Origin of the sequence: Pseudomonas sp. EA_105y_Pfl2_R69 (assembly GCF_963970915.1) — a bacterium.
GTDB lineage: Bacteria > Pseudomonadota > Gammaproteobacteria > Pseudomonadales > Pseudomonadaceae > Aquipseudomonas.
This window is the reverse complement of the sequence record NZ_CAXAOO010000001.1, coordinates 1-57,671: the sequence shown is the minus strand read 5'-3', so window position 1 is coordinate 57,671 and position 57,671 is coordinate 1. Positions and strand designations below refer to the sequence as shown.

Sequence of the window (57,671 nt, the reverse complement as noted above, 5' to 3'; positions counted from 1 at the left end):
CTCGGCAAACGCTTTGCCGAGCGCAGCCCGGCGTTGGCACCGTTTCTTGGGCAGAGCGGCCGCGACCCGGATGTCGAGCGGCTGCTGGAGGGTTTCGCCTTTCTCACCGGACGCTTGCGGCAGAAGCTCGATGACGAGCTGCCGGAGCTGACCCATTCGCTGATGCACCTGCTGTGGCCGAACTATATGCGCCCGCTGCCGGCGTTCAGCATGCTCCAGTTCGACCCGCTCAAGCGGCCTGGGCCGGCCTTGCCGGTGCCGCGGCATACGCCGGTGGAGGCCAAGGCCATTCAGGGCGTGACCTGTCGCTTCCGCACGGCCTTCGCCACCGAAGTGCTGCCGCTGGCGCTCAATGGCCTCGACTATTCGGTCAAGGGCGACGGCGCGCTGCTCAGCCTGCGTCTGGCGATGAGCGCCGATGGCCACCTCGGCGATCTCGACCTCAAGCAGTTGCGCCTGCACCTGGCCGGCGAGCGCTATATCAGCCAGTTGCTCTATCTGAGCCTGCTGCGCCACCTCGGTGGCATCCAGCTGGTACTGCTCGATGCCGCCGGCAAGCCGCTGCTCGATGCGCTTCAGCAACCCGTTGCCAGCCTGCAGTTGCCCGCCGCCAATGTGCAGCCGGTGGGCTTCGACGAAGACCAGGCGTTGATCCCCTACCCGCTCAACACCTTCCGCGGCTACCGCTACCTGCAGGAATATTTCGCCTTCCAGGACAAGTTCCTGTTCGTCGACCTGCTCGGCCTGGATGCGCTCAAGCGCCTGCCTGCAGACCTGCTCAAGCAGGCTCGCGGCATCGAGCTGCGTTTCGATATCCACAAGGCTGGCGTGCAGCGCATTCGCCCGACCCTGGACAACGTGCGCCTGTACTGCACGCCGGTGGTCAACCTGTTCGCCCACGATGCCATCCCGATCCGCCTCGACGGCAAGCAGGATCAGTACCTGCTGCTGCCGGCCGAGCTCGACGCCGAGCACTGCGGGGTGTTCTCGGTGGACCGGGTCACCGGCTGGAAGCCCGGCGGCAAGGGTTATGAGGAGTACGTGCCGTTCGAGTCCTTCGAACACGACGCCAGCTTCGACGTGCCCCACGCCCGTCCGCACTACAGCGTGCGCCAGCAGCCCTCGATGCTCGGCGACGGTCTGGAGACCTACCTGAGCTTCGGCCTGCGCAACCTCGATCAGCACGAGACGCTGTCGATCGAGCTGACCTGCACCAACCAGAACCTGCCGCGCCAGCTGGGCCTGGGCGATATCTGCCTACCCTGCGAGGACACCCCGGAGTTCCTCACCTTCCGCAATATCAGCGCGGTGACGCCCAGCTATGCGCCGCCGCTGCACCGCGATTTCCTCTGGAAACTGATCAGCAATATGTCGCTGAACTACCTGTCGCTGGCCAACGTCGAAGCGCTCAAGGTGATCCTCGAGACCTACGACCTGCCGCGCTATTACGACCAGCACGCGGAGAAGGTCAGCAAGCGCCTGCTCGACGGCCTGAAAAGCATCAGCCACCAGCACGTCGACCGCCTGCACCGTGGCTTGCCGGTACGCGGGGTGCGCACCCAGCTGACGATCAACCCAGAGGGCTATGTCGGCGAGGGCGATCTGTTCCTGTTCGCCACCGTGCTCAATGAATTTTTCGCCCTGTATGCCAGCTTGAACTCGTACCACGAGCTGCGCGTACAGAGCACCCAGGGAGAGCTGTATCAATGGACGCCGCGCATGGGGCAGCAGCCCCTGCTATGAGACTCCGCACAGAGGCAGGCGAGCTGGCGGCAGGCAAGGCAGCGGCGGGTGCCGAAGTGCTTGGAGTCGCACCCGACTTCACGAGGTGTAAATGAGCCCTGCGAACCCGACGGCAACGGCGCCTGAGCAGCTCCTTGCCTTGACCGCACCGGGTCTTAACCGGCTTAGCCGCGGCATCCGCGAGTACAGCCTGTTCCAGGGTGTACAGCTGGTGCTGGAGCGCTTGCAGGCCGCCCATCCCGAGCTGGACGAGGAGGCGCTGTATCAGCACCTGGAACTGCAGGCCAACCCGAGCATGGGTTTTCCCGGCAGCGATATCGATCGCGTGCAGTTCTTCGAGGAACACGGCGAGCTGCGCGCGCGCCTGCGCATCAACCTGGTCAGCCTGTTCGGGGCCGGCTCGCCGCTGCCGGCCTTCTATGGCGAGCAGGCCCTGGGCGACAGCGAAGACGGTAACCCGACCCGGGCCTTTCTCGACCTGTTCAACAACCGCCTGCAACGCCTGCTGCTGCCCACCTGGCAGAAGTATCGCTACCACGCACGCTTCCAGAGCGGCGCGGCGGACCCCTTCTCCGAGCAGCTGTTCGCCCTGATCGGCCTGGGCGGCGCGCAGATCCGTGCCGCCTCGGAGCTGAACTGGAAGCGCCTGCTGCCCTACCTCGGCCTGCTCAGCCTGCGCGCCCACTCGGCGGCGCTGATCGAGTCGGTGCTGCGCTACTACTTCAAGCACGCCGCGCTGCATATCGAGCAATGCCTGGAGCGCCAGGTGGAAATCCTCGGCGAGCAACGCAACCGCCTCGGCCTGGCCAATAGCCAACTGGGCGAAAGCCTGGTGCTCGGCGAGTTCGTGCGCGACCGCGGCGGCAAGTTCCGCATCCATGTGCAGCAGCTCAACTGGGAGCGCTTCCACGAATTTTTACCGATCGGCAGCGGCTACCAGCCGCTGTGCGCGCTGGTGCGTTTCACCCTGCGCGACCCGCTGGACTACGACATCCGCCTGGAACTGCGCCAGGACGAAATACGCGAATTGCGCCTCGGCGCGGACAATCCTTGCCTGCTGGGCTGGACCACCTGGCTGGGGCGCGATAACGCCGACGGCGTGGTCACCCTCGGCAGCATCAGGGCGAGCTCCACGGTTAATGACGGCCGCGGCGCCGCCCAGAACGCCGCAAGCCAAGGCATGAGGAGTGAAGTTTGGTGAATCCAAATGAACGACGAATAACGCTGGATTGCGGCGTTCTGGGCGCGCCCCTACGGGTTGGTGCTGTGGTTGCGCCATGCCGCGTTGCGGGACTTGCCGAGGGAATGCCATCGCCGGCGTCCCGCGCCTTGCCTGGCGCAACCTCAGTACCAACGCGGCTCGCCATTAACCGTGAAGCTCGCCCTCACTAAGGAAAGAGAGAGAATGATCAACGTCGATCTGCAACAGCTGGTACAGGCCCTCGACGCCGCCACCAAGAACGATCTGGAACTCGCCGCCGAGCGCTGCGTGGTGCGTGGCGGCAGCAAGATTCTGGTCGAAGACCTGCTGCTCGGCCTGCTCGAGCGCCCGGACGGTTTGCTGATCCGTGCCCTGCAGGATGCCGAAGTCGATGCCGGCGAGCTGGCCCGCGCGCTGCAACCGCGCGGCGAGCACAATGAGTCGCGCAACCCGGTGTTCTCCACCGAACTGGTGCAATGGCTGCAGGACGCCCTGCTGGTGGCCAACCTGGAACTCGGCCAGAACCAGGTCGACCAGGCCGCGCTGATCCTCGCCCTGCTGCGCAACCCGATGCGCTATGCCGGCAGCCACTACCAGGCGCTGCTGGCCAAGCTCAACCCCGAGCGCCTGCGCGATTTCGCCATGGCCCAGCAACCGCAGGAAGCCGCCGGCAAAACCGCGGCGGGCGGCGAGTCGAACCTCAAGCGCTTCACCCACAACTTCACCCAGCAGGCCCGCGACGGCAAGCTCGATCCGGTGCTGTGCCGCGACGCGGCGATCCGCCAGATGATCGACATCCTCGCCCGCCGCCGTAAGAGCAACCCGATCGTGGTCGGCGAGGCCGGCGTCGGCAAAACCGCCATCGTCGAAGGCCTGGCCCTGCGCATCGCCGCCGGCGAAGTGCCGGACGCACTCAAGGGCGTCGAACTGCTGTGCCTGGACCTCGGCCTGCTGCAGGCCGGCGCCAGCGTCAAAGGCGAATTCGAACGCCGCTTGCAGGGCGTGATCGATGAAGTGAAGGGCTCGCCCAAGCCGATCATCCTGTTTATCGACGAAGCCCACACCCTGATCGGTGCCGGCGGCCAGGCCGGCGGCGGCGACGCGGCCAACTTGCTCAAGCCGGCCCTGGCCCGTGGCGAGCTGCGCACCATCGCCGCCACCACCTGGAGCGAATACAAGAAGTACTTCGAGAAGGACCCGGCCCTGGCCCGCCGCTTCCAGCCGGTGCAGTTGCTCGAGCCGACGGTCGACGAGGCTGTGACCATCCTCCGCGGCCTGGCCCCGGTGTACGAGAAGAGTCATGGCATCTACCTGCGCGATGACGCCGTGGTCGCCGCCGCCGAACTGTCCGCGCGCTACCTGGCCGGCCGTCAACTGCCCGACAAAGCCGTCGACGTGCTGGATACCGCCTGCGCCCGGGTGCGCATCAGCCTGGCCGCCGCACCGGAAGCACTGGAACGCCTGCGCGGCGAAATCGCCGAGGGCGAACGCCAGGGCGAGGCCATGGGCCGCGATCTGGATGCCGGCCTGAATATCGACACCGATGCCCTCGAGCAACTCGAACAGCGCCTGAGCGAAGCGCGCGCCGAGCTGGAGCAGATCGAAACCCGCTGGGCCGTTCAACGCGACCTGGCCACGCGCCTGCTCGAGCTGCGCAAGCAGTGCGCCAGCGCGCGATCGGCAAGCGCCGAAGAGAACACCGAGCACGCGACCGACCTGCAACAGTTGGAAGCCGAACTGCGCGAGGTACAGATCGAACTGACTGCAGCCCAGGCCAACGAGCGCCTGGTCAGCTTCGAAGTCTGCCCGCGCCTGGTCGCCGAAGTGATCAGCCATTGGACCGGCGTACCGCTGAGCCAGCTGGCCCGCGAACACAACAGCAAGGTGCTGAGCTTCGCCAGCGACCTGCGCCAGCGCCTGCGCGGCCAGGAGCAGGCCATCGAAGCCCTGGACCGCTCGATGCGCGCCACCGCAGCCGGCCTGAACCGCGCCGATGCGCCGGTCGGGGTGTTCCTGCTGGTCGGCCCCAGCGGCGTCGGCAAGACCGAAACCGCCCTGGCCCTGGCCGACCTGCTGTACGGCGGCGAGCGCTTCCTCACCACCATCAACATGTCCGAATTCCAGGAAAAGCACAGCGTCTCGCGCCTGATCGGCGCGCCACCCGGCTATGTCGGTTATGGCGAGGGCGGCATGCTCACCGAGGCGGTGCGGCAGAAGCCCTACTCGGTAATCCTTCTCGACGAAGTGGAAAAAGCCGACCCGGACGTGATGAACGTCTTCTATCAGATCTTCGACAAGGGCGTGGCCAACGACGGCGAAGGGCGCGAGATCAACTTCCGCAACACCCTGATCCTGATGACCAGCAACCTCGCCAGCGAGCGCATCGCCAGTCTCTGCCAGGGCGGCCAGCGCCCGGATGCGCAAGACCTGGAGCAGGCGATTCGTCCGACCCTGTCGCAGCACTTCAAGCCGGCGCTGCTCGGCCGTATGCGCGTGGTGCCCTACTACCCCATCGATGGCGCAGTGCTCAACGAGCTGGTCGGCCTCAAGCTTGCGCGTTTCGCCGAGCGCCTGGCCCGTCGCCAGTTGCAGTTCAGCCATTGCCCGGCGCTGCTGGCAAACCTCGCCGAACGCTGCAGCCACAGCGACAGCGGCGCGCGCCTGATCGACCATTTGATCGACCAGCACCTGCAGCCGCTGGTGGTCGACCGCCTGCTCGATGCCATGGCCAGCGGCGAAGGCCTGCAACGCGTACACGCCACCCTGGACGGCGAAGGAACGGTGGTCTGTGAGTTCGCTTAAGGTACCGCCGATGTTCCATCAGGTGCCGCAGCCGCTGCACTACGCCGAGGCGCTGCTGCAGCGCTTCGCCGGCCTGGCCCGCACCGCCAGTGGTGAAGCCCTGCTCGGCGGCCTGGTCGAAGCCGCCGCGCAGCTTTCTGGCTGTGCGTTGAGCCAGTTGTACCTGCTCGACGACACCCACACCCGCCTGACCCTGTCCGCCGAATGGCAGGACGGCCTGCTGCAACCCCGCGCCGGTGCCAGCCTGCCCAGCGACTACGATGGCGAGCAGCTACTGCAATATTGCCTGTGCCAGAACCAGGTGCTGAGCCTCGACGAGCTGGACGGCAACCTGCACCAGATCGGCTTCCTGCCCGAGGCAGGAGAGCCCTGGCGCAGCCTGCTGTGCCTGCCGCTGCTCGACGAACAGAAGCAGGTCAACGGCCTGCTGTTGATCGCCAGCCAGCCCCCCCGCGACCTGCTCGGCTTCGCCGGCTCCCTCGGCCACCTCGGCAGCTTCGTGATCGCCCAACTGCACCTGCTGCAGCGTCTGCGCACGCCGCGCAGCGAGCAGCCTACGGTCTACTCCAGCGTGCCTTGCGCCAGCGGCTATGGCCTGACCGGCGACAGCGCGCCGATGCGCGAGCTGTATCAGATGATCGGCAAGGTGCTGCATAACCCGGTCAGCGTGCTGCTGGCTGGCGAAACCGGTACCGGCAAGGAGCTGGTGGCCCGTGCCATCCACGATTGCGGCCTGCGCCGGAGCAAAGCCTTCGTCGTGCAGAACTGCGCCTCGCTGCCGGAAAACCTGCTGGAAAGCGAACTGTTCGGTTACCGCAAAGGGGCCTTCACCGGTGCCGAACGCGACCACCAGGGCCTGTTCGATGCGGCTAATGGCGGCACCCTGTTTCTCGACGAAATCGGCGATATGCCGCTGAGCCTGCAAGCCAAACTGCTGCGCGTACTGCAGGAAGGCGAAGTGCGCCCACTGGGCTCGACCGCGACCCACAAGGTCGATGTGCGTATCGTCGCCGCCACCCACCACAACCTGCGCAGCCTGGTGGAAGAGGGGCGCTTTCGCGAAGACCTGTTCTATCGCCTGGCCCAGTTCCCCATCGAACTGCCGCCCTTGCGCGAGCGTGAGCAGGACATCCTCACCCTGGCCCGGCATTTCGCCGACAAGGCCAGCGCCTTCCTGCAGCGCGACCCTTGTCGCTGGGCCGACCGTACCCTCGATCACCTCGCCGGCTATGCCTTCCCCGGCAATGTGCGCGAGCTCAAAGGTCTGGTAGAGCGCGCAGTGCTGCTGTGCGAAGGCGGCGAACTGCTGCCCGAGCATTTCAACCTGCGCCAGGACAGCAACCCCGACGACAACGGCATGAACCTGCGCGAACGCATGGAGCGGGTCGAGCGCAGCCTGCTGCTCGACTGCCTGCGCAAGAACCGCGGCAACCAGACCAGCGCCGCCTGCGAGCTGGGCCTGCCCCGGCGCACCCTGCTGTACCGCATGCAGCGGCTGAATATCAGCCCGGCTGACGTGTAAGGCTTAAGGAGAAGAGCATGTTCAACGCAGCCAACCAGACCCATTTCAGCCTGAGCATCGAAGGCCTCGCCCACGATCTGCAGGTGCTGGAATTCAGCGGTCGCGAAGCGATCAGCCAGCCGTTCGCCTTCGAGCTGGAACTGGTCAGCGAGCGCCCGGATATCGATCTGGAAAGCCTGCTGCACCAGCCGGCCTTCCTCGCCTTCGCCCCCGGCGGTAACGGCATCCATGGCCTGATCTACCGCGTTGCCCAGGGCGAGTCCGGCAAACGCCTAAACCGCTACCACGTCACCCTGCGCCCGCAGCTGGCGTACCTGGCGCACCGGGTGAATCAGCGGATCTTCCAGCACCTGACGGTGGAGAAGATCATCAGCCAGGTCCTGGAAGAACACGGTATCCAGAACAACGCCTACGCCTTCCAGTTCGGCCCGACGGTTTACCCCGAGCGCGAATACTGCGTGCAGTACGACGAATCCGACCTGCACTTTATCCAGCGCCTGTGCGAGGAAGAAGGTATTCACTACCACTTCCAGCACAGCGAGCAAGGCCATGTGCTGGTCTTCGGCGACGACCAGACGGTGTTCTCGAAACTGCCGGCCACCGCCTATCAGCAGGACAGCGGCCTGGTCGCCACTGATCCGGTGGTCAAACGCTTCGCCCTGCGCCTGGAAACCCGCAGCAACCGCGTTACCCGCCGCGATTACGACTTCGAAAAACCGCGCCTGCTGATGGAAGCGGCGTTCAACAGCGAGTTCACCCCGGACCTCGAGGACTACGACTACCCCGGCCGTTTCGTCGAGCGCGAGCGCGGCAAACACCTGAGCAAGCGCAGCCTGGAACGCCACCGCAGCGACTACGAGCTGGCCAGCGGTGAAAGCGACCAACCGCTGCTGGTCAGCGGCCACTACCTCAACCTCAGCGAACACCCGCGTGGCGACTGGAACCAGCTGTGGCTGCTGACCGAAATCCGCCATGAAGGCAAGCAGCCGCAAGTGCTGGAAGAGTCGGTCACCAGCCACACCCAGAGCAGCGATGGTTTCCAGCAGGGCTACCGTAACCGCTTCAGCGCCACACCCTGGGATGTGCTGCATCGCCCGCCGCTTAATCACCCGAAACCCAAGGTGCTCGGCAGCCAGACCGCCGTGGTCACCGGCCCGCAAGGCGAAGAAATCCACTGCGATCAATACGGTCGGGTCAAGGTGCAGTTCCACTGGGACCGCGAAGGCCAGGCCGACGACAAAACCAGCTGCTGGTTGCGCGTCGCCTCCAGCTGGGCCGGCGACCGCTACGGCGGCATCGCCATCCCGCGCGTGGGCATGGAAGTGCTGGTGACCTTCCTCGAAGGCGACCCCGATCAGCCGCTGGTGACCGGCTGCCTGTACCACGCCGAACACCTGGTGCCCTACGAGCTACCGGCGAACAAGACCCGCTCGGTGTTCAAGACCCTGAGCAGCCCCGGCGGTGGCGGTTACAACGAGCTGCGCATCGAGGACAAGAAGGGCGAGGAGCAGATCTACCTGCACGCCGAGCGCGACTGGGACGAAAACATCGAGCACGAGCAGAAAATCCGCGTCGGCAACGAGCGCCACGACACAGTCGAGGCCAACAGCTACAGCGAGTTCCAGGCCGAAGAACACCGCACCACCCACGCCGACCGCAAGGTGGAAACCCGCAGCAACGACCACCTCACGGTCGGTACCACCCAGCACGTGAAAATCGGCAGCGGCCAATTCGTCGAAGCCGGCAACGAGATCCACTACTACGCCGGCAGCAAAGTGGTGATCGACGCCGGCATGGAGCTCACCGCCAGCGGCGGCGGCAGCTTCCTCAAACTCGATCCCGGCGGCGTCACCCTCAGCGGCGCGACCATCAAGATGAACTCCGGTGGTGGGCCGGGTAAAGGCACGGGCATCGGCATTCTGCCCCCGGTAATTCCGTGGGCGGCGGATGCGGATAAGGCTGGTAGTTTGTTGGGCGTAATCGCTGCAAATATTCCGCTCGAAGCCTTGGCTAAACAGCGCCGCGTTTTCTTGCAGGCAGATACCGGCATTTGCGAGATCTGTGAAGCCGGCAAAAAAGCTGAGGATGTGCAATGACAACTACCGGCGCGCTGCTATTTGATGGAGCTTCACATAAGCAAGCTGAAATGTGGCTGAGGCAGACCTTCACCAATCATTGGTTACGCCCACTGCTCAATGGCACACCCTATGAGCTCTTGGCCGATATAGGGCCGATCCTGGTAGAAGCGGAGCATGGCAGCGACCTGCACAATGCCTGGGCACAGGGCGACGCCGGCCTGGAACATGCTGTGTGGCTGGCAACCAACCTGCCATTTGATCAGTTGTTCAACAGCTTGCAGCGACGCCTACGCATCCTCTCACCCGACGGCCGCGAGTTTTGGCTGCGCCTGGCGGATGCACGGCCGCTACACATGGCCTGGCAAGCGCAAAGCCAATGGCCCCAAGGCTTTTGGCACGGCGTCACAGAGGTTTGGCTGCCAACCCCGAACGGCCCTCTGCAGACCTGGAGCAACCCCAGCCCTGAGTTTGACTGCACCACCGTCACCCAGAGCATCAACGCGCAGATAACGCTGGATTGGCCACTGCTGGAAGCATTGACGCACGACAAGGACAGCACGCCGGAGATTGACATATGAACCAACCCGTTAACGCGCCTACCAACCTGAAACCGGCAGCCTGCCCGCTGTTAACCGCCGTACTGCCGGTGCGTTACGCCATTGGCCCTATCGACCCTCGCAACCCATCCAGCCTGGACGCCGCGACCTTAGGTCTACCTGCCATCACTGGGGCGTTTCCCGACCTTGGTGCCAATCATCCGCAGTTGCAGGATCAGCCCCTAGGCTACGTCCCACGCATGCTGCGCGATGGTTGGCTGTATCTGTGGGAGCCATCGCTGAAAACACTCAGCGAATATCAGGTCAAGGACTCGCTGCTCACACCTACAGGTCGTGGTGGCGCCGCGTTACGTCACGAAGCGCTGGCCTACCTGATGCTGGAGGCTGGCGCACCGGTAGGTTTGGCCTGGTCGCCAATATGCTGGGAAAACGAGCAATTTGGCGCTGCCGAGCAACAGCCCAATGTACGCCAACGAGTGTTTCGCGAACTGATCCCAGGTGCCGGTAACGACAGTGGCCAGCTGCAAGCACTGCACCCGCAGATCGCCGATGTTAAGCCCGAAAACCTGTTGTGGAGCAGTGCGCCCGAGTCACGCTATTGGCTGCTGCAAGAGCCGCCACTCAAACGCATGCAGCGCTGTGAGCAGCAGCACTATGCCCTAGTCGATGACCCTTGGGGTGTGCTGTTCGACCTCGCAGGTCTGCTGCGGGCGCGCAATCAAGCCTTCGACGCCCTCAGCAAATACCGCAGCGAGGAGTGGGCCATTGCCGCAACGATAAAAAACATCAGCGATAGTGACAGCGAAATACGTGCCCGAATCGGCTCAATACTCGATGTGGCCCGGCTCAAAGCCACGCTGCAAGAACAAGAGCGAGAGCAGGAAACCTTGGATGCTGATCGCCAGCGCATCGCCGAAATGTGGGCGCAGTGGTTTGCCACCCTAGGCGGTAGCAATTCCGCCAGCTTGGAAACTGCCTGCGGCCATTTCGACATTACTCAGGCCGCTGCCCGCGACGCCCTGGAGGCCAGTTTCGCTGCCGCCTGCCTTGGCCCTGCCGCCACCTCAAGCGGGGTCAAGGCCATCGAGTTAGCGCTGGACCCTGCCAGTACCGCCGGTAAACCCTGGTTGCTCTGGGCATTGCTAGGCGTGCGCCAACGCATCGACCCAGGCCAACTCAAGCAACTGCTGCAAGTGCCCGAAAACCTGGCGACGGTGACCGATGATGTAGCCAAGGCTGCGGCAAACTTTACCCGCGTTGTAGCGCTGACCCACGAACTGAACAGCGGGGCACAGCGTCTTCAGCCGTTAGCCTTGGCCGCCAGTAGCGAACCCTTGCCTGCTGCGCTCGCGCCCATTCTAGGCGGCCGCTTGCCAAGCCTGAGCACACAAATCCACCAGCACACCTACACCTTGATGCTGGCCATGCTGGCGCGCAGCCAACAACAGATGGATGTAATGGCAATGACGCCCAAGCAAAGCCTGCTGTGGCTGAGCGAGCAGATGGGCCAGAGCCACAACAAAGGCCAGCGCCGTAGCCTGCGCAAACGGATTGAGCGGCTTGAACGCGCGGAGCAACGTAGCGCTCGCACCAGTACAAGCCAGCCGCCAGCAAAGACGCCCATTAGCACGGCCACCCAGGAACAGATTCCCCACCTGCGCCTAGTTCCCAAACCACAAACAGCGCCCGTCCATCCGCAACCGGGCTATGGCAGTGAAATCCCGCCAACACCGAATAAAGTGAGCAAGCCCGCCCCGGTGCTGCCGCCTATCAAGGCAGACGCCATCCCGGACTTGCCGCGCAATATCGCGGACATATTCGATGACGCGCCCTTGAAAACGCTGATTGCGATGGTGGCGGTATGGAATATGGGAGTTGTTGGCAGTCAGACCTGGGCCGACTCTTCAGTAAAAAACTCGTTGTCGGCCGGTAGTGCCGGGTTTGCCCTACTGACTGCGTCAGCCGCCGTCTTGCAGCAACTAGCCGATGCCGACTGGACAAGTCATGTAGCACAGGCGGGGAAGGTTAATCCGGAGGCTCAAAAGCTATTAGCCAACGCCTTGGGGGCAGGTTCTGCGGCCATGTTCCTTCAGTCCATTACAGCCGGTATCGATGTGTTCTATTACGGCTGGCAGGCGCTGGACTCATACCGCGCCGGCGACCTCGATAGCGCCGGGGTATACACCGGTCTGGCCGGGGCCAATATGGCTTATGCGCGGGTATCGGTGCAGGCCATGCGCGCCATGCGTATCGCCCGGGTCGCGGTGCTGGCCGGCGAAGGTCAAGCCCTGGCGACAGGCTTGCGAGTACTCACCCTGCCACTACGCCTGAGCCTGCTGGGTTTAACCGCCACCATTTTTCTGGGCATGGTGTCCTTGTTCTATACCCAGGACACCCCACTGGAACAGTGGCTCAAGCAAACCCGCTTCGGCATCCGCCCCGCCGACTGGGCAAACAGCTATGCCGGCAGCATGCGCGCCTTCTACCAAATCGTACTGCCGGTGCGCATGAGCCTGGAAAGCTGGAACGAACAGAACCCGCGCACGGCGGCAATAGTCGAAGAGCGGCGATTGTTCCTGCGCCTACCGGGGCAACAGGTATACCGCCAAGGCATGCTGAGCTTTGACGGCCATGAAGAATGGCAACAACACAGCAGCCTATTTAGCTCAAACACGCGCTGCCTACCCTTGGTCTGGGGCGAAGAAGACCCCATCCCCTTCGACCCGGATACCGGCACCCGTATCGCCCCGGAGCCGGATGGCAGCGTACGCCTGCGTCGCGTTTACCATGACGATGGCCTCAGCACCCTGGTCCGGGTCGCGGGCAGCCTGACCTATCAGCCCATTGACGGCCTCTACCTGCCGCCCATCGATATCGACCTGAGTTAAACCATGACCGACACAACCACGCCGCACCCTTTCGCCCAGCGCCTGCACGGCAGCCCAGAAAGCCGTTTGCTCTATGCCGAGCAGAGCACAGGCGCGGCACTGCTGTGCATCCCCGAGGTCGAGGAACAAACCGAGCACTATCTGGCCATCGAACATGGTGATAGCGCGGATCGAGGGATGTTGACCGGTGCATTGGGAGGGGGGTGTTTATTAATATTCGGCGGGTTTTCCTTGGCCTTTTTTTTGGATAATCGGCTGGAGCCTGCACTTACCTATCTTGCAATTACAGCTCTGGCTTTCATTCTTCCCTTCCTCTGGGAAGTTCTAAGACCCATGCCACTGCCTATTCTGCTTAATCGCCGTACCCGCGAGCTGTACTTCGAGCAGGACGGCGAGCTGTACCACAGCACCTGGGATGGGATTGCCGCAGCCGCCTATAGCTTTGCCACTGTCGGCCCCTATACCGCCGGCATGCGCCACGCCTCTTTGGAAGCACTGCTGCACCGCTATGGACATCCACAGGAACAGGTACTGATCAACCTCGGCAGCCCCATTAGCAAAAGCCTGGAGATGCAACTGGGTTTCTGGGAATACCTGCGCACCTATATGGATAAAGGCCCATGGTTTGACGCACAGGGTAACCACACAGAATCGGATGCGTTTATTCAGGGCCTGCTAGAGGTACGCAAGAGCAAAGGGCAATGGTCTCGCTTACATTGGGGCCGGTTAGTAAAGGAGTACAGAGCTAACAATGGTCGTAATTACCTGAGCTTCTCCCGCCTCATGATGCTGCTGTGCAGCATTCTTTTGGCGCCTATCAATACCCTACAAAACTTCACCTACGCCATCGCCAAGCGTCGTGCCCGCAGCCAATGGCCAGCGCTGGTAAAAGAACGCCTACGCCCGGACGGGCCGAGCAACCGACTGGTTGACCTGGAACGAGCGGCGGAGCAAGACGGCGTTAAACCATGATCGCAACTCATCCCTTCGCACAGCGCCTGCACGGCAGCCCAGAGAGCCGTTTGCTCTACGCCGAGCAAACCACTGGCGCGGCACTGTTGTGCATCCCCGAGGTCGAGGAACAGACCGAGCACTATCTGGCCATCGAACATGGCGATAGCGCGGATCGCGGGATGTTGACCGGCGCACTGGGTGGCGGGCTTGGTTGCTTCCTACTTGTGATGGCCTTTATTGCCTATTGCTACGGTAACGACCAAAGCGCGTTACAAGCCCTCGTGGTTGCCGCAATTAGCATATCGGCCCCCTTCATCTGGGAAGTTCTACGCCCCATGCCTCTGCCCATTTTGCTCAATCGCCGCACCCGCGAACTCTACTTCGAGCAGGATGGCGAGCTGTACCACAGCCCCTGGGATGGGATCGCCGCGGCCGCCTATAGCTTTGCCACCGTTGGCCCCTATACCGCAGGCATGCGCCACGCGGCGTTGGAAGCACTGCTGCACCGCTATGGTCATCCCCAGGAACAGGTGCTGATCAACATCGGTAGCCCCATTGGCAAAAGCCTGGAGATGCAACTGGGTTTCTGGGAGTACCTGCGCACCTATATGGACAAAGGCCCCTGGTTTGACGCACAGGGCAACCACACAGAATCGGATGCGTTTATTCAAAGCTTACTGACTGCACGCCAACGTAAAGGTCAATGGACACGTTTGCAGTGGCGGCAAGTCGCAAAAAACTATAGGGCCAGCAAGGGGCGTAACTTTCTTAGTGCTTCCGACTTTATGCTGCTACTAGGTGGCGTGCTTTTTGCGCCTTTCAATGCCCTACAAAACTTCACCTACGCCATCGCCAAACGCCGTGCCCGCAGCCAATGGCCAGCGCGGGTAAAAGAACGCCTACGCCCTGACGGGCCGAGCAATCGACTGGTTGACCTAGAGCGAGCGGTGGGCCAATGAACAACGACTCGAATACACACGGTGCCGCACTCAGTGAGTGCGCGCACACGCACTGCGGTAACAGCTCGCAGTTCCTGCAGTGCATCACAGCGTTTTATGAACCAGCTCAACCTGACAAAACCGGGCCTTGCGTTCCAATGCCCGCCCACAAGCAGCACTTCGCCATTACAACGGTGGTTACCGTTGCCATTCACGCTTTCAAGGAGGAAATCCGCGTGCCTAAACGCTATTACGCCCTCGTTCTTCTCGCAGCTCTGAGCCTCTCTGCCTGCACTGGCAACTACAAGTTCAGCGACGACGAATACCGCCCTCTGGGCGACCCGCAAGCTCAAACCCGCGGCAACTGACCGCAAGGAGTAAAACACCATGGAACTGGTCTTCGATGTGGTCAGTGCACAGCAGTTCGTGCCAGGTCTATTGACCACCAAAACCTTCAAACAAGCCGGCGGCGTTATTGGCCGGGCGGAGGAGTGCGACTGGGTGATTCCGGATCGCAAGCGCGTGTTGTCCAGCCGGCATGCCGAGGTGAGCTATCGCGATGGCTCGTTCTTTCTCACCGACACCAGCAGCAACGGCATTCAGCTTAAAGACAGCGGTGCCAGCCTGCGCAAGGGTCAGGCGCAGCGCATCGAGCACGGCAGCGTGTATTGCTTCGGTGAGTTCGAGATTCGTGCGCGGCTGATTCAGGACCCGGCGCTGTTTGCCGGCGATATCGGTCGCGCGCAGCCGGCCGGCAGCATTATCCCGGACGATGCCTTCCTCGACCTCGACCCGCTGACCGCCCTCGACCAGCAGGAGCGCGTCTACGCCCAGGTCGACGACCTCACCGCGATCATTCGCCCGCCCCAGGTGCAGGCGCAGCAGCGCGATTACGCGCAGATCGATGAAGAGAACCTGCTGGTGCCCGAGTTGGTCGAACCCACGCCTGCGCCGCAACCCAGGCGTGCGCCCGAGCCGGTGCGTCTGCCGCCCACCTTCTGGGAGAAATTCGGCGAGGCCCTCGGGGTCAAGCTCGACGACCTCGATGACGATGCCCGCGAAGCCCTGGCACTGCACAGCGCCAAGCTGCTCAAGCAGAGCGTCGGCAGCCTGCAGCAAGCCCTGCGTACCCGCAGCGAGCTGAAGAACGAACTGCGCCTGGCCCTGACCACGGTTCAGAGCGCCGGCAACAACCCGCTCAAGCACAGCGCCGATAGCAGCGAAGCGCTGACCGCCCTGCTACGTGGCGGCAAGGCCGGCGCGCTGTCCGCCGAGCAGACCATCAGCCGCAGCTTCCGCGACCTGCAGGCGCACCAGGTGGCGCTGCTCGCGGCCAGCCGCGCGGCGGTCAAGGGCATGTTCGAGCAACTGTCGCCGGAGCAGCTGAGCCTGCGTTTCGAGCGGGAAGGGCGCAAGCCGCTGATCGCCACCGCCGGCAGCCGCTGGCGTGCCTACCGTCGCCTGCACAGCGCATTGGAGCAGAACGACGACTGGAGCGACCGCCTGTTCGCCCGCGACTTCGCTAACACCTACGAAGAACAGGTTCGCCTGATCGCCACCCTCAACAACGACGTTCAAGGATGATCTCCATGCACCGCTTCACCTGCCTGGCCCTGTTGGCCGCCCTGCTCAGCCTGACCGGTTGCGCAGCGCTCTCGCCCTATTCGGATATGACCAAGCTCGACCTGACCCTCAACGGCAGCGAGCAGCTCAACCCGGACCTCAATGGCCGCCCTTCGCCGATCGTCCTGCGCCTGATCGAGCTGAAGCACCCGGTGGCCTTCGAAACCGCCGATTTCTTCTCGCTCTATCAGCGCCCGAAGGAAGCCCTGTCGCCGGATATGGTGATGCTCGAAGAGCTGGAGCTGCGCCCGGGTGAGCAGCGCGAAATGAAGCTCTCGGTACAGCCGGGCAGCCGCTATGTCGGCGTGCTGGCGGCCTACCGCGACCTGCCGGAAAGCAACTGGCGCGTGGTCATTCCGCTGCAGGAGCAGGAACGCAACAGCAGCGTGCTGACCCTCGATGCCCTGGGCATCAAGGCCCAGGATGACGCCAGCAAGGAAGAGGAATAAGCCATGGCCATGCATAAAGTGGTCTGGCAGGAAGGCATGCTGCTGCGCCCGCAGCACTTCCAGCAGAACGACCGTTACTACGACTACCAGCTGAAGACTCGCTCGCAGAAGCTCGGCAGCTACGCCTGGGGCTTTTTCGAGCTGGAGATCGACCGCCAGTTCCTCAATATGGGCAAGTTGGTGGTGAGCAAGGCCAGCGGCATCCTGCCCGACGGCACCCTGTTCGACATCGGTGCCGAGCGTGAGCCGCTGGCCCTGGACGTGCCGCCGAACACCGGCAACACCCCGGTGTACCTGGCCCTGCCGCTGGTCACCGGCAACCATATCGAGAGCCGCCGGCCTGAACAGCAGGACGTGCTGGCGCGCTTCACCGCGTTCGACGAGGAAGTCGCCGACTCCAACGCCGGCGACAGCGCCTCCAGCCAGGTCAGCTGCGGCCGTCCGGACTTCCGCCTGCTGCTCGGCGAGCAACAGAGCGACCAGGCCTACGTCAAATTGCAGCTGTGCGACGTGCTCGACACCACCCCGGACGGGGTGATCAGCCTCGACCCGGAATTTATTCCCACCTACGTCAACTTCCAGGCTTCCGGCTACCTGCTCAGCTGCCTCAAGGAAGTGATCAGCATGCTCGCCCACCGTGGCGACATCCTCGCCGAACGCATCCGTGCCACCGGCAAGGTCGGCGGTGCCGAGGTCGGCGACTTTATGATGCTGCAGCTGATCAACCGCTTCGAGCCGGTGCTGCGGCATTACCTGGGCATCGAGCAGGTGCACCCGGAGCAGATCTACCGTGAATTGCTCGGCCTGCTCGGCGAGCTGGCGACCTTCTCCAGCGAGATCAAGCGCCCGCGCCTGGAAGGCCGCTACCTGCACAGCGATCAAGGCAGCAGCTTCCGCAAGCTGATGGACGCGATCCGCCAGGTGCTGTCGATGGTGCTGGAACAGCACGCCATCGAGATGCTGTTGCAGCAGCGTCAGTACGGCATTCAGGTGTCGCCGCTGCACGACCACAAGCTGCTCGCCACCTCCACCTTCGTCCTCGCCGCCAGCGCCCAGTGCGACTCGGAAGAGCTGCGCCAACGCCTGCCGGCGCACCTCAAGGTCGGCCCGGTGGAGCAAATTCGTCAGCTGGTCAACCTGCACCTGCCGGGGATCCGGGTCAAACCCATGCCCGTGGCCCCGCGGCAGATCCCCTTCCATTCGGGCAAGACCTACTTCGCCCTGGAACTGGGCTCCGAGGAACTGGCGCAGCTGGAACGCTCCGGCGGCTTCGCTTTCCACGTGTCCGGCGAATTCTCCGGGCTTGAGATGAAATTCTGGGCGATCAGGAACTGACGATGACTACCAAGGAAATGGAATACGGCCAGGACGACAAGACCGTCATCCTCAACCGCAAGGGCGATGCCCCGGCGCACAGCCCGCTGACCGACTTCGCCGCGCCGCCGAAATTCGAGCAGCTCGAAGAGCGGATGATCTACGCCGCCCGTCTGCGCCCGGCGGAAACCTTCAATATCAGCCTCAACCCGCTGGTCGCGGCCGCCGCCACCCTGCTCTCGGAAGTGGTGCGCCTCAAGCACAGCTTCGACAGCGAAGACATGCATGCGCTCAACCAGCGCCTAGCCAGCGCGATCAAGCTGTTCGAACACCGCGCCCTGCACGAAGGTGCCGAAAGCAGCCAGGTGATGGCCGCGCGTTACGTGCTCTGCACCGTGGTCGACGAGGCCGTGGTGACCACGCCCTGGGGCAACGAGAGCGAGTGGTCGCAGATGAGCCTGCTGTCCTCCTTCCACAACGAGACCTTCGGCGGCGAGAAGTTCTTCCAGCTGCTTGAGCGCCTGTCGCGCAACCCGGTCAAGCACCTGCCGATGCTCGAACTGATGTACCTGTGCCTGTCGCTTGGGTTCGAGGGCAAATACCGGGTATTGCCGCGCGGCATGCTCGAACTGGAAGCGGTGCGCGACAGCCTGTATCGGCAGATCCGCCAGATGCGCGGTGACGTGCCGCGGGAAGTCTCGCCGCACTGGCAGGGCCTGAAAGACACCCGCCGCCGCCTGGTGCGCATCGTGCCCTGGTGGCTGGTGGCGCTGTTCACCCTGGTCTGCCTGGCCGTGATGTATGGCGGCTTCGCCTGGGTCCTGGGCGAGCAGCGCGAAACCATTTTGCAGCCGTACGAGCAACTTGACCCGTCCGCGGGTGTACTCATGGATGACACGAAATGAAGAGTTTTTTCGGCAAGTTAGCCGCCCTTCTGCGCAAGACCTGGGTCTGGAGCCTGTGCCTGGTATTGGTTCTGGCACTGCTGGTGTGGTTCGCCGGCCCGTTGCTCGCGGTCAACGATTACAAGTTCTGGGAATCGGCCACCAGCCGCCTGCTAACCATCAGCGGCTTGTTTCTGCTCTGGGGCCTGGCCATGGTCTTCGCCAGCTGGAAGGCCAGCGCGCGCAAGAAGGCCGAGGAAGACGACGCCGACGCCCAGGAGCGCCTGCGCCGCGAAGGCATGATCAACGAAGAACAGATCGAATTGCGCCAGCGCTTCAAGCAAGCGCTGCACACCCTCAAGCGCTCCAGCCTGTACCGCGGCCGTAGCGAAAAGTGGCGCAACGAGCTGCCCTGGTACCTGCTGCTCGGTCCTCAGGGCAGCGGCAAGACCAGCCTGCTGGACTTCTCCGGCCTGGACTTCCCGCTCAATCGCGGCGAGCAACAGCGCCTGACCAAGGACGTCTCCGGCACCCGTTACGCCGACTGGTATTTCGCCGATCACGCGGTACTGATCGACACCGCCGGACGCTATCTGAATCAACCCGACCCGGCCATCGACAGCCGCGCCTGGGACTTCCTCCTCGGCCTGCTGCGCAAGCGTCGCGCCCGCCCGCTGAACGGCGTGCTGGTGAATATCCCGGTCGAGATGCTGCAGGGCGGTAGCGAGATCGAGCTGGAAAACCTCGCGCGCCAGACCCGCCAGCGTCTGCATGAAATCCATCAGCGTCTGGGGGCCGACGTACCGGTGTACCTGGTGCTGAGCAAGGCCGACAAGGTGCTGGGCTTCGACGAATTCTTCGACCAGCTGTCGCGCGAGGAAAGCGATCAGGTGCTCGGTGCCAGCTTCCGCAAGGAGCAGAACGCCACCGACGTGCAGGTGATCCGCCAGGAGTTCGAAGAGCTGCTGCGTCGCCTCAACAGCCAGGTGATCCTGCGCATGCACCAGGAGCGCGACACCCAGCGCCGCGGGCGTATCCTCGACTTCCCGCACCAACTCGGCCTGATCGGCGAGCGTCTGTGCCTGTTCAGCGAGCTGGCCTTTAGCGGCAACCGCTACCAGCGCGCCAGCCAGTTGCGCGGTTTCTACCTGACCAGCGCACCGGAGCTGAACAGCCAGCTCGACCCGAGCACCAGCGGCATCGGCCGCAACCTCGGCCTGGCCAGCAGTGCCCTGCCGACCTTCCGCAGCGGCCGCGCACGCTTTATCAACCACCTGCTGAGCCGGGTGATCTTCCCGGAAGCGGACCTGGCCGGCCTCGACCAGAAGGAAGTGCGCCGTATCGACTGGGGCCAACGCGCCATGTACGCCACCGCGCTGGTTGTACTTGGGGTATTCGGTGTGGTCTGGGCCAGCGGTTTCTCCGGCAACCACGGTCGCCTGGAGCAGCTGCGCGAGATCGCCCAGCAACTGACCCAACAGCATGACAGCCTGGGCGCGCAGGACGATGCCCTGCAGACCCTCAAGGCCCTGGACAGCAGCTATGCCGCGACCCAGGTGTTCCCTGCGGCGGACGAGGTGTCCTACCTGCAACGCGGCGGTCTGTATCAGGGCGAGAAAGTCGACCCGACCCTGCAACGCGCCTACCGCGCCGAGCTGGAAAACCTGCTGCTGCCGCGCGTCGGTCGCCAACTGGAAGCCCAGGTAAGGGCCAACCTGGGTGACCGCGAGCGCCTGCTCAACAGCCTGCGCGCCTACCTCATGCTCAATCTCGAAGAACGCCGCGACAATGCCTTTCTGGAGGAATGGCTGGCGGCCGACTGGTCGCTGCGCTACGCCGGCAACAGCGTCGGCCAGCGCGGTCTTAATCAGCACTTCGAGCGCCTGCTGGCCGAGTCGTTCGCGCCCTACTCGCTCAACGCCCCCCTGGTGGCCCAGGCGCGTCAGGTGCTGCGCAGCGAATCCCTGGCCAACGTGGTCTACCGCATGCTCCGCGAACAGGCGCGCAGCCTGCCGGACTATCGCCTGAGCCAGAAACTCGGCCCGCAAGGCGCGTTGTTCGCCGGCAGCGACTACAGCATTCCGGGTTTCTACACCCAGCTCGGCTACCAGAAAACCTTCACCGCCAAGGGTGCCGACCTGGTGCGCGAGCTGCTGCGCGACAACTGGGTACTCGGCGAAGGCGACACCCTGAGCAGCAACGACCTCAGCCGCCTGCTGGTGGAAATGGAGCAGCTGTATTTCCGCGACTACGCCAACTACTGGGGCGAAGCCCTGGCCCAGTTGAGCCTGGAACCGATCGGCAACGCCGGCCAGGGTGCCCTGCAACTGGCCGGCCTGACCGCCGCCAACTCGCCGCTGCTGCAACTGCTGGTGGAAGTGCGCGACAACACCCGCTTCAAGGGCATGGCCGAGGCCGCCGACGATGCGGGCGAGGCCGCCGAGGCGCTAAAAGGGGCCAAGGGCAAGCTGGGCAAAGTCGCCAAGCTCGCCGGTGCCGCCGCCGAACAGGCGCAAGCGGCGCTGCTGAAGAACCTGCCGGACACCGCACGCAAGACCCTGGAGCGGCGCTTCGAGCCGCTGCACCGCTTGCTCGATGACAACGGCGGGGCCGGCCCGGAACTGTCGATCACCCTGCAGGCACTGGACGATCTGCAACGCCAACTGGCCAGCCTGGCCCACGCCAGCGCCCCGGAACAGGCGGCGTTCGAGCTGGCCAAGGCGCGTATGAGCGGCCGTCGCGATGCCATCAACCAGGTGCGCAGCAGCGCCGCGCGTCTGCCGCAGCCGGTCGGCAACTGGCTCGGCCTGCTCGCCGAAGACAGCTGGATGCTGGTGCTGGGCGACGCCTATCACTACCTCAACCAGCGCTACAAGAGCGAGCTGTACGCCGCCTATAGCGGTTCGCTGAAGCAGCGTTATCCGTTCAGCGCGCACAGCGAAAGCGACGTGGCGATTGCCGACTTCCGCGAGTTCTTCAAGGCCCAGGGTATCGCCGAACGCTTCTTCGACGGCTACCTCAAGCCCTTCGTCAGCGGCAGCGCCGGCCAGTACCAGCTGCGCCGCGTGGATGGCCGTGGCCTGCCGCTGTCGCGCGAGTTCCTGCTGCAGATGAGCCATGTGCAAACCATCCGCCGCAGCTTCTTCGCCGAGAATCCCAACGAGCCGAAAGTGCTGTTCAAGCTCGAGCCCTACTCGCTGGACTCCAGCCTCGGCCGCGCCAACTTCCGCTTCGGCAGTGAGCAGATGGAATACCGCCACGGCCCCATCGTGCAGACCGCCTTCAGCTGGCCGGCCGAAGGCAACGAAGGGCGTACCAGCCTGGTGGTCGAAGAGCTCGGCGGGCGCAAGGTCGGCATCGAGAAGAACACCGGCCCCTGGTCGCTGTTCCGCCTGCTCGACCTGATGAGCGTCGACTACCACAGCGGCCGCGACGTGCTGATGCTCAAGGCCGACCTCGGCGGCCTGCACGCCAACTACCTGCTGCACAGCCAGCGCTCGCCGAACCCCTTCGACATCGACCTGCTGCGCGGCTTCAAGCTGCCAGCCAAGCTCTGATGACGGAAGTGGCCAACGCCTGGCGCAGCGCAGCGCGCACCGACACCGGCAAGGTGCGCGCGCGCAACGAGGATGCCTTTCTGGCCCTGCCGGAGCAGGGCCTGTGGGTGGTCGCCGATGGCATGGGTGGGCACCAGAACGGGGCCCTGGCCAGCCGCCTGATCGTCGAGCACCTCGCCGAGCCCAGCGAGGGCGACCTGCAGCAGCGCCTGGCCGAACTGCGCAAGCGCCTGCACGGGCTCAACCGCCGCCTCGGCCAGGAGCTGACGGTCACCGCCGCGCAACCGGACCCGGTGATCGGCAGCACTGTGGTGGCGCTGCTGATCGAGGGCGACCGCGCCGCCTGTGTGTGGGCTGGCGACAGCCGCTGCTACCTGTGGCGCGGCAGCCGCCTGTACCAACTGAGCCGCGATCACTCACTGCTGCAACAGTTGATCGACGAGGAGCAACTGAGCCCGGCCGCAGCCGCCCGCCATCCGGCGGCCCACGCCCTGACCCGGGCCATCGGTGCCAGCGAGGAGCTGAAGCTGGAGATCCTCGAGCTGGATATCCTCCCCGGCGATGCCTTTCTGCTGTGCAGCGACGGCCTCTATCAGGGCCTGTCCGCCGACGCATTGGGGGCCGCACTCAATCTGCCGTCGCCGCAACTGACCCTCAACCGCCTGTTCCAGCAGGCCCTCGACGGTCCGGCGCGGGACAACCTGAGCGCGGTGGTGATTCGCCGATGAGGAGCCGAGGATGAGTGAACGTCTGCGCGACGACAGCGTGCCAGTCGGCAGCGAAGCCAGCGATCTGACCTATTTCGCCCTCGCCGCCACCGCCGCCAGACCTTCGCCAAAGGCCACGGCGCAAACGCCGCGGCCGGTGCTCAGCGAACTGCCGGAAGTACTCGGCGGGCGCTACAGGATCGAACGCCTGATCGGCGTCGGCGGCATGGGTGCGGTGTATCGCGCCCGCGACCTGCTGCGCGAACAGTTCGGTGACCCCGAGCCCTATGTGGCGCTGAAAACCCTCAGCGACGACTTCGCCGAATACCCCGACGCCAACTCGCTGATGTACAGCGAGTTCGCCCTTACCGCGCGGCTCAACCACCCCAATGTGGTGCGGCTGTTCAGCTTCGAGGTGGACGTGCCGAGCCAGCGCGCCTTCCTTATCCTCGAACTGCTCAAGGGCCTGACCCTCGACCAACTGCTCGTGGAGCGGCCCACAGGTATGCCCTGGGCCGAGCTGCAGGGTATCGCCCTGCCGCTGCTCGAGGCCCTGAGCTATTCGCACAGCCTCGGCGTGCTGCACGGCGACCTCAAGCCGAGCAATGTGATGCTCGCCGAAGACGGCCTGCGCCTGTTCGATTATGGTCTCGGCCAGCCGGTGGAAGGCCTGCTGCCCGGCCTGCCACGGCTGTGCCGCAATCGCTTCAGCGCCTGGACGCCGCGCTACGCCGCGCTGGAACTGCTCGACGGCGCGCCACTGAGCGCCGCCGCCGATATCTATGCCCTGGCCTGCGTGCTGTATGAACTGGCCAGCGGCCGCCATCCGTTCCGCCGCCTCAGCGCCAAACAGGCCAAGGCCATGGAACTGGATAAGCAGCTGCAACGCCCGGAACAATTGCCGGCGCACTGCTGGCCGGCCTTGCGTGGCGCTCTGGCTTTCGACGAGGCGCAGCGCAGCACGGGCTGCGCAGAGCTGCTGACGGCGTTTCGCCGCCCGCCACCCGGGCGCTGGCAACGCTGGCTGGGTCTTGGCCAGTAGCCATACGCGGCATCAATGGATGATCTTTTTACAAGGAAATCAGCATGTTCAACCCGGCCAATGAAACCCACTTCAGCCTGACCATCGAAGGCCTCGAACACGACCTGCAAGTGCTCGAATTCAGCGGTCGCGAGGCGATCAGCCAACCCTATCGCTTCGAGCTGGAGTTGATCAGCGAGCGGCCGGACCTCGACCTGCAAAGCCTGCTGCACCAACCGGCCTTTCTCGCCTTCACCCCAGACGGGCTGGGCGTGCATGGCTTGATCTACCAGGTCGGCCAAGGCGAGTCCGGCAAACGCCTGACCCGCTACAAAATCTCCCTGGTGCCACAGCTCAGCTACCTGACCCACCGCAGCAACCAGCGCATCTTCCAGCACCTCACGGTGCCGCAGATAGTTGCGCAGGTGCTCGAAGAGCACGGCATCCAGGCCAACGCCTACCAGTTCCAGCTCGGCCCGACGGTCTATCCCCAGCGCGACTACTGCGTGCAGTACGACGAGACGGACCTGCACTTTCTCCAGCGTCTGTGCGAGGAAGAAGGTATCCACTACCACTTCCAGCACAGCGAGCAGGGCCATGTGCTGGTCTTCGGCGACGACCAGAGCGCCTTCGGCAAACTCGGCCAGCCCACCGCCTACCTGCAGGACAACGGCATGACCGCCGACGAGCCGGTGATCAAGCGCTTCGCCGTGCGCCTGGAAACCCGCACCAGCCGCACCACCCGCCGCGATTACGATTTCGAACAACCGCGCCTGCTGATGGAAGCAGCCTTCAAGGAGGATCGTGACCCCGAGGCCAAACCGCTGCCGGACCTGGAAGACTACGACTACCCCGGCCGCTACACCGACCGCACGCGCGGCAAACACCTGAGCCAACGCCACCTCGAACGCCACCGCGCCGACTACCGCCTGGCTGAAGGCCGTGGCGATCAGCCGAAGCTGCTCAGCGGCCACTTCCTCGAACTCTCCGACCACCCACGCCAGGACTACAACGACCTCTGGCTGCTGCACGAAGTCACCCACCACGGAAAACAACCGCAAGTGCTGGAAGAGTCCATCACCGACGCCTCGCTCCCCTCTCCCCCCGGGAGAGGGGCTGGGGGTGAGGGTGGCCCAGACAACGCGGATTTCCACCAGGGCTACCGCAACCGCTTCACCGCCACCCCCTGGGACGTCCCCTTCCGCCCGCCCCTGGCGCACCCCAAACCGCGCGTGCTCGGCAGCCAGAGCGCGGTGGTCACCGGCCCCGCCGGCGAAGAGATCCATTGCGACGAATACGGCCGAATCAAGGTGCAGTTCTTCTGGGACCGTGAGGGCCAGGCGGACGACAAGACCAGCTGCTGGCTGCGCGTCGCCAACAGCTGGGCCGGTGATGGCTACGGCGGCATCGCCATTCCGCGCATCGGCATGGAAGTGCTGGTCACCTTCCTCGAAGGCGACCCCGACCAGCCGCTGGTCACCGGCTGCCTGTACCACGCCGAACACCTCGTGCCCTACGACCTGCCCGCGAACAAAACCCGCAGCCTGTTCAAGACCCTCAGCAGCCCCGGTGGTGGTGGCTATAACGAACTGCGCATCGAGGACAAGAAAGGTGCCGAGCAGATCTACCTGCACGCCGAGCGCGACTGGGACGAAAACATCGAGCATGACCAGAAGATCCGTGTCGGCTTTGAGCGCCACGACACCGTCGAGGCCAACAGCTACACCGAGCTCAAAGCCGAAGAACACCTGACCGTCAAAGCCGAGCGCAAAGTCGAAGTCAAACCCGACGACCACCTCACAGTCGGCCAAAACCAACACATCAAGCTCGGTACCGCCCAACTGACCAAAGCCGGCCGCGAGATCCACCTCAAAGCCGGGCAAAAAATGGTCATCGAAGCCGGCGTCGAACTGACCCTAAAAGCCGGCGGCAGCTTTATCAAACTCGACCCCGGCGGCATCACCCTGGTCGGCCCACAAGCCAAAATCAACGCCGGCGGCGCACCGGGTAAAGGCTCGGGTATAGCAGTCCTGATGCCTGTAATACCTTTACCTGCAGATATGGATAAGGCCGGCGCGTTGCTAGATCGCGCAACACTAGGAGTAGTGCCAGCGCCAGACGCCATAGAGCCGCGCGAGTATCTGTTCAATATCCAATTGCAGGATGTCCCGGGAGATGAGGGTTTTCCTCTAGCCCATACTCCCTGGCGCATTCTAGAGGGCGATGACGATAAGGTTTTGCTAGAGGGTGAAACCGATGAGCAGGGTCATGTTCTACTCGATGACAAGCAGCAAAAGACCCTATCGAGCGCTTACTGCAAAGCGCCCAGAAGCCTGTGGCTGGCCTATCCAGGCCAATGCGTAGCACTACGCCTGCACTTGGAAAGACAGGGATGGGATGCCGAACAGCATGCCCTGGGAGCCCTGGACTTCCGTGACTGTTTAACCCGCAATCAGGAAAGCAATGCATTGCTGCAACATGAACGCAGCAAGCAGGACAGTCTCTGCAGTACCGACCTCTATACCCACCTTCAATCCAAGGAATGATTGGCCATGGCGACTAACCCTGCCTACAACGGTGTACGCGAAAAGGAACTGAACCAGATCAACACACAGGATGGCAAAGCCTGTGTGGCGTATTCCGCGCCAGACTTCTTCATTAACGGACAGAACCTGTTTGCCCCCAAACGCACCGGCAATAACGTACGTTTCTTCACCACTGGCGAGGACTATTTCAAAGACGTGGCCGCGGCAATAGATCAGGCCAGCAGTAGCATTTTCATCACGGGTTGGCAGGTTAACTATGACGTGTTGCTGGATGGCAAGCGCAGCCTCTGGCAATGCCTGCACCAGGCGCTGAAGAATAAGCCTGCGTTGAAAGTCTATGTCATGCCGTGGCTAAGCCCATCAGGTAGCGTGGGCACCTATGACTTCGAGACCATGCTGGCAATCTTCCAGCTCAATGCCGGTCTTAGCGATGGTGCCCGAGCCTTCTGTACTCCGGCCATTCAGCAGAGCGACATGCAGGGGCTCGGAGTAGCCTTTTCCCATCACCAGAAGTCCGTGGTGATCGACAACCGTATTGGCTATGTCGGCGGCATCGACCTCGCCTACGGACGACGCGACGACAACAACTTCAGCCTCGACGCCAGCAAACGGCAAGGTAATGACGCCTACAACCCTGGGCTACCGAAACTCGGCTGGATGGATCTGGACAAACACGTCAGCTCGATGGGCCTGATGATGGCGACGCTGTTTGACCTGTCCACACCGGTGACGGGCTCAGACCTTATCCCGCTCAGTAGAAGCACGGCGCTAAATGGTGTGACCTACATTGCGGACCTCTTCCGCAGCCCTCCACACCCTGTTCTGCAAGGGCTGATTCGCGCCAAGAACAGCGCCATGGAAAACCTCGACGAAGGCTTTGAGCAGCTTAGCGTGGCCCAGCGTCAGATGATGGGCAAAAGCATTCAGACGATGGCCAGGCTGATTGGCGACAACCTCGATAACGTCCCGATGACAGAGGAGCTGAAGCTGCAATTGCAAGACTGGCTGCGCGAGCTACAGGAGGCGGGGGGCAATCTCTACGAATCGTTACGCATCAAGAGCATCGAGTTGATCAGCCAATGGATGAGCCAGACCGACCTCGGGAGAGTGGTGTCTGTTCTCAGCGGCAAAAGCTTCGAGGACATTCCAGGCGTCTACCGTGAGAGCACCAATGAGTTGGCCAGTTCGATGCTCTGGTTTATCTATCATCTCTTGCAGGAGCGTTCGGAGGGGCACTTGGCCCCTTATCCCTATCTGCATGAAACACCACAACCACTTGCGTCCCCGGACAATGGCCGCCTGGCCGACGACCAACCGCGTATGCCCTGGCAGGATGTGCACTGCCGCATCGAAGGCCCATCGGTCTACGATGTAGCGCGTAATTTCATCGAGCGCTGGAACGGTCAGCAAGCCTATCTCGCTGACACGCCAGCCCTGCAGGACACTACTCTGGTGCGCAACCTGCTGGAGGCCGTGGTGCAGTGGCTCAATGATTTAGCCAGCGATACGGGCCTGGATCGATTGGGCTTCGGCATCAAGGTCAGTAATAGCCCGCGCTTGAACTTTCCCACACCCCGCCCTGTTTGGATAAATGCCGCCGGGCAGTTGCCCCAAGCCCCAACCGTCACACCGGGCGGGATGAGCGTACAGGTGCTGCGCAGCGCCGCCAGCCGGATGGTCCAACAGGAACAGGTCGGCCGGCAGCGTACCGGTATCCACCTACCACTACCGCCCGGCATCGATAACGTGGGCGTACAGACAAACTGCAAGGCGGCTATGCACCAGGCCATCTCCAGTGCCCAGCACTTTATCTATATCGAGAACCAGTTTTTTCAGAGTGCCTATGGGGACGAGGGAGAACTGAATCCTTTAGTCCCGCTATCTGGCCCGATGGCCAGCCTGCGCGACCCCGCCAGCCTGCGCCAGGACTTCGTCGCCCGTGTACGGTTACACGAGGCCTTGGAGGCCGAGGATATCTGGCAACTGGACTGGAAAGAGGTCGACGCCATCGCCCAAGAACCCAGCATGGAAGCCCGTGCCTTTCTGAAAGGCATGCTGGCCATGTGGGGCGTCAACGCCCAAGGCTGGTTCACCCATAAACTGGGGGAGGGACAAACTGGCTTGCTCAACGATATCAGCGAGGCGCTGGCCAATCGGATTGGCCGTGCCATCGATGAGAAGCTGCCGTTCCATGTCTATATGATCTTGCCGGTTCACCCGGAGGGCGCGCTGAATGTCCTGAATATCATGCATCAGGTCAGCCTGACCATGCAGAGCTTGGTATTTGGCGAGCACAGCCTGATCCGGCGTATCCAGCGGCGTATGGCGCTACGTGAGTTGCTGGATCGGAAAGTCAGCCGTGAAGAGGCACTCCAGGTTATCGAACGCCTAGACTCGGACAACCGTCCCGTCTACGAGCAACAGGACTGGACCCGCTACCTAACCCTACTCAACCTGCGCACCTGGGAAATGCTTGGAGGGCGCGTGGTTACCGAGCAGATCTACGTGCACAGCAAGCTGCTGATCGCCGACGACCGGGTGGCTATTCTCGGCAGCGCCAATATCAACGACCGTAGCCTGCAAGGCGAGCGCGACTCGGAACTGGCGGTCATAGTGCGCGACAGCACACCCGTACAAACCTCGCTTGATGGCAAATGCCAGCATACGGTCAGCAAGGCTATCCACCAATTACGGGTAGATCTCTGGAAGAAACACTTCGGTATCGGGTTACCGAAAACATCATCCGTTACGGCCGCTACTCACTTGGAGAAGTATCTTAAACAGCCAGCGGCGGAGAAAACTTGGCGGGCGATACAGAAACGTGCAGCAGCCAACAGCCGGGCATTTAACCGCGCATTCGACTTTATCCCGCAAAATATCAGTCAAGTGCAGCCACACAAAACGCCGGACTTGAAGGAATTTAAAAAGACAGGCTTCCCCGCCTCCACCTGGCCTACCTGGGCCTACCGTGATCTGGACGACCTGCGCCGGGGCGGTGAACTGATGGAGCCGATGCCACACGAAGAACGATTCTGGCGTTCAAATACTCTGGCTGCGGTCAAGTCCTTCGCGCCTCCAGTGGGGGTTCAGGGCTTTATCTGCGCCTTGCCAACCAACTGGACACGGGGGGAAAACAATGACTCCGGCATCAACCTGACAATCCTGGCTCAGTTGTTTGAGCAGTCCGATCAGACGTTCGCCGATGCTGGTGGCATGCACGTAGAAGGAACCCGCCGCACATGAAAACGATATTCCAGTACCTAAGCCTTAGCCTGCTGATCCCTGCCGGTATGGCGCTGGCTGACGCGTCGCGTCAGGAGTGCATTGGGCGCATGACATTCGATGTGCCGGAGGAGATGCAATGGGCCACATTCCACGCTGAGTACACTAACCGCATTTCAAAGGGTGGCGGACATGGATTTGGCCTGAAAGTCGGCGCGAAGGGGGACAACGCCAGCTATGACTATGACGGCCTGGTTCTCTATGTCAGCGATATTGTCGAGCGCTCGAAGTTTGAGGGTGCCGCGAAATATATAAAGGGAACGGCAAGGCTCTATCAAAAGCAGTTAGAAGAAGATCTCGAGATCGATAAATTCCGTCTGAAAGAGTTGCCTAGCCTTGGATATGGGCAAAAGGAGATTTCCGAGCTTGAGGCTGACATAAGAGAAATAGAACGAAAAATCCCACTTATGCAAGTCCATGAGCACGACCTAGGCATTCCCGACGCCTACTTTTTGGGAGACAGTGTTTCCCCTAGCGAGGCCCTGCTCTGGCGCAATAACCGAGTGTACTACTTCACCTTCGGCAAGGCAGGGCCCGACTCTGTCGAGCGTATCAAGGCGCTGATGGCCCGCTTCCAGCCACGCGAACTCTACGAAGTACCCAAAGGCCCAGGCTTCTGCTTCCCCTACGGTTTTATCGCCGACGAGGGCAAAACCGCCTACAGCATCAAAAACAGCCTGCGCTTTACCCGCACCCCCAATGTCATCTTCACTCTGGTCGCCGCGTCTGCGAACGACCCCTGGCAGACCAAGCCCACCACCGGCACCTACGACACCGACTACCGTCCAGGTTACGACGGCAACAAGTGGACAAAAACCTCGTTTATCGAGCGCCTGTACTTGGGCAAGCGCCTGGCCGGCCTGGAAGGCTGGCGCCTCGATCCCAAACCCGGCTCCGCGGAACAGGAGCGTGCCTGGTTCGCCCTGGCCCACAGAGGCGGCACGCGGTCGCCGCTGCTCGCGGTGCAGATGTTCACCTTCCAGCAGGGCACCGATGACTTGAAAGACCTGACACCACCACCCGAAGAGGTCATTCCACGCTTCAAGGTATTGAGCGAGAGCATCGAACAAACCCTGGCGAAGTAGCCGAGATTAATGAAGAAGACTTGGACTACCCTGCTCCGATAGACATCCCCGGCCTAGGCTTGGTGGCGGTTGGAGGCAATGCCTGGCAGTCGACGCCCTCGACCAGGCTGCCCAGGAGGTTAGCCTCCCGACAGTTTTTGAGTTAGTTCTTTACCACCAGCGGCCCATGGCGCGTTGCTGCGTAACGGAAAACGGACAGGCACTGCCTATCGAGTGCGGAGCAATCAAAAGCGCTTTCACCCCCAAACCGAGGGCTGCGAATCAAAGATCGCTTTCCACCACCACCCTAACCACCCCCGCCTCCAGCGCATAGGCCGCATCAGCCAGCTCATTGTTGACCTGTTCGATCTTCAGCGTGCCGCTGACCCAGAGCGGGGCGTAGATGTCCTCGAGTTCGATGCCTTTGGGGTAGCGCACCAGCACCAGCTGGTTGGGTGGCGGCGGTGGGACGTGGATACAGGCACCGGGGTATGGCACCAGGAAGAACAGGGTGCTGCGGCCGGCAGCGTCGGTTTCCAGAGGAACCGGGTAGCCGCCCAGGCGGATCTGTTTGCCGTCGAAGGCGGGGACGGTTTTGCTGGAATACATCACCGCGGGGAGGTCGGCGGTCTGCTGTTTGAGGCCGCCAGGGGTATAGAAGCCGCTCTCCATTTCCGCGCCTTCATGGCTGATTTCCGGCATGGCTTCCAGGGCCAGACGGTCTTCTTCAGGCATCAGGTCGAGCCAGTCGGTTTCCGGCAGTTCGGCGCAGGCCAGGCTGCTTATCAGCACAAGGGGCAGCAACAACAGATGGCGCATGGACAGGCTCACGGTCGCAGGGGGCTCGGGGCGGGTCAGTTCTTTTTGATTGCGCCGTAGATTACCAGCAAAACCATCGCCCCGATTACGGCCCCGAGAAAGCCTGCCGTCTGGCCCGGCTGGTAGAGCCCCAGGGCCTGACCGCCGTAAGTGGCGGCAATGGCTCCGCCGATACCGAGCAGGATGGTCATGATCCAGCCCATGCTGTCATCGCCAGGTTTGAGAAAGCGTGCGATCAGGCCCACGATCAGGCCGATAAGAATGGTGCCGATAATGCTCATGCCGAGGCTCTCCGCAGTGGGGATAGGGTGTACTGAAGTTACCGCTGATCAGACCGCTCAAGCGCCAGGCCGTTCACCCAGGTGCCCGAGCTACTCCACGCTGTCCGGCCGAGCCACGCCATAGCGGTTGTAGATCAGGGCGATTTCGCCGCTGTCGCGCATCTGCCGCAGTTGCCACGCCAGTTGCTCGTACAGGGCCTGTTTCTGGCCCAGATAGAGGCGCAGGGAGGCACCGTAGTAATTGCCGATCGACTGCTCGTACTGGTACTCGGCATAGCTGTAGTCGCTGAAACCGATCTTGTGGAACTGCGCTTCGATGGCCGCAGTACCTCGATCAGTGGCCCGACAGGCAGGGCGTCGGGCGCTCAGGGTAATCGGCGCGCAACAGCTGTTCGGCATGGCAGAGCGGCGGGTACAGCAAACACAGCAGAAGCAGGTACTTTATGACGAAGCTCTGTGCATGAACGTACGCAAGAGCTTAGTCACAAAGCGCGCGTCAGCCCTTGGCGATCAGGGCTTCGACGGCAGCGATCTGCTGGTCCAGGGTGGCGCGGTCAGCACAGCGCAGGGTGGCATGACCGACCTTGCGGCCGACCTTGAAGGCCTTGCCGTAGTGGTGCAGATGGCAGTCGTCGATGGCAATGACCTGCTCCACCGGCGGTACCGTACCGATAAAGTTGAGCATCGCGCTCTCGCCGACCTTGGCGGTCGAGCCCAGGGGCAGGCCGGCCACGGCACGCAGGTGGTTCTCGAACTGGCTGCACTCGGCCCCTTCGATGGTCCAGTGCCCGGAGTTGTGCACCCGCGGGGCGATCTCGTTGGCCTTGAGGCCGCCGTCGACTTCGAAGAATTCGAAGGCCATCACCCCGACATAGCCGAGCTTGCTCAGCACCCGACCGACATAGTCTTCAGCCAGGCCCTGCAGCGGGTGATCGCTGCTGGCGATGGACAGCGCCAGGATGCCGCTGTCGTGGCGGTTGTGCACCAGCGGGTAGAAGCGCGTTTCGCCATCGCGGGCGCGCACCGCCACCAGCGACACTTCACCGGTGAAAGGTACGAAGCCTTCGAGGATGCAGGGCACGCTGCCCAGCTCGGCAAAGGCACCGACTACATCGGAAGCAGCACGCAGGACCTTCTGGCCCTTGCCGTCGTAACCCAGGGTCCGGGTCTTGAGCACCGCCGGCAGGCCGATGGATGCGGCCGCGGCGTCGAGGTCGGCCTGCGACTGGATATCGGCGAACTCGGGCGTGGGGATGCCCAGGTCCTTGAACATCGACTTCTCGAACCAGCGGTCGCGGGCGATACGCAGGGACTCGGCGCAGGGGTAGACCGGCACGAACTGGGAGAGAAAGGCCACGGTCTCGGCCGGCACGCTTTCGAACTCGAAGGTCACCAGGTCGACTTCATCGGCCAGCTGGCGCAGATGGTCCTGGTCGCCGTAGTCGGCCCGGATATGCTCGCCGAGCGCCTGAGCGCAGGCATCCGGAGCCGGGTCGAGGAAGGCGAAATTCATCCCCAGCGGGGTGCCGGCCAGGGCCAACATGCGACCCAGTTGGCCGCCACCTATTACGCCGATCTTCATTACGCGTCCCTCGGGTCCGGATTATCCAGCACGGTCTCGGTCTGCTCCTGGCGGAACTGCTTGAGACGCGCATGGAACTGCGGGTGCTGGTGGCCGAGGATGCTCGCGGCCAGCAACGCGGCGTTGACCGCGCCGGCCTTGCCGATGGCCAGGGTGGCGACCGGAATACCGGCCGGCATCTGCACGATCGACAGCAACGAGTCGACCCCCGAGAGTACCGCCGACTGCACCGGCACGCCGAGTACCGGCAGATGGGTCTTGGCCGCGCACATGCCCGGCAGATGCGCCGCGCCGCCGGCACCGGCGATGATCACCTGGATGCCGCGCTCTTCAGCCTGTTCAGCGTACTGAAACAGCAGGTCCGGGGTGCGGTGGGCGGACACCACCTTGACCTCATAGGGAATGCCCAGCTTGTCCAGCATCTCGGCGGTGTGGCTAAGGGTGGACCAATCGGACTTGGAGCCCATGATCACGCCAACCAGTGCGCTCATCGTCGTGCCTCTCATTCATGCGCCCGTTGGCGCGACAAAAACCAACAAGCCACGCGGGAGAACCGGCGTGGCTTGTGTGCGACTTATAGCCGGGTACAACCGGCCAAAGGCCGCGCAGTATACCGCAAAGCCTGGGCTGGCGAGCACCCCGGGCAACCGTTTGTCGAGGTGCATGCCGTCGGGCGAGCCACGCGGCCTGGCAGCGGCCATGACCCATCCCGGCGGCCTGGTTATACTCGGCGCTCCACCACTTACCAAGGACGCTCCCATGACAAGGCTGTCGCTACTGCTCGCTGCTTCACTGTTTGCCCTCAACGCCAGCGCCCTCGAGCTGGCCAAGTACCCGCAAGTGTTCGATGCCGGCAAAGGCATCAGCGTTATCGTTGCACCCAGCAGCGATAGCAAGCAGGCGCTGGTCCAGGTCAGCGGCATCAACCACCCGCTGGACGAAGTGGTACTGCTCACCACGATCAAAGACCGTGGCAACGATGAGCTCAGCTACAGCACTACCCTCAATGGCAGCGCCTCCAACCTGCTGGTCAAGCGCCAGGGCTGGGGTGGCGAGCGCTTCCAGCTCTATCTGCCAGACACCGAGGGTTTCGAACTGGGCTTCGACGAAGCCAAGAGCAAGGCCGCCAAACCGACCGCCCTGCTGGCGCTCTACGAACAGCAGAAGAACAAGGGCATTCAAGACAAGCTGAGCCGCTTCGACCGCGAGCAGCGCGTGACCGACTTCAGCGCGCAACTGCAGCAGATCGACCAGCAGGCCTCGAATAGCTGTGGCACGCCACTGACCACCGCGGTGGATTGGCAAGCCATCGAAGACGACCAGTTGCAGCGCCTCGGCGTGCCGAGCTTCTGCGGCGAAGTGGTGCGCCAGATGGCCAACCTGTGTGAGAACAGCGCGGCGTTCAAAGCCCAGGCCGAGCAGCTGAAAACCGTGCAGTGCAGTTTTGGCGCACAACTCAAACTGCGCGAGGGCGATGCAGGTCTGGTGTTCACCACCCACGAAAAAGCCCCCAACCAGGGCGACTTTATCAGCGCCTTCCTGCGCAACCGCTAGGTCTGGCCTAGTCGCAGGGGCCCGGATACCCCGGCCCCCTGCATTGCCGCGGCATAGTTCTTGCGTCATTCGGGCATTCCGAACTGTTGCGGTTATCCCCGATGTTGCATGCCCACCTGACCACCCTGCACGTGGTGTCCCTGATTCTCGACCTGTTCGCCGAGCAGCCCGCCCTGACCGAGCGACTGCTGGCCGACAGCGGCATCGCCGCGGCCGACCTGGGCTGCGCCGACACCCGCATCACCCGCACCCAGGAATTGCAGGTGTGCGCCAACGCCCTGTTGCTGCGCAACGACCTGGGCCTGGAACTGGGCCGGCGCATGCATATCACGGCCTATGGCATGGTTGGTTACGCCGCCCTCTCCAGTGCCACCTTTGGTGACGCCTGGCGGCTGATGCTGCAGTACCCGGCCCTGCTCGGCACCTATTTCAGGCTGGACCTGCAGGTGGAAGGCGAACTGGCCTGGGTCAGCGCCGACGACTATCGGCATGCCGCCGCCCTGGAAGTGTTCAACCTGGAGATGTGCCTGGCCTCGCTCAAGCTGATCTGCGACGACCTGCTCGGCCAGCGCCTGGAACTGAGCGCCGCGCAGTTCCGCTATGCCGAACCGGCCTACAGCGCCCGCTACCCCCTGAGCTTCGCCTGCCCGCTGCAGTTCAATGCCCGGCGCAACGCCTTCGCCTTCCCCGCCGCCTGGCTGGACAAGCGCCTGCCCCTGGCCGACCCGGTGACCCACCGCGAGATGCTCGCCCGCTGCCGCAAGCAGAACGCCGAATTCACCACCCGCCAGGCCTGGCTGGCGCGGGTACGCCAGTTGCTGGCCACGCAACTGAGCGCGCCACCGGGGCTGGAACTGCTGGCCCAGCAACTGCACTGCTCGCCGCGTACCCTGCGGCGGCATCTGCAGGAGCTCGGCACCCACTACCAGGAGCTGCTCGACGAGCTGCGCTTCGAACAGGCCAAGACCCTGCTCGGCCAGGAGGACTGGCCGATCTGCCGGATTGCCGAATACCTGGGCTTCAGCGAAACCGCCAGCTTCCGCCATGCCTTCCAGCGCTGGAGTGGGGTACCGCCGAGTCGTTTCCGCGCTTAGGCGCGCAGCAACTCCACTTAGGAAGTGGTGCCATCGGACTTGAATAAAAAAACGCGACACCTCTGCAGGATGTCGCGCACACGCTCAACTGTTATGCCGGTTCAGCCTCGAAATTGCTCGGTCAGCCGCCCATGGCGGCGCGCGGCGGTGCACGCCCAACTACCGGGCTTACGACTCGCTCGCCTCGGGCCACTGGTAGTGGGCGTAGCGCTCGCGCAGGAGTTTTTTGCTGACCTTACCGGTGGCGGTATGGGGTATTTCGACCACCACCTCGGTGGCGTCCGGGCACCACCATTTCGGCACCTTGCCTTGCAGGAAGGCGCGCAGCGCCTGATGGCTGGGCGGCGCATCCGCCGCCGTGGGCACTATTACCAGCAGCGGCCGTTCGCTCCAGCGCTCATGGGGCGCGCCAATCACCGCCGCCTCCAGAACCTGGGGGTGAGCCATGATGGCGTTCTCGATCTCGACCGAGCAGATCCATTCGCCGCCGGTCTTGATCATGTCCTTGGTGCGGTCGGTGATCTGCATATAGTGGCGACTGTCGAGGGTCGCCACATCGCCGGTGTCGAACCAGTCGTCCATGCCCTCCTGGCCGAAATAACCGCTGCGCACCCAGGGCCCGCGCACCTGCAATGCCCCCGCCGCCACGCCGTCCCGCGGCAGCAGCTGGCCCTGCTCGTCGACAATGCGCATCTCCACGCCGAACAGCACCCGGCCGGACTTGAGCAACTGCCGGTGGCGCTGCCCCTCGTCCAGCTCGGCATACCAGCTCTGGTAGCGGTTGTAGCTGCCCATGGGGTTCAGCTCGGTCATGCCCCAGCCGTTCTCCAGCGCCACCCCCTGCTCGGCCAGGGCCTGGATCAGGGTCAGGGGGCAGGCCGCGCCGCCGGACACCGCGCGTTTCAGGCTCGGCACGCTGCGGCCGCTGTCCTGTAAATGCTTGGCGATGCTGATCCAGAGCGTGGGCACGCCCAGGGAGAAGCTGACCGACTCGCGGTTGATCAGCTGCACCATGGCCTCGGCATCGGCGACCTTGGGCCCAGGCAGCACCAGCTTGGCCCCCACCATGGCGGCGTTGTACGGCATGCCCCAGGCGCTGACATGGAACATCGGCACCAGCGGCATGACCACATCCACGGCCCGCAGGCCGACGTTGTCCGCCATATTCTGCGACATGCCGTGCAGCACGGTACTGCGGTGGCTGGTAAGCACACCCTTGGGGTTGCCCGTGGTGCCGGAGGTGTAGCACAGGCCGCTGGCCCGGCCCTCGTCCAGATCGGGCCAGACGTAGCTGTCCGCCTCCCTGGCCAACAGGGCTTCGTAGCTCAGCAGGTTGGGCAGGCGGCTGGCCGGCAGCGCGGCCGTATCGCACAGGGCAACGTAGGTTTTGACGCAGGCGAATTCGCCGTGCAACTCCTCAATCAGGGGGATGAACTGCGGGTCGATAAACAGCACTTCATCCTCGGCATGCTGAATGATGTAGCTGATCTGCTCGGGAAACAGCTTGGGGTTGATGGTGTGGCAGATCCGCCCCGAACAGGGCACGGCATAGTGCAGTTCGAAATGCCGGTGGTCGTTCCACGCCAGCGTCCCAACGCGGGCCTCGGGGCCAACCGCCAGGCGATCCAGGGCGTTGGCCAGCCGCCGCACCCGGGTGAAGGCCTCGGCGTAGCTGTAACGGTGCAGCGCGCCGTCGGCAAACAGCGAGACGATCTCGCGCGTGCCGGCAAGCTGCTCGGCATGGCGCATGATCGCGGTGATATTCAGGTTGAACTTCATCATCAAACCTTGCACGACTGACCTCCGGGGTTCAGATGTGGGATGGCCGTGCCAGGGGGCCGCTGTGGCAAGCCACAAGCGACCCGCGGGGCACCAGCACAGAGAAAGACGCGCAGGCGGGCCCGAATTCAGGCCCGGACCCGCGCGCGGTGACGGCCAGGCTTAGCGCACCCCGGCCTGGCGCAGGGCGGCCGGGGTGTAGTCGCGCTCCGCGGCGGTATGGCTGAAGTCGTAGGCGTGCTTCTCCTCGTTCTTCATACCCAGCGCCAGGTAGCGACCCGACAGCAGGTCATACAGGGTTTCCACCGTGTACCAGGGCACCTGCTTGTCGTAGTAGTACTGGGCATGCGCCTCGGCGACGCGCCAGAGGGTGCCGCGACCGTCGTAGTGATCGATGGCGGCCGCCTGCCAGGTGTCCTCGTCGAGATAGAAGTCGCGCTTGGCATAGATATGCCGCTCGCCGTCCTTCAATGTGGCCACCACATGCCAGACCCGGTGCAGTTCGTAACGGGTCAGGTCCTGGTTGATATGGCCGGGTTTGATGATGTCGCTGTACTTGAGTTGCGGCGAATCCAGACGGTAGCTGTTGTAGGGGATATAGATTTCCTTCTTGCCGACCAACTTCCAGTCGTAACGATCCGGCGCACCGTTGTAGAGGTCGAAGTTATCGGTGGTGCGCATGCCGTCGGAGGCGGTGCCCGGACCGTCGTAGGCCACCTGCGGGGCGCGCCTTACACGGCGCTGGCCGGCGTTATAGACCCAGGCCATGCGCGGCTCCTTGACCTGATCGATGGTCTCGTGGACCAGCAGCACGTTACCGGCCAGCCGCGAAGGCGCGGTCACCCGCTGCTTGAAGTAGAACAGCACGTTGCCATCCTGGCCGACGCTGCCGTTCTTCACGTTCTTCGGGAAGGTGAATTCATCCTGGAAGTACACCAGGCTGTAGGTGCCATTGGCCTGGGGCGTGGCCTGGGTGACCAGGCGTTTCACGCTGCCGCCGCGGTAACGGGTGATGTGATTCCAGATGGCCTCCAGGCCGCTTTGCGGAATCGGGAAGGGAATGGCGCTTTCGAAACTCTCCAGGCCGTTGCCCCCGGCGACCAACTGGGTGCGGGTGGCGTTGCGCTTCACCGCGGCCAGCACATCGGCGGGCAGCCCGGCGCTGCGGTGGCTGGGAAACACCGGGATCCGGTAGCTGTCCGGGTAGCGCTTGAACAGCGCCTGCTGGCCGGGCGTCAGGCGCTCTTGGTACTGCGCCGCATTCTGCGCGGTGATGGTGAACAGCGGCGCTTCGTCGGCGAACGGATCGGCCAGGAAGCCATTGGCGTCCGCCGTCCCGGCGGTGGCTGGCAGGCCTCCGTTCCAGGCCGGGATGGAGCCGTCGGCGTTGCCGGCCAGCTCCGCGCCCACCGGCGTCAGCGTCGTACCCAGTTTGCCGGCCTCTTCGGGGGTTACCGCGGCCATGACTGCGCAGGCCAGCAGCGAGAGTGCCAGCGCGCCGCCTTGGGTCAGAATTTTTATTGTTTTCATCGGAATAACCTTTCTCGATCGCCTAGAAGTTGATGCCGAAACTGAGCGCAACGAAGTCGCGATCGGTGACGGTGTTGTAGTCGCCGCCGAAGAAATCGGTGTAGCTGAGGCTGGCGTTATAGGTGTTCTGGTAGGCGGCGCTAAGGCCGAGGCTGATGGCCTTGCTGCCCTCGTCGAAGTTCGGCCCGTAGCCGGCCACGTCATGCGACCAGGCCAGACTCGGGGTCAGGCTGACCCCGGCAAACACGTTGCTGTACTCCAGGCTGGCGCGGGCGCGGTAGCCCCAGGAATGGCTGGTGAAGAAGCCCTGGTCGTTGCACTCGTCCGGGTTGGCCGAGTTGAAGGCGCGGCAGGTGGCCTGCGAGGACAGCTGTCCGGCCCCGAAGACCGCGTTGCGGCCGAAGCGCAGCTCGCCGACGTCGTCGTCGATGCCATTGATATGGTTGTAACCGACCTCGCCCAGCAGGGTCAGACGGCTCGCCCCCAGGACCCGGTCGATAAACTGCACGGCGGTGACCTGCGCCTGGGTTACCGCGCGGCGGTCGTAGCCATGCAGGTCGCTGCCGGGGGCGTTCTGCCCATGGCCGGACTCGAACACCGGCGAAACCGCCAGGCCGAGCGCGCCGAAGACCAGATCGGTGGTGTTGATCTGCAGCGGCATATTCGGCCGGTGGCTGACTTCGCCGGACAGCGAGGTGCTGCCCACTGTGGTCTGGAAGCTCAGGCCATACAGGCGGATATCCTCCGGGTACTCGATAAAGTAACCGGCCGTCGGTGCCGCCCCGACGTAACCCAGGCCGGCGGGATTGGCCGCCGTAGTACGGGTGGTGCTGAATACCGGGCCGCGGCTGTGGTAGTTCAGGGCATAGAGACCGAACTCGGTGTCGTTCAGCTCCTTGGCGAACCAGCGCAACGCCAGACCGAACTGACCGCCGTCGCGGGCATCGCGGTCGCCGCCGCGCGGCAGATAGAAGTTGTTGCCGCTGGCCGGGCCGCTGTTGTCGGACAGGCCGGGAGGAAGATCGGGGCCGGCGACCACCATGCGGTCATCGCAACCGTCGGCGATCACGTCGGTGGAGAAGAAGGTGCCGCAGTTGTCGAGGATGGTCTGGTCCCACTCCAGCTGGTAGAAGGCCTCCAAGCTCAGCGAATCGCTCAGGCTCTGCGACAGGTAAAGCATGTTGACCGGGATCAGGCCTTCCTTGATCTCCGCGCCGGGGCGGCGCAGCGCGGCGACATCGACCGGATTGATCGAGTTGATCGAGTTGCCGATAAAGGTGCTCTCGCCCCAGCTGACTACCTGCTTGCCGACCCGCACGCTGCCGGGCTGCTCGCCGAGGCTGTAGTTGTGATAGACAAAGGCATCGAGAATCTCCGCGCCAGAAGCCTGCGATGCCTCTTTGCGGTTGTGATCGTCGATGTCGTAGAACAACCGGCTCTCGTCCTTGGTTTCGAAGTCGTACCAGTACTTGCCACGCACGAACACGCCGCTGTCGCGGTACTTCAGCTCCAGGTCATGTACACCCTTGAAGATCTTCGAGAAGGTTTCGCCCTTCTTGAAGTTCAGCCGACCGTCGTCCGCGGTGCGCGACGAGGCTTTACCGCCGCTGGCCACACCGATGAAATCCGGGTCGGCACCGCGCACCGACCAACTGGCACCGATCGATAGCTGTGAGTCGAACTGGCCCTCAACCTCGCCGAGGTCGAAGGTGATGGCCTGCGCCTGGGCGCTACAGCCCAGGGCTATGGCTACGGCCAGCACCCGGGGGCGGAAAGCGGTATTTCTGCTTGTTATTGTCATGCGGCAGCACCGTTGTTTGTTGTTATGGGTGGAAGACGCGCGGCAACCCCGAGGGTTTGCTAGGCACTTTTCAGGGAGTCGAGCAGCATGTTGCCGAAGGGCAGCGAACCGGTATTGGACTGGCCGCCGTCGATCACCACGACCGTCCCGTTGAGGTAGCGCGCGGCCCCGCTGCAGAGGAACAAGGCGAGATCGGCGATCTCGTCGCGCTCCCCCGCCCGGCCCATGGGAATCCCCGCCAGCAGCCGCTCCCAGCTCGCGTCGCCGCCGGGGGCCAGGCGGTTCATGCCTTCGGTGTCGGCAACCGGTCCCGGGGCGATGGCGTTGCAGCGAATACCCTGGGCAGCCCATTCGATCGATAGCGTGCGCACCAGCATGTCGATACCCGCCTTGGCGGCGCACACATGGGCCTGGGTGGCCGTGGGCATCAGCGACTGCACGGCAGAGATCGCCAGCAGGTTCGAGCATTCAGGGCGCAGCAGCGGCAGCGCGGCGCGGAAGGTGTTGTAGGTGCCGATCAGGTCGATATCGATCACAGTGCGGAAGGCATTGGCCGACATCTGCGCGGCCTGTGCCACGAAGTTGCCCGCCGCCCCGGCGATACAGATATCGACGGGGCCGAACTGCTCCCGGGCCTGGGCGAAGGCCTCGGTCAAATGCTCGTAATGCCGCACATCGGCGGCGAACCCCGCAGCCCGCCCGCCCTGGGCCTGAATCTGCGCCGCCGCAGCCTGGCACTTGTCCAGGTTGCGGCCAATGATCGAGATGCTCGCCCCCTGCTGGGCGAAACGTTCGGCGATGCGCAGGTTAATCCCGCTCCCGGCTCCGGTGATGATGGCGTGCTGGCCCTTGAGCAAATCGCTGCTGAATACTGTTTTCACAAGAATCCCCTGTTGAATGATCAGCGCCGTCGGCTCGCCGCAGCAGCCCACGGACGGACTGCGGACGCTTCAGCTCGCGCTTCTCGAGACGCTGCTCGGCGTGGGGGAAATTTTAGGGAGACGGCGGTTTTCGCTCTATTCGGGTTAGAGCCGCTTCGAGGCCAGCACGGTGCAGCCACTGCCCGCCTGGCTACGCGCCTACGGGCGGCACTGCAGAATGCCGCACAGCCGTGACATATTCGGATACTGCGCGCCGCTGGAGGTTGCCAATGCACTGTGGCGATGCGGCCAGCGCCTTGATAAAGCGCGCCGCGAGCACGCCTGGGCACACCGCCAGCGGATTCCGCACGCCCTGCGCGGTGAGTTTTGCGGGATAAATCCGAATGAGTCACAGGGGTGTTACGCGCCGGCCCCAGTCGCAGGCCGTCACACGGCGTGGCATCTAAGCCGAATGGCTAGAAAGGCAATATCGCCATAACCTCATCACTGCAATAACTGCGTCTTCGGGCGTGGCTTATTTCGCAACATCGCTGAACTTTGGCCCCACGCACAGTGCAATAGAACTTGCACTGCCTGCCTGCACGCCACCACCGCTGACAATAATAAAAATGACGGAATATCTAATGACGAAACTATCTCGTGTTTTTCGCACTACGCTTTGCCCGCTGTTTGCACTGACACTGGTGCATTCGACCGCCCATGCAGTTCAACCCCGCGATTATATTCCCCTGCCCGCCGGCACGGCCGGCTTGCAGTTTCTGCATATACAGGGCTCGGGCAATGAGCTGTATCAGGATGGCAACAAGGTATCGGATGACTTCAATATAGATACCAATATCAATGTATTCCTACCGGTCTACTACTCCACGTTCTTTTCGATGCCCGCCATCGTCGAGGCCATTATTCCATTCGGCAGCGTCGAGATTGACGGTGCGGCGGTTGGCAATAACCACCTGTCCAGTTCCGGGCTGGCTGACCCGACCCTGCTACTGGGTTTCTGGCCAATTGCCGATGCGGACAACAAGACCTGGCTCGGCGTCAGCGGCTGGCTGACCGCTCCACTGGGCGACTATGACGCCGACCGGCCGCTCAATCTTGGTCGCAACCAATGGGCATTCAAGGCCCAGACGGGGCTGGTCAAGGGCTTCGGTGGCTTTGTCGCGGAGGTCATTCCTTCGGTGGAGGTGTATTCCAACAACAATGATTACGGTGCCGATGGCCATACCCTGAAGCGCGAGCCGCTGTATGCCGTGGAAACCCATCTAAGTTACGACGTGAATAGTTCGGTGATGGTTTCGCTGGATAACTTTTTCAGCCATGGCGGGGAAACCACACGCGCTGGCTATACCATCGATCCCGAGATCAATACCCACTCCATGCAATTGACTACACGCCTGGCACTCGCCCCAAATCAACTACTGCACTTTCAGTACCTGCGCGACCTCAGCGTGGAGAATGGGCCGAAAACCAGTCGTTTCAGTGTGCAATTCACCTACGGCTTCTAATTCGTCTTCCGCCCTCTATCCCGATAACCACCACACAAGTCAAATCGCCCAACGGGTCCAATCATGAAGAATGCGAAGTTACTCTTGCTCGGGTTGCTATTGGTGTTATTCGGCAGTTTCACTGCCTCGATAATTCAATCGAGCAACAACGCCATTAACGTCAATGAGATTATTGTCAGCGCCAAGAATGGTGCGCCGCTCAGCGCCCGGCTATTTATCCCCCCTAATGCCACGACGGAGAACCCCGCGCCGGCGGTGATCATCGCCCACGGCTATGTCAATCAGAAGGAGGTCATGGCCAATTTCAGTATCGAGTTCGCCCGCCGCGGCTACGTGGTCATTGCCCCTGATCTGTCCGGCCATGGTGGCTCCCAGGTCATCGACAACGATGGCAGCCGCGGAGTTGGCGACATCCTGCGCTACGCCCACACCCTGCCCTTCATCGACAAAGCCAATGTCGCCCTGGTGGGCCACTCGATGGGCGGCTGGTCGGCCGTAACCGCCGCCGTGGACAACCCCGAACTGGTCAGAACCCTGATCGTCGTCGGCTCCGCCCAGGGTGGGCACAAGGTCGACTTTATGCTCGGTGCGCCCTGGATACCCGACGACAGCCCCTTCAACTTCGGCGTGGAGTTCGGCCGCTACGACGAATTCGTCGCGATCAATTACTTCGACCAAAAGAAGGCCGTGGACTTCGTCAAAAGCCTCTGGCTGATGGGCCCCTTCCACACCGACGAGCCGGTCCAGCTGGGCCAGGTCTACGGCGACTTCGCCAAGGGTACCGGGCGCATGGCCACCCAGTCCGCCGAGACCCACGCCGGGGTGCATCAGTCGAAAACCGCCATCGCCAATGTCATCGGCATGCTCGACCTGTCCTCGCCCGCGCCCGTGCAACTGGCCGCGCAGGACCAGGTGTGGCCCTACAAGGAAGTGGCGACCGCCTGCGCCTATATCGGGCTGATCCTGTTTATGCTCGGGGTGCTGATCAAGGCGTTCTCGACCCCCTACTTCAGCAGCCTGATACAGCCGCGCAAGGTCCACCGGCCGCAGGCTGCGCTGGTCTATTTCACCAGCGTGGCGCTGATCATCGGTGCCGTCGCCTATTTGCTGGTACCCCTGCAGATGGCGGCGATGCAGCACCTCGGCGTCAACGAGCTGTTCCCCCTGCTGTTCGCCAACACCTCCCTGGTGTTCTTCGCCACGGTGCAGCTGAGCTTCCTCGGCCTGTTTTTCGTCTGGCACCTGTGCTTCGCAAAAAATCGCGGTGAAAGCCTGATCAGCTACGGCTTGTCCACCAGCACCGCCCAGCCCGAAGTGCGCTGGGGCTACCTGGTCAAGGCGCTCGGCATTGCCCTGCTTACCGTGTGCAGTGGCTATGTGCTGCTGACCTGGGTCTACAGCACCCTGAACGTGGATGTGCGTTGGTGGATGCTGCTGATCCGCCCCCTGGAAACACATCGGCTGGCCACGGCGGCGGCCTATGTGCTGCCATTCAGCGCAATATTCCTGGTCAACAACCTGCTGGCGTTTGGCTGGCTGAGGATGAAGGACTTCGGCAGCGCGCTGCGTACCGGGGTGATCTGGACCCTGGCAGTCTTTCTGGTTAACGCCCTGGGCGTGATGATCGTCATCACCGCGCAGATGGCCTCGCTGTACAGCACCGGCCAACCCTATATCGGCGAAGTCGGCTACGACACCCTGCTGGTGATTCTGGGCAATGGCTTTATCCCGCTGTTCGCCGTAACCAGCCTGATGTCCACCTACTGCCTGCTGCGCACGGGCAATATCTACACCGGCTCGCTGCTCAGCGGCCTGCTGGCGACCTGGATGGTGGTGTGTTACCAGCCTTACTGAATCGAGGCCAATGCTTAAGCGCTCGACCCGCTACACGGCGGGTCGAGCGCTTTGCTTATCAACATCTGATAACAATCTGCCGACTCGGCGTTGAGCAGCAGCCTATTCGGCCCCAGGTGTCTTCAGATAGGCCACGGCCATGACCAGCAGCTCCTGCTTCAGGTCGCCACTGAACAGCTGCGCCTCGAACTGCAGGGCGCGGTGGTGCAGCGACTCGACCGCGCACTCGACGATAAACAGGGCATTGCGCAGATTGGGTCGCCTGATCTCGTCCTGGCTGGCGAGCAGGGTGTGCTCGAGCATACCGATGATGGCTTGCGAAACCCGCTTGAAATGGTGGGGTTTGCTCACCCGGCCAATATGCGCCAGCAAGACGCGCTGCAACGGATAGTTCTCGGCATAGGCCTCATGGGTCGAATCGATAAAGGCCTCGATGACGCGCTCCAGGCTCGCCCCTCGGGCCTGGGCGAAGTTCCTGGTAAAGCGCGCGAGCATTTGCTCGCAGTGACGCTGGATCAGATTGGCGATCAGCGAATCCTTGTTCGGGAAATACTCGTACAGCGAACCGACGCTGACCCCGGCCAGGCGTGCGACCTTGGTGGTACTGGTCGACTCGAAACCATCCTGGGCAAACAGAATCGCGGCCGCATCGAGGATCGCCTCGAAGGTCATCACCGAGCGATTCTGCCGGGGCTTGCGCCGCGGCTTGGTTTCCTGGCTGGTCTGATTAAAGACCATGGGTACGCTCCCCCTTTCCACGGACGTTCGGGTTGAAGGCAGCCAACGACCTCGCCGTGCCAAGCAGCAGACCGGGTCGGTGGATTGACAGATAAGCGCTGGTCGTTTGGTGGTCCGCGAGCACGCCACAAGCCGTCACCACGCCTGGCGACTGCTCGCGAAACGGCCGCCGCAATAGCCGCGAACTGCATGGGCCGGGCACATTGGCCCGGCCGGAACGAAGGGCATTACGGGCGGTGACCCATTTATGCTCAGTCTTCGTGGGGGATCGGGTCGGGGTTGCGATCCCAGCCCACCAGCACCAGGGTGACCAGTATCCCGAACAGCAGCCCCACCCAGGGTTCGAAGAAGGCCAGCGCCGCACCGATCAGCAGCACGGTGCCGCGCGAGGTGTTGTTGCGTGGAATCGACATGGCGATATAGGCGCAGGCAAAGCCGGTCATCACCAGGGTCAGCGACAGGGCAATGCCCAGCAACGGCTTGAGGCCGGTCAACAGCGGCAAGACCAGGAACATCAGAGGAACACCCATCAAGTAGTAGGACACCAGGCCGCTGTGCAGGCTGCCCATGGCGCTGCTGCCGAGCTTCCAGCGCTGCATGATGATCACGTGTACGCCCGTCCACAGCGCGCCCTGGGTCGGGAAGAACGGCGCGGCGATGCCCATCAGGGTATTGCGCGCCGCCAGGGACAGGTGCGAGCGGGTGGGGTTGATATCCAGGTGTTCATCCTGGCGGCTCTGCAAGCCTTCGCGGATCACCTCGTTGCCGGTCACCAGGTCGCCGAACAGGATGACGTAGGTGATGATCGCCAGCGGTACGCTCTGGATAAACATCTCCAGGCTCGGCCAGCCAATGGCGAAGGGCGACACCTTGGCCCAGGCCTCGCCAACCGGCGGCAGCAGCAAGCCCCACTGAATATCGTAGGCCACCTCCCCCACCATCGGCCCGACAATCGCGGCGACGATAAAACCGGGCAGCAGCCCCAGGGCACCGAGCAGGGCGAAGAAGCGAAAACGCAGCTTGAGCTTCTGCAGTGGCAGGGAAAAGGCGAATGCCAGGCAGATGGCGCAGGCCAGGGTGGTGGCTATCGGCTGCTGCAGCAGGAAGCGCTCGGCGTCATCGATAAACACCCGCTTCAGCGCGGCAATCGCCGCCCCCAGGACAATGCCCGCCTTCAGCGTATCGGGCAGCCAGAATACGAATTTCTTGCCCAGCCCGCTGATGCCGAGGAAGAACAGCAGGAAGGCGAAGTTGAGCGACAACGCGGTCATCGCCTGGAAACGCATGGCCGGATCTTCGTAAGTGCCGAGCACATAGGCCAGCACCAGCGGCAGCGCCGGGGTGATCCAGCCGGGCGCATAGGGTTCGCCGAAGACGATCAGGGCCGAGCTGAGCAGGATCATATGGAGCATGGAAATGGCCACGGCCTCTTCGAAGCTCAGACCGAAGAAGCTGGTCATCAAGGGCACCAGGGCCAATCCCGTGGCCGCCGCCACGAACAGTCCCTGCAACGCCTCGGGCCAGCACAGCTTGGTGTGATAGAAGGGCAAGCGGAAGGTGAACGGCCCCCAGTTCCAACCGGGCAGGGTGGGCAGCGACATAGGTTTCTCCGGGTTCTTTGGAATTATTGTTTTCGCCCGAGCGCACTGACACCCGGAGAGGAGCATTGCCCCTGCCGCCCGGTCTCAGGCCTGCAGCAGGTGCTTGAATTAGTTGAAAAAGCCTACCGACAAAAGCAAGAGACGCGCTATTCGGGTCGTAATAAGGCTGCCAGCTCGCGATTTACCGGGCCTGCTCAGCCAGAGTTGTACTCATATTCGGGTTTCTATCGCTCGCGCCTTCTCGGCTATGCCAGCCGGACACCCGCAGGGATAACTTGCAGCCGCACCGGGAGCCAACCGCTATCGACCCGGGCAGCCTGGCCGCAAGCACGATTGCTGCCCGGCTCAATTCCGCCCCACCGACAGCCCGAGGCAGCTCGCAGACACGCTCAACAACTCGCCCCTGAGCTTGTCGTGGAAAAAGTGCGGATCGAACAGGATCGAGCGGTGGATCAGCGCCTCAACGATGCACTCGACGACGTACAACGCCTGGCGCACGTCAGGCCGCGGCACCTCGTGGCCACACGCCTGCAAATGCTCTTCCAGTACGCTGATCAACGCGCCGGAGACACGCTCGAAGTGATGCGGTTTGCTGAGCCGCCCCAGATGCTCGATCAGCACCCGCTGCAGGGGCATGTTCATCGCGTAGCTTTCGTGGATCGAATCGACGAAAACCGCCAACGCAGTCATCACCTGAAAGTCCTGCGAAGCCCGCAACCGTTGCGCGACATGCTCCAGCATCCAGTCACAGTGACGCTTGATCAGGTAGGCCAGCAAACCGTCCTTGTTGGAAAAATACTCGTACAGCGAACCGACACTGACACCCGCCAGCTCGGCAATCCTGGTGGTGCTGGTCTTCTCGAATCCATCACGGGCGAACAGGATGGCGGCGGCTTGCAGAATGGCATCGACTGTCATCATCGAACGTTGCTGCCGGGGAGTGCGGCGCGACCTGGGCTCAGGCCGGGGACAGTTGAGCGTCATGCAAATACCCGAATAGTTCTTCTTATTGGTCGGCAGGCGAGCAACCGCCATCGCCCTTGCAGCGCAACCTTACTCGGCGGAAAAAAGCAGCGATTGTAGTTTTTGATGATTCGCCCCCCAGCTGTCGGAAGAAACAGTCACAGCGGGCGCTGGCCAACAGCCGAATGGGGTACAGTTTGGACACGACCGGTTCCCGCCAGGGCAGTCAACGCGAGATGCATAGCTATCACCGCCACCCCAAAGACGCGCTCATGTACCCATGGAGCAAGCGCACCCTCTTCCTCGGCTCGCTGCCCGAGCCCGTCCAGGTGGCCTACGGTGCCGCCACCCTGGTGGTCAGCCTGGGCGGCGCGATTTTCTTCAGCGCCGCAAAGGGTAGCGTGCGCTGCCACAGCTTCGTGATTCCAGCCGGTCTGTCCGTGACCATAGATGCACGCAGCGAAGTGGTCGCCATCTGTCACCTGGATGTCCTTGGCGAAGATTATTTGCGCATCAGCGGCTGCCTGCGGGGCGCGTCCCAAGGCGTCGGTATCGAGCTGCGCGAGGAAGCGGATTTCAAGGCTGAGTTCACCGCCCTGCATAGCCAGCCGGTCAGTTCCGACGATGCCTGCCAGCGCCTGGATCGCCTGCTCGACTATGCCTATGCCAACGGGGACAGCACGTCGAGCATCGATGGGCGTATCACCCAGGTGGTCGCTCGCATCAGGCAGTGCTTTCAGGAAAACCTGCCAGTGGGGACGCTGGCCGAGGTGGCGGAGCTTTCGGTGCCCAGACTGGTACAACTGTTCAAGCTGCAAACGGGCGTGCCCATTCGCCGCTTCCGCCTCTGGCACCGGATGTACGAATCCGTGATCTCGATCGGACGGGGTGAGAACCTAACGACTGCGGCGCTAGACGCAGGCTTTTCCGACCTGCCCCACTACAGCAACTACTTCTGCTCTATGTGGGGCGTGCCCCCCAGTCGCCTGTTTGGCAAAGGCATGCAAGCCAGGATCGTCTTGCCGTCCGAGCGGGATATTCCCTGACAGGTGTCACCACGCCCCCACCGGGCAAACGTTCATAGCTGCGATCGGCCAGGCAATTGCTGACCTGCCATCCCACGAGCCATCGCTGCGCGACGTTGAAAATCGCTCCCGGCGATTTTTATGGCCACTTCGATCCCCTATTGGCCGTTATCAGCGTTCTTTCACAACGCATTAGCGGCGAACAATGGTTGCCAGAACAACAAGCCTGGGAGCCACCTACATGCTGACCTTCTACAGCGACGACCATCACCTGCACCACGGCAGCTGCGAGCTGATCGATGGCCAGTTGATGCCCTGTTTCGAGAAACCGCAACGCGCCGACCATATCCTTGCGCGGGTCAAGGACCGCCAGCTCGGTGAGATCCGCGCCCCGAAAGATTTCGGTCGCGGGCCGATCGAACGTATCCACAGCGCCGCCTATCTGGATTTCTTCGCCGGAGCCTGGGATCGCTGGCAGGCGCAGAACGGCAGCGGCGACCTGCTGCCCTTTACCTGGCCGGCACGCACCCTGCGCCAGGTGATCCCCAGGGATCTGCACGGCCAGCTCGGCTACTACAGCTTCGATGGCGGCGCACCGATCACCGCCGGCACCTGGCAGGCCGCCTACAGCGCCGCCCAGGTGGCCCTCAGTGCCCAGGCCGAAATCGCCGCCGGAGCCCATAGCGCCTTCGCCCTGTGCCGCCCGCCGGGCCACCACGCCGCCGGCGAGCTGATGGGCGGCTACTGCTACCTGAACAACGCCGCCATCGCCGCCCAGGCCTTTCTCGACCAAGGCAAGCAGCGGGTGGCGATCCTCGATGTCGATTACCACCATGGCAACGGCACCCAGGACATCTTCTATGCGCGGGGTGACGTGCTGTTCGCCTCGATCCACGGCGACCCGGCCGAGGAATTCCCGTTCTTCCTCGGCTATAGCGATGAGCGCGGCATCGGGGCCGGCGAGGGCTATAACTTCAACTACCCACTGGCCATGGGCAGCCCCTGGGAAGTCTGGAGTGCGGCGCTGGATCAGGCCTGCCAGCGCATCGCCGAATTTGATGCCGAGGTGATTGTGGTGTCGCTGGGCGTGGACACCTTCAAGGACGACCCGATCTCCCAGTTCAAGCTCGACAGCCCGGATTACCTGGCCATGGGCAAGCGCATCGCCGCCCTCGGCAAACCGGCCCTGTTCGTCATGGAGGGCGGTTATGCGGTCGAGGCCATCGGCGTCAACGCGGTCAATGTGCTGGAAGGTTTCGAGGGCCGGTAGGGTGGACGACGCTGTTTTCGTCCACCGCTAGCGCGCCACATACCCGTGGTGGATGGATAAAGCGCCATCCACCCTACACCACATCACTAATAATTCAGGGGTGAGACACGATGAACACGATCAAACACCTGCTCGCCGCCGCCATCTGCGGCGCAACCCTGCTGGCCACTGCGGCCCAGGCGCAAACCTCGGACAAGCCGCGCGAACTGCGCGTGTACAACTGGGCCGACTATATGCTGCCCTCGGTACCCAAGGAGTTTCAGGCCAAGAGCGGTATCCAGCTGACCTGGGATATCTTCGACACCAACGAAGGCCTGGAAGCCAAGCTGCTCACCGGTAACTCGGGTTACGACCTGGTGGTGCCAACCAACACCTTCCTTGAGAACGAAATCAAGGCCGGAGTGTTCCAGAAGCTGGACAAATCCAAGCTGCCCAACTGGCAACACCTTGATCCCGGTTTGCTGCAATTGATGACCGCCAACGACCCCGGCAACCAGTACGCCGTGCCCTATATGTACGGCACCGTGCTGATTGGCTTCAACCCGGACAAGGTCAAAGCCGCACTCGGCGCCGATGCGCCCGTGGACAGCTGGGACCTGATCTTCAAGGAAGAGAACATCAGCAAACTCAAGCAATGCGGCGTGGCCATGCTCGACTCACCGGGTGAGATTCTGCCCATTGCCCTGCACTACCTGGGGCTGGACCCCAATAGCAGCAAGCCGGATGACTACAAAAAAGCCACCGAGCTGATGCTGAAGATCCGCCCCCATGTCGCCTACTTCCACTCGGCCAAGTACATGACCGATATCGCCAACGGCGATATCTGCGTGGCCATCGGCTACTCCGGCAGCTTCTACCAGTTCGCCAACCGCGCCAAGGAAGCCGGCAACGGCGTGGTGGTCGACTGGCGTCTGCCCAAGGAAGGCGCGCCGCTGTGGTACGACTCCTTCGCCATTCCGAAAAGCGCGAAGAACGTCGCCGAGGCCCACGAGTTCCTCAACAACCTGCTCGACCCGAAAGTGGTGGCACCTATCTCCGACTTTCTCGGCTACCCCAACCCGAACAAGGACGCCATGTCGCTGGTGGCCACGGAAATCCGTGACAACCCCGGCCTGACCCCCACCGCCGAAGCCCAGAAAACCCTCTACGTGCTGCAACCGCTGCCGCAGAAGGTCGAACGCGTCCGCACCCGCGCTTGGACCACCATCAAGTCGGGTACCTGATAGCTCATGGCTGTTGGCGTGAGAGTGCTCTTAGAACCTGTTTTAGATCTCGCGAGCTAGAGTCCTGCAAGGCGCTACGTAGTAACAGCCTCCGGCTGGTCAAAACAGGCGAGGAAGCGGACTGGGCTCGCATGCGAGTGTACTTTTGTACATGAGCATTACTCGCTTCACTCGCCCTTCGGGCCGCGCTGAAGCGCGTTAGCCGCAAGCGGCTTGCCGAGTCTGTTTTTAACGCAGCAGGGCCGACGCGCAGCAGATCCTAAAGCCCGATCGCGCCGCTTTCCAGCTTGCGCCAGAGCAACCGCACCGCCGCCTTGCGCACCAGGGCGCAGCGGTACAGGCGGATTTCCAGGGGCGTCTGCCACTGTTCGTCGCCGCAGATCACCAGCTCGCCTCGGCTCAGTTCGGCGGTGACCGACAGCCGCGGCACCCAAGCCACGCCCATGCCCTGCAGGGCCATGCTCTTCAGGCTGTCGGCCATCGCCGTTTCGTACACCGTGGTCGAACGCAGCCCACGCTGGCGCAGCAGCAGGTTGACCGAACGGCCGAGAAAGGCCCCGGCGCTGTAGGCCAGCAGCGGCACACTCTGGCCGCTATTGAGGTCGAACAACGGCGCGCCGTCTTCGCCCACCGCGCACACCGGGAGCATTTCGGTGCGCCCCAGGTGCAGTGAGGGAAAGATCTCCGGGTCCATCTGCAGCGCGGCATCCGGATCGTAATAGGCGAGGATCAGGTCGCAGCCGCCTTCACGCAGCGAGTGCACCGCCTCGCCGACGTTGGTCGCCACCAGCCGGGTATTCAGCGGCAGGCCTTCGCGGCGCAGGCGGGCGATCCATTCGGGGAAGAAACCCAGGGTCAGCGAGTGTGCGGCGGCGATCTGCATCACCTCGCCCTGCTGGCCCTCGACGTTATGCAGATGGCGCACCACCTCGCCGAGCTGCTCGACCATGCTGCGCGCCGTGACCAGAAACAGCTGGCCCGACTCGGTCAGCTCCACCGGGGTGCAGGCGCGGTTGACCAGGGTCAGGCCGAGCATGTTTTCCAGGCTGCGAATCCGCCGGCTGAAAGCCGGCTGGGTGACGAAACGCTTTTGCGCCGCCTGGGAGAAGCTGCGGGTGGCGGCCAGGGCGACGAAGTCTTCCAGCCATTTGGTTTCCAGGTTCATGGTCGTTCCTTGCGATTCCGCTGCTTTGCATCCAGGACACGTCAACTGCGTAGGGTGGATCGGGGCGCGTAGCTGACGCACTTTTCATCCGCCGTTCACCTCGGCCATGGTGGATGGATAAAGCGTCATCCCCCTACGTTACGTTCTGCTGTGCGAGTACGCCCTACGGCGCGCCGAACCGCTGCGCTGATTCTGCCACCGCGCCCGCGCGCCTAATCCACCCTAGGTTTACGCTCGCCGACAATCCGGCGTCACACCAACATTATGCCGATTGTGCATGACCCAGCGTTTAACAGCATTAGCCAGTAACGGGCCGGGAACCATAACCTACGGGGCATCGCGGCATCAGCCGCACTTTCCGAGATAGTACTCATCATGTCCGCTGCTGCATCCTTCCGCGTCGAAAAAGACCTGCTTGGCACCCTCGAAGTTCCGGCCGAGGCCTACTACGGCATCCAGACCCTGCGCGCCGTGCACAACTTCCGTCTGTCCGGCGTGCCCCTGGCCCACTACCCGAAACTGGTGACCGCCCTGGCCATGGTCAAGCAGGCGGCCGCCGACGCCAACCGCGAACTGGGCCATCTGAGTGCGGCCAAGCATGCGGCGATCAGCGAGGCCTGCGCGCGCATCGTGCGCGGCGATTTCCACGAACAGTTCGTGGTCGACATGATCCAGGGCGGTGCCGGCACTTCGACCAACATGAACGCCAACGAGGTGATCGCCAACATCGCCCTGGAGGCCATGGGCCACGCCAAGGGTGAGTACCAGCACTTGCACCCGAACAACGACGTGAACATGGCGCAGTCGACCAACGACGCCTACCCCACCGCCATCCGCCTCGGCCTGCTGCTCGGCCACGACAGCCTGCTGGCCAGCCTCGACAGCCTGATCCAGGCCTTCGCGGCCAAGGGTGAGGAATTCGCCCACGTGCTGAAGATGGGCCGTACCCAGTTGCAGGACGCGGTGCCGATGACCCTCGGCCAGGAGTTCCGCGCCTTCTCCAATACGCTCGGCGAAGACCTGGCGCGCCTGCGCAGCCTGGCCCCGGAACTGCTCACCGAGGTCAACCTGGGCGGCACCGCGATCGGCACCGGGATCAACGCCGACCCCGGCTACCAGCAACTGGCGGTCGACCGTCTGGCGGCCATCAGCGGCCAGCCCCTGGTACCGGCCGCCGACCTGATCGAGGCGACCTCGGACATGGGGGCCTTCGTGCTGTTCTCCGGCATGCTCAAGCGCACCGCGGTCAAGCTGTCGAAGATCTGTAACGACCTGCGCCTGCTGTCCAGCGGCCCGCGCACCGGGATCAACGAGATCAACCTGCCGGCGCGTCAGCCGGGCAGCTCGATCATGCCCGGCAAGGTCAACCCGGTGATCCCCGAGGCGGTCAACCAGGTGGCCTTCGAGATCATCGGCAACGACCTGGCCCTGACCATCGCCGCCGAAGGCGGCCAGCTGCAGCTCAACGTCATGGAGCCGCTGATCGCCTACAAGATCTTCGACTCGATCCGTCTGCTGCAACGCGCCATGGACATGCTGCGCGAGCATTGCGTGGTCGGCATCACCGCCAACGAGGCGCATTGCCGGGCGCTGATGGAAAATTCCATCGGCCTGATCACCGCGCTCAACCCCTATATCGGTTACGAGAACGCCACCCGCATCGCCAAGCTGGCCCTGGACAGCGGCCGCGGCGTACTGGAACTGGTGCGCGAAGAAAACCTGCTGGACGACGCCACCCTGGCCGACATCCTGCGGCCCGAGAACATGATCGCGCCGCGCCTGGTACCCCTCAAGGCCTGATAACCGAGTCATACCCCGCGCCGCCGCTTTGTGCGGCGCGGTGCTTTCCACCCTCGCCTGCCGGGCGACACCACTCACGGCTGCGCAGACAGCTGTATCTACAACAACAATTCGGGTGAACCACATGAGTCAGAGCACGACCTTTCCCCTGGGCTTTCTGCGGCGCATGCCGCTGTGGCAGCAGATCCTTATCGGCCTCGCCCTCGGCGTACTGACCGGCGTGCTGTTCAAGGCCGATGCCCTGGTCCTGGCCCCTATCGGCGCGCTGTTCCTCAATGCGATCAAGATGCTGATCGTGCCGCTGGTGTTCGTCTCCCTGGTGGCCGGCATCACGGCCATGAGCGACAGCGCCAAGCTCGGCCGCATCAGCGTCAAGACCATTGCCATCTACCTGGTCACCACCGCCTTCGCGGTGAGCATCGGCCTGCTGTTCGGTGCCCTGTTCACCCCGGGTGAAGGCATGAACATGGTCGCCAGCGGCGCGCAGGAGGCCAAGCAGGCACCGTCGCTGGTGCAGATCCTGGTCGGCCTGGTACCCACCAATCCGGTGGCCGCCTTCGCCGAGGGCAATATCCTGCAGATCATCGTGTTCGCCATCGCCCTGGGCGTGAGCATGAACCTGATCGGCGACAAGGCCGCGCCGGCGGTCAAGCTGTTCGACAGCCTGGCCGAGGTGTTCTACAAGCTCACCGACCTGGTGATGCGCTGCGCGCCAATCGGCGTATTCGCCCTGATCGCAGGCGTGGTGGCCTCCCACGGGATCGAGGTACTGCTGCCGCTGGCCGAGGTAATCGGGGTCATCTACCTGGCCAGCCTGGCCCATGTGCTGCTGGTCTATGGCGGCCTGCTGGGCCTGTTCGCGCGGCTTAGCCCGCTGCGTTTCTTCAAGGGCGTGGCCCCGGCGCTGGCCGTGGCCTTCAGCACCTCGAGCAGCGCCGGCACCCTGCCGGTATCGATCGAATGCGCGCGCAAGAACCTCGGCGTGTCCCAGGGCGTGGCCGGTTTCGTGCTGCCGGTGGGGGCCACCATCAATATGGACGGCACCGCCATCTACCAGGGCGTGCTGGCGCTGTTTATCGCCCAGGCCTTCGGCGTCGACCTGAATGCCGGCCAGTACCTGATGATCATCCTCACCGCCACCCTGGCCTCGGTCGGCACCGCCGGCGTGCCCGGTGCCGGGTTGATCATGCTCGGCCTGGTACTGACCTCGGTCGGCCTGCCGCTGGAAGGCGTGGCGCTGATCGCCGGTATCGACCGCATCCTCGACATGGCCCGCACCACGGTCAATGTCGCCGGCGACCTGATGACCACCACCCTGGTGGGCAGCAGCGAGAAGGAGCTGGATCGCGACATCTACAACAGCGACAACGCGCAATAACGCGGCGCTGCTCACGGGCAACACCCGCACAGGGACGTGCGGGGCTTCTGCGCCAACCCGGCGCAGCGGCAAGGCCGACAGGAGCCGGCAGCCAACGAGATGTCTATCGGCATCCAGGGCAATAAAAATAACCACACAGGGTGAACACATGAACGCATTCGACCCCGGTCGTCTCTCTCCGCCAGACAACGGGCCACCCCCGACGCCTTAGTACCGAACAGCACGTTCGGTCGGCTCGGCGGCGGATTTCCTGTGTCGGCGCACAACCCCCGCCACCGCCCGACTGCACAGGCTGCCGGTACACGGAGCACCCGTGCCGTCCGCCAGCGTCGCCCTACCCGGGCGGCGCTGCGGCGTCATCACCATTCATTTCCCCGACAAATACAAAAAAGGGAGAGACCCCATGCTCGACATTCTCAACGACCTGATCTGGAGCAAGCTGCTGATCGTGATGCTGATCGGCCTTGGTCTGTACTTCACCATCGCCTCGCGTTTCGTCCAGTTCCGCTACTTCGGCAGCATGTTCCGCATCTTTGCCGAGGCCTTCCAGCGCCAGCCCGGCCAGCTCAGTTCGTTCCAGGCCCTGATGCTCTCGGTGGCCGGCCGCGTCGGTGCCGGCAATATCGCCGGCGTCTCGGTGGCGATCATGCTCGGCGGCCCCGGCGCGATCTTCTGGATGTGGGTCGTGGCTCTGGTCG

Annotated in this window: 42 protein-coding genes and 1 pseudogene (1 of these 43 running past the window's edge); 30 read left to right on the top strand and 13 right to left on the bottom strand. The window is 63.2% G+C overall.

Features of this window, described 5'->3' with window-relative positions:
• From tssF to AACY13_RS00120, 20 genes and pseudogenes are all read left to right on the top strand, one after another.
• Window positions 1-1,743, top strand: partial view of a type VI secretion system baseplate subunit TssF gene (gene tssF / locus AACY13_RS00215; protein WP_339458225.1) — the 3' portion only. The gene continues 48 nt to the left of window position 1, outside the view; only the last 1,743 of its 1,791 coding nucleotides appear in the window; its start codon lies off the left edge, out of view; its stop codon occupies window positions 1,741-1,743.
• Window positions 1,744-1,834: 91 nt separating this feature from the next.
• Window positions 1,835-2,860, top strand: a pseudogene (gene tssG, locus AACY13_RS00210) (type VI secretion system baseplate subunit TssG); the annotation flags it as partial.
• Window positions 2,861-3,148: 288 nt separating this feature from the next.
• Window positions 3,149-5,746, top strand: coding sequence for a type VI secretion system ATPase TssH (tssH, locus tag AACY13_RS00205; RefSeq protein ID WP_339458223.1), 2,598 nt, complete (start codon window positions 3,149-3,151; stop codon window positions 5,744-5,746).
• A gap of 10 nt (window positions 5,747-5,756) precedes the next feature.
• Window positions 5,757-7,268 (top strand): sigma-54-dependent Fis family transcriptional regulator, encoded by a 1,512-nt coding sequence (locus tag AACY13_RS00200; RefSeq protein WP_339459962.1) that lies wholly within the window; start codon window positions 5,757-5,759, stop codon window positions 7,266-7,268.
• 17 nt (window positions 7,269-7,285) lie between these two features.
• Window positions 7,286-9,364: a type VI secretion system Vgr family protein gene (locus tag AACY13_RS00195; RefSeq protein WP_339458221.1), complete on the top strand. Its 2,079-nt coding sequence runs from the start codon at window positions 7,286-7,288 to the stop codon at window positions 9,362-9,364.
• Window positions 9,361-9,924: a DUF4123 domain-containing protein gene (locus AACY13_RS00190; protein ID WP_339458219.1), complete on the top strand. Its 564-nt coding sequence runs from the start codon at window positions 9,361-9,363 to the stop codon at window positions 9,922-9,924. The genes AACY13_RS00195 and AACY13_RS00190 overlap by 4 nt, the downstream gene beginning before the upstream one ends.
• Entirely contained in the window at window positions 9,921-12,791 is a 2,871-nt protein-coding gene (locus tag AACY13_RS00185; RefSeq protein ID WP_339458217.1) for a toxin VasX, read from the top strand. The genes AACY13_RS00190 and AACY13_RS00185 overlap by 4 nt, the downstream gene beginning before the upstream one ends.
• A 3-nt stretch (window positions 12,792-12,794) precedes the next feature.
• The gene (locus AACY13_RS00180; RefSeq protein ID WP_339458216.1) at window positions 12,795-13,763 is read left to right on the top strand and encodes a hypothetical protein; all 969 of its coding nucleotides are present in this window, start codon (window positions 12,795-12,797) and stop codon (window positions 13,761-13,763) included.
• Window positions 13,760-14,704 (top strand): hypothetical protein, encoded by a 945-nt coding sequence (locus AACY13_RS00175; RefSeq protein WP_339458214.1) that lies wholly within the window; start codon window positions 13,760-13,762, stop codon window positions 14,702-14,704. Before AACY13_RS00180 ends, AACY13_RS00175 begins: the two co-directional genes overlap by 4 nt.
• Before the next feature lie 215 nt (window positions 14,705-14,919).
• Window positions 14,920-15,051, top strand: coding sequence for a type VI secretion protein (locus AACY13_RS00170; protein WP_339409150.1), 132 nt, complete (start codon window positions 14,920-14,922; stop codon window positions 15,049-15,051).
• Between the two features lie 19 nt (window positions 15,052-15,070).
• On the top strand, window positions 15,071-16,267 hold the full coding sequence (gene tagH, locus AACY13_RS00165) for a type VI secretion system-associated FHA domain protein TagH (protein WP_339458213.1): 1,197 nt from the start codon (window positions 15,071-15,073) through the stop codon (window positions 16,265-16,267).
• Window positions 16,268-16,272: 5 nt separating this feature from the next.
• Window positions 16,273-16,755, top strand: coding sequence for a type VI secretion system lipoprotein TssJ (gene tssJ, locus AACY13_RS00160; protein ID WP_339458212.1), 483 nt, complete (start codon window positions 16,273-16,275; stop codon window positions 16,753-16,755).
• Window positions 16,756-16,758: 3 nt separating this feature from the next.
• Entirely contained in the window at window positions 16,759-18,090 is a 1,332-nt protein-coding gene (tssK, locus tag AACY13_RS00155; RefSeq protein WP_339458210.1) for a type VI secretion system baseplate subunit TssK, read from the top strand.
• 2 nt (window positions 18,091-18,092) lie between these two features.
• On the top strand, window positions 18,093-18,974 hold the full coding sequence (gene icmH / locus AACY13_RS00150) for a type IVB secretion system protein IcmH/DotU (RefSeq protein ID WP_339458209.1): 882 nt from the start codon (window positions 18,093-18,095) through the stop codon (window positions 18,972-18,974).
• Entirely contained in the window at window positions 18,971-22,510 is a 3,540-nt protein-coding gene (tssM, locus tag AACY13_RS00145; RefSeq protein ID WP_339458208.1) for a type VI secretion system membrane subunit TssM, read from the top strand. The genes icmH and tssM overlap by 4 nt, the downstream gene beginning before the upstream one ends.
• Window positions 22,510-23,238, top strand: coding sequence for a PP2C family protein-serine/threonine phosphatase (locus AACY13_RS00140; protein WP_339458207.1), 729 nt, complete (start codon window positions 22,510-22,512; stop codon window positions 23,236-23,238). Before tssM ends, AACY13_RS00140 begins: the two co-directional genes overlap by 1 nt.
• Before the next feature lie 10 nt (window positions 23,239-23,248).
• On the top strand, window positions 23,249-24,259 hold the full coding sequence (locus AACY13_RS00135; protein WP_339458205.1) for a serine/threonine-protein kinase: 1,011 nt from the start codon (window positions 23,249-23,251) through the stop codon (window positions 24,257-24,259).
• A gap of 44 nt (window positions 24,260-24,303) precedes the next feature.
• Entirely contained in the window at window positions 24,304-26,784 is a 2,481-nt protein-coding gene (gene tssI, locus AACY13_RS00130; protein WP_339458203.1) for a type VI secretion system Vgr family protein, read from the top strand.
• A gap of 6 nt (window positions 26,785-26,790) precedes the next feature.
• The gene (locus tag AACY13_RS00125; protein ID WP_339458201.1) at window positions 26,791-30,027 is read left to right on the top strand and encodes a phospholipase D-like domain-containing protein; all 3,237 of its coding nucleotides are present in this window, start codon (window positions 26,791-26,793) and stop codon (window positions 30,025-30,027) included.
• Window positions 30,024-31,151 (top strand): T6SS immunity protein Tli4 family protein, encoded by a 1,128-nt coding sequence (locus AACY13_RS00120; protein WP_339458200.1) that lies wholly within the window; start codon window positions 30,024-30,026, stop codon window positions 31,149-31,151. Before AACY13_RS00125 ends, AACY13_RS00120 begins: the two co-directional genes overlap by 4 nt.
• Window positions 31,152-31,412: 261 nt before the next feature.
• On the opposite strand, the gene AACY13_RS00115 is transcribed toward AACY13_RS00120, so the two are convergent.
• The 5 genes from AACY13_RS00115 to purE all read right to left on the bottom strand — a co-directional run bounded on the left by AACY13_RS00115 (window position 31,413) and on the right by purE (window position 34,303).
• Window positions 31,413-31,949 (bottom strand): DUF3299 domain-containing protein, encoded by a 537-nt coding sequence (locus AACY13_RS00115; protein ID WP_339458199.1) that lies wholly within the window; start codon window positions 31,947-31,949, stop codon window positions 31,413-31,415.
• Window positions 31,950-31,984: 35 nt separating this feature from the next.
• The gene (locus AACY13_RS00110) at window positions 31,985-32,230 is read right to left on the bottom strand and encodes a GlsB/YeaQ/YmgE family stress response membrane protein (RefSeq protein WP_339458197.1); all 246 of its coding nucleotides are present in this window, start codon (window positions 32,228-32,230) and stop codon (window positions 31,985-31,987) included.
• Between the two features lie 90 nt (window positions 32,231-32,320).
• Window positions 32,321-32,629: a hypothetical protein gene (locus AACY13_RS00105; RefSeq protein WP_339458195.1), complete on the bottom strand. Its 309-nt coding sequence runs from the start codon at window positions 32,627-32,629 to the stop codon at window positions 32,321-32,323.
• A 97-nt stretch (window positions 32,630-32,726) separates the two neighbouring features.
• Complete coding sequence (locus AACY13_RS00100; protein ID WP_339458194.1) at window positions 32,727-33,812, bottom strand: 5-(carboxyamino)imidazole ribonucleotide synthase; 1,086 nt, start codon at window positions 33,810-33,812, stop codon at window positions 32,727-32,729.
• Window positions 33,812-34,303 carry a 5-(carboxyamino)imidazole ribonucleotide mutase gene (gene purE, locus AACY13_RS00095; RefSeq protein WP_339458193.1) on the bottom strand — a complete coding sequence of 164 codons (492 nt, stop codon included), beginning with the start codon at window positions 34,301-34,303 and terminating at the stop codon, window positions 33,812-33,814. Before purE ends, AACY13_RS00100 begins: the two co-directional genes overlap by 1 nt.
• A 268-nt stretch (window positions 34,304-34,571) precedes the next feature.
• Here purE and AACY13_RS00090 point away from each other — a divergent pair, with 268 nt between their 5' ends.
• Entirely contained in the window at window positions 34,572-35,366 is a 795-nt protein-coding gene (locus AACY13_RS00090) for a hypothetical protein (protein ID WP_339458192.1), read from the top strand.
• A gap of 101 nt (window positions 35,367-35,467) precedes the next feature.
• Window positions 35,468-36,460, top strand: a complete 993-nt coding sequence (locus AACY13_RS00085; RefSeq protein ID WP_339458191.1) for an AraC family transcriptional regulator — start codon at window positions 35,468-35,470, stop codon at window positions 36,458-36,460.
• Between the two features lie 168 nt (window positions 36,461-36,628).
• On the opposite strand, the gene AACY13_RS00080 is transcribed toward AACY13_RS00085, so the two are convergent.
• From AACY13_RS00080 to AACY13_RS00065, 4 genes are all read right to left on the bottom strand, one after another.
• The gene (locus tag AACY13_RS00080; protein ID WP_339458190.1) at window positions 36,629-38,254 is read right to left on the bottom strand and encodes a long-chain fatty acid--CoA ligase; all 1,626 of its coding nucleotides are present in this window, start codon (window positions 38,252-38,254) and stop codon (window positions 36,629-36,631) included.
• A 147-nt stretch (window positions 38,255-38,401) separates the two neighbouring features.
• Entirely contained in the window at window positions 38,402-39,769 is a 1,368-nt protein-coding gene (locus AACY13_RS00075) for a DUF1329 domain-containing protein (RefSeq protein ID WP_339458188.1), read from the bottom strand.
• Window positions 39,770-39,791: 22 nt separating this feature from the next.
• Window positions 39,792-41,570 (bottom strand): DUF1302 domain-containing protein, encoded by a 1,779-nt coding sequence (locus AACY13_RS00070; protein ID WP_339458187.1) that lies wholly within the window; start codon window positions 41,568-41,570, stop codon window positions 39,792-39,794.
• 59 nt (window positions 41,571-41,629) lie between these two features.
• On the bottom strand, window positions 41,630-42,451 hold the full coding sequence (locus tag AACY13_RS00065; protein ID WP_339458185.1) for an SDR family oxidoreductase: 822 nt from the start codon (window positions 42,449-42,451) through the stop codon (window positions 41,630-41,632).
• A 623-nt stretch (window positions 42,452-43,074) separates the two neighbouring features.
• Between AACY13_RS00065 and AACY13_RS00060 the strand changes: the two genes are divergently transcribed.
• Complete coding sequence (locus tag AACY13_RS00060; protein ID WP_339458183.1) at window positions 43,075-43,956, top strand: transporter; 882 nt, start codon at window positions 43,075-43,077, stop codon at window positions 43,954-43,956.
• Window positions 43,957-44,019: 63 nt separating this feature from the next.
• Window positions 44,020-45,810: an alpha/beta hydrolase family protein gene (locus AACY13_RS00055; protein ID WP_339458182.1), complete on the top strand. Its 1,791-nt coding sequence runs from the start codon at window positions 44,020-44,022 to the stop codon at window positions 45,808-45,810.
• A 102-nt stretch (window positions 45,811-45,912) separates the two neighbouring features.
• Here the strand turns inward: AACY13_RS00055 and AACY13_RS00050 are convergent, their stop codons facing one another.
• From AACY13_RS00050 to AACY13_RS00040, 3 genes are all read right to left on the bottom strand, one after another.
• On the bottom strand, window positions 45,913-46,548 hold the full coding sequence (locus AACY13_RS00050; RefSeq protein WP_339458180.1) for a TetR/AcrR family transcriptional regulator: 636 nt from the start codon (window positions 46,546-46,548) through the stop codon (window positions 45,913-45,915).
• A gap of 251 nt (window positions 46,549-46,799) precedes the next feature.
• Window positions 46,800-48,149 (bottom strand): hypothetical protein, encoded by a 1,350-nt coding sequence (locus AACY13_RS00045; RefSeq protein WP_339458179.1) that lies wholly within the window; start codon window positions 48,147-48,149, stop codon window positions 46,800-46,802.
• 345 nt (window positions 48,150-48,494) lie between these two features.
• On the bottom strand, window positions 48,495-49,070 hold the full coding sequence (locus tag AACY13_RS00040) for a TetR/AcrR family transcriptional regulator (RefSeq protein ID WP_339458178.1): 576 nt from the start codon (window positions 49,068-49,070) through the stop codon (window positions 48,495-48,497).
• Between the two features lie 314 nt (window positions 49,071-49,384).
• On the opposite strand from AACY13_RS00040, the gene AACY13_RS00035 reads away from it, so the two are divergent.
• The 3 genes from AACY13_RS00035 (at window position 49,385) to AACY13_RS00025 (ending at window position 52,630) form a co-directional block, all read left to right on the top strand.
• Window positions 49,385-50,158, top strand: coding sequence for an AraC family transcriptional regulator (locus tag AACY13_RS00035; RefSeq protein WP_339458176.1), 774 nt, complete (start codon window positions 49,385-49,387; stop codon window positions 50,156-50,158).
• A 220-nt stretch (window positions 50,159-50,378) separates the two neighbouring features.
• The gene (locus AACY13_RS00030; protein ID WP_339458174.1) at window positions 50,379-51,407 is read left to right on the top strand and encodes a histone deacetylase family protein; all 1,029 of its coding nucleotides are present in this window, start codon (window positions 50,379-50,381) and stop codon (window positions 51,405-51,407) included.
• 110 nt (window positions 51,408-51,517) lie between these two features.
• Window positions 51,518-52,630, top strand: a complete 1,113-nt coding sequence (locus tag AACY13_RS00025) for a polyamine ABC transporter substrate-binding protein (RefSeq protein WP_339458172.1) — start codon at window positions 51,518-51,520, stop codon at window positions 52,628-52,630.
• Between the two features lie 259 nt (window positions 52,631-52,889).
• Here AACY13_RS00025 and AACY13_RS00020 read toward each other — a convergent pair whose 3' ends face one another.
• Window positions 52,890-53,795 carry a LysR substrate-binding domain-containing protein gene (locus AACY13_RS00020; RefSeq protein ID WP_339458170.1) on the bottom strand — a complete coding sequence of 302 codons (906 nt, stop codon included), beginning with the start codon at window positions 53,793-53,795 and terminating at the stop codon, window positions 52,890-52,892.
• A gap of 375 nt (window positions 53,796-54,170) precedes the next feature.
• Here AACY13_RS00020 and AACY13_RS00015 point away from each other — a divergent pair, with 375 nt between their 5' ends.
• The 3 genes from AACY13_RS00015 to AACY13_RS00005 form a co-directional block, all read left to right on the top strand.
• Window positions 54,171-55,595 (top strand): aspartate ammonia-lyase, encoded by a 1,425-nt coding sequence (locus tag AACY13_RS00015; RefSeq protein ID WP_339458168.1) that lies wholly within the window; start codon window positions 54,171-54,173, stop codon window positions 55,593-55,595.
• Between the two features lie 124 nt (window positions 55,596-55,719).
• Window positions 55,720-56,973, top strand: coding sequence for a dicarboxylate/amino acid:cation symporter (locus AACY13_RS00010; protein WP_339458166.1), 1,254 nt, complete (start codon window positions 55,720-55,722; stop codon window positions 56,971-56,973).
• A 403-nt stretch (window positions 56,974-57,376) separates the two neighbouring features.
• The coding region (locus tag AACY13_RS00005; protein ID WP_339458164.1) for an alanine:cation symporter family protein at window positions 57,377-57,671 on the top strand (295 nt) is incomplete at its 3' end.

Excerpts from the sequence above, each read along its gene's own strand:
- tssJ (WP_339458212.1), top strand. The coding sequence starts at position 16,273 with ATGCACCGCTTCACCTGCCTGGCCCTGTTGGCCGCCCTGCTCAGCCTG.
- AACY13_RS00085 (WP_339458191.1), top strand. The coding sequence starts at position 35,468 with ATGTTGCATGCCCACCTGACCACCCTGCACGTGGTGTCCCTGATTCTC.
- AACY13_RS00175 (WP_339458214.1), top strand. The coding sequence starts at position 13,760 with ATGATCGCAACTCATCCCTTCGCACAGCGCCTGCACGGCAGCCCAGAG.
- AACY13_RS00025 (WP_339458172.1), top strand. The coding sequence starts at position 51,518 with ATGAACACGATCAAACACCTGCTCGCCGCCGCCATCTGCGGCGCAACC.
- tssH (WP_339458223.1), top strand. The coding sequence starts at position 3,149 with ATGATCAACGTCGATCTGCAACAGCTGGTACAGGCCCTCGACGCCGCC.
- AACY13_RS00055 (WP_339458182.1), top strand. The coding sequence starts at position 44,020 with ATGAAGAATGCGAAGTTACTCTTGCTCGGGTTGCTATTGGTGTTATTC.
- AACY13_RS00020 (WP_339458170.1), bottom strand. The coding sequence starts at position 53,795 with ATGAACCTGGAAACCAAATGGCTGGAAGACTTCGTCGCCCTGGCCGCC.
- AACY13_RS00035 (WP_339458176.1), top strand. The coding sequence starts at position 49,385 with ATGTACCCATGGAGCAAGCGCACCCTCTTCCTCGGCTCGCTGCCCGAG.
- tagH (WP_339458213.1), top strand. The coding sequence starts at position 15,071 with ATGGAACTGGTCTTCGATGTGGTCAGTGCACAGCAGTTCGTGCCAGGT.
- AACY13_RS00140 (WP_339458207.1), top strand. The coding sequence starts at position 22,510 with ATGACGGAAGTGGCCAACGCCTGGCGCAGCGCAGCGCGCACCGACACC.
- AACY13_RS00075 (WP_339458188.1), bottom strand. The coding sequence starts at position 39,769 with ATGAAAACAATAAAAATTCTGACCCAAGGCGGCGCGCTGGCACTCTCG.
- AACY13_RS00060 (WP_339458183.1), top strand. The coding sequence starts at position 43,075 with ATGACGAAACTATCTCGTGTTTTTCGCACTACGCTTTGCCCGCTGTTT.
- AACY13_RS00050 (WP_339458180.1), bottom strand. The coding sequence starts at position 46,548 with ATGGTCTTTAATCAGACCAGCCAGGAAACCAAGCCGCGGCGCAAGCCC.
- AACY13_RS00200 (WP_339459962.1), top strand. The coding sequence starts at position 5,757 with ATGTTCCATCAGGTGCCGCAGCCGCTGCACTACGCCGAGGCGCTGCTG.
- AACY13_RS00045 (WP_339458179.1), bottom strand. The coding sequence starts at position 48,149 with ATGTCGCTGCCCACCCTGCCCGGTTGGAACTGGGGGCCGTTCACCTTC.
- icmH (WP_339458209.1), top strand. The coding sequence starts at position 18,093 with ATGACTACCAAGGAAATGGAATACGGCCAGGACGACAAGACCGTCATC.
- AACY13_RS00120 (WP_339458200.1), top strand. The coding sequence starts at position 30,024 with ATGAAAACGATATTCCAGTACCTAAGCCTTAGCCTGCTGATCCCTGCC.
- purE (WP_339458193.1), bottom strand. The coding sequence starts at position 34,303 with ATGAGCGCACTGGTTGGCGTGATCATGGGCTCCAAGTCCGATTGGTCC.
- AACY13_RS00070 (WP_339458187.1), bottom strand. The coding sequence starts at position 41,570 with ATGACAATAACAAGCAGAAATACCGCTTTCCGCCCCCGGGTGCTGGCC.
- AACY13_RS00135 (WP_339458205.1), top strand. The coding sequence starts at position 23,249 with ATGAGTGAACGTCTGCGCGACGACAGCGTGCCAGTCGGCAGCGAAGCC.
- AACY13_RS00185 (WP_339458217.1), top strand. The coding sequence starts at position 9,921 with ATGAACCAACCCGTTAACGCGCCTACCAACCTGAAACCGGCAGCCTGC.
- AACY13_RS00115 (WP_339458199.1), bottom strand. The coding sequence starts at position 31,949 with ATGCGCCATCTGTTGTTGCTGCCCCTTGTGCTGATAAGCAGCCTGGCC.
- AACY13_RS00015 (WP_339458168.1), top strand. The coding sequence starts at position 54,171 with ATGTCCGCTGCTGCATCCTTCCGCGTCGAAAAAGACCTGCTTGGCACC.
- AACY13_RS00105 (WP_339458195.1), bottom strand. The coding sequence starts at position 32,629 with ATGCCGAACAGCTGTTGCGCGCCGATTACCCTGAGCGCCCGACGCCCT.
- AACY13_RS00030 (WP_339458174.1), top strand. The coding sequence starts at position 50,379 with ATGCTGACCTTCTACAGCGACGACCATCACCTGCACCACGGCAGCTGC.
- AACY13_RS00010 (WP_339458166.1), top strand. The coding sequence starts at position 55,720 with ATGAGTCAGAGCACGACCTTTCCCCTGGGCTTTCTGCGGCGCATGCCG.
- AACY13_RS00125 (WP_339458201.1), top strand. The coding sequence starts at position 26,791 with ATGGCGACTAACCCTGCCTACAACGGTGTACGCGAAAAGGAACTGAAC.
- AACY13_RS00110 (WP_339458197.1), bottom strand. The coding sequence starts at position 32,230 with ATGAGCATTATCGGCACCATTCTTATCGGCCTGATCGTGGGCCTGATC.
- AACY13_RS00180 (WP_339458216.1), top strand. The coding sequence starts at position 12,795 with ATGACCGACACAACCACGCCGCACCCTTTCGCCCAGCGCCTGCACGGC.
- AACY13_RS00090 (WP_339458192.1), top strand. The coding sequence starts at position 34,572 with ATGACAAGGCTGTCGCTACTGCTCGCTGCTTCACTGTTTGCCCTCAAC.
- AACY13_RS00190 (WP_339458219.1), top strand. The coding sequence starts at position 9,361 with ATGACAACTACCGGCGCGCTGCTATTTGATGGAGCTTCACATAAGCAA.
- tssM (WP_339458208.1), top strand. The coding sequence starts at position 18,971 with ATGAAGAGTTTTTTCGGCAAGTTAGCCGCCCTTCTGCGCAAGACCTGG.
- tssI (WP_339458203.1), top strand. The coding sequence starts at position 24,304 with ATGTTCAACCCGGCCAATGAAACCCACTTCAGCCTGACCATCGAAGGC.
- tssK (WP_339458210.1), top strand. The coding sequence starts at position 16,759 with ATGGCCATGCATAAAGTGGTCTGGCAGGAAGGCATGCTGCTGCGCCCG.
- AACY13_RS00040 (WP_339458178.1), bottom strand. The coding sequence starts at position 49,070 with ATGATGACAGTCGATGCCATTCTGCAAGCCGCCGCCATCCTGTTCGCC.
- AACY13_RS00100 (WP_339458194.1), bottom strand. The coding sequence starts at position 33,812 with ATGAAGATCGGCGTAATAGGTGGCGGCCAACTGGGTCGCATGTTGGCC.
- AACY13_RS00195 (WP_339458221.1), top strand. The coding sequence starts at position 7,286 with ATGTTCAACGCAGCCAACCAGACCCATTTCAGCCTGAGCATCGAAGGC.